Source organism: Alteraurantiacibacter aestuarii (genome assembly GCF_009827405.1).
In the GTDB taxonomy this organism is placed as follows: Bacteria; Pseudomonadota; Alphaproteobacteria; order Sphingomonadales; family Sphingomonadaceae; genus Alteraurantiacibacter; species Alteraurantiacibacter aestuarii.
Window position 1 is genome coordinate 454,206 of the sequence record NZ_WTYY01000003.1, and the last position, 55,335, is coordinate 509,540.

Genomic DNA, 55,335 nt, shown 5'->3' on the forward strand with positions numbered 1-55,335 from the left:
GCGGGTTGAGGCGCCGATGCCGCAATTCCTCACCGAATATACCCGCACGCCTGAATTCGCGCTGGGCGCGCATGTGGCACCTCTGGGTCTTGTCTTTACGCAAGGCGGCACGATGCTGGGCGAACAGTTCAGCCAGGGTGCCTTTATCGCCCGCCACGGATCGTGGAACCGCAAGCCTGCCGCCGGTTATGACGTGGTTTACGTCGCTTTTGATGAGCGCGGAAATCCGCTCGGCAAGCCGGTGACGGTGCTGGAAAGCTTCCTGGCGGGAGAGGGCAAGACGCATGGCCGCCCCACATGGGTGGCATGGGACCGGACCGGCGCCCTGCTGGTGAGCGATGACACCGGTAACATCATCTGGCGGGTCACCAATCCGGCTGCTGCTGCAACCGCAGTGCCCGTGCGCAATCGCGGTGAACCGCTGCCGCCGCGCCGAGAGCTGAACGGCGATCCGGCGCGCGCCTTCGATGACCCGCCGGTCGATCTGCTGCCGGGCAACTTCTGAGACGCGTCAGCCGAGTGGCTTTCCGGCCCGTCCGGCCAGTTCGGTGATGAAATGCCATGCGGTGCGTCCGGACCGCGCGCCGCGCCGCTTGGCCCATTCCAGCGCCTCGGCCTCATCCAGATCAAGCGCATATTCCGCCGCATAACCGCGCAATATGGCGAGGTAATCGTCCTGCGAGCAGGCGTGGAAGCCCAGCGACAGGCCAAAGCGATCGGCCAGCGCCAGGCTGTCATCCACACTGTCACGCGGATTGAGCGGATCGTCCTGCTCGCTGGCATGGCGGGACAGGATGGCGCGGCGGTTGGAGGTGACGGCCAGCCTGACATTGGCCGGACGTGCCTCCACCCCGCCATCCAGCCAGCTGCGCAAATGGCGCGGGCCAACCGAATCGCCCTCGGCAAAACCCAGGTCGTCGATGAACACCAGGAAATTGCGCTCCACCCCCGCCAGACTGGCAAACAGGGCAGACAGAGTTGCCAGTGCATCGGTGGTCACCTGCACCAGCGCGATGCCGCCGCCGCCCGCCTGCGCCTCCTTCACGGCGGAGCGGATCAGGGCGGACTTGCCCATGCCGCGTGCGCCCCACAACAGCATGTCATGCGCTGCATGGCCGCCAGCCAGCCGCGCCACATTGTCGGCCGCGATGGCCTTTTGCCGGTCGATCCCGCGCAGCAGCGCCAGCGCCGGTGCGTCAATCCGTTCCACCGCGCGCGCCGATCCGTTCCAGACATAGGCGGGCGCGGCCAGCCAGTCGGCAGGAGGGTGTTGCGGTGCCTGTGCGCTCTCGAGCGCCTGCGCAATGCGGGCCAGCAGGTCATTGGTCTTGCTCATCCGCACTGCCTCGCGCTTTCACCGCCCACTCGTCAAGCCGCCAAGTGGATTGCACCTGCTCGCCATTGTCTTACAACATGCCCACAGGCCCTGACGGGATGAGGGCGCGATAACACGCGCGGGGCCGGACATGGGGGAGGGAAATTATGAAACGCAGGGTCCTGCGCGTGCTGGGTGCATGCATTACCGGTCTGGCTGCTCTGGCGCTGGGATCGCCGATGCTGGCCGCGCCCAGCGTCTATCCCACCGGTACCACGATCTACGATCCGGAGCAGGCGCAGGGCGGTTACACCGTCCTTTCCATCCTTGGTACGCCGGCGGTGATCGTGATCGACATGAATGGCCGCGTGGTGAAGCGCTGGGATGGCTTCAACGTCTCCTCCGGCGGGCCTGCGCGCGTATTGCCGGGCGGAATTGCCGTGGGGCCGACGGGGACATTTCCCCGCCACCAGGAATCGCGCGCCATGATCGCGCAGGACTTTGGCGGCACGCAGCTGTGGCAATACCACCAGTCCGAAGCGATCGAGATAGACGGCGAGCAGGTCATGAGCGGCCGCCAGCACCATGACTGGCAACTGGCCAATTTCCCCGCAGGCTACCCGTCACCCGGCATCTCTCCCACGCTGGAGGGCACGCGCAAGCTGTTGCTGACCCATTCCAGCCTGACCGATGATACGATTGCCGATATCGTGCTGGAAGATGACCGGCTGATCGAGCTGAGCGCCGGTAATGAGATCATCTGGGAATGGCGCGCATCGCAGCATGTGGACGAGCTGGGCTTTGATGTGGCCGCCCGCACCGCCATTCGCCGTCTGGCGCAAAGGGACGCATTTGACTGGTTCCACGTCAATTCCGCCACCTATCTTGGGCCCAATCGCTGGTTCGATGCCGGTGATGAGCGGTTCAATCCCGATAATGTGATCATTTCCAGCAGGCAGGCCAATGTCATCGCCATCATTGCGCGGGACGGGTCCGTGGTGTGGCGGATCGGCCCGGATTTCAGCGATTCGCTGGCACAACAGGCGATCGGCCAGATCATCGGCCAGCACCATGCGCATCTGATTCCGATTGGCCTGCCCGGGGCCGGAAACCTGCTGGTGTTCGATAATGGCGGATCTGCCGGTTATGGCGATCCCACTGCGGTCTCCCCCAACGGCAATGCGGTGATGCAGCGGCCGGGATCGCGCGTGCTGGAAATCAATCCGGTCACGCTGGAAGTGGTGTGGAGCTATGCCAACGCCAATTTCTACAGCTTCAACATCAGTTCCGCCCAGAGGCTGGAGAACGGCAACACGCTGATCACCGAAGGCGCACCGGGGCGGATTTTCGAAGTCACCAGCGAAGGCGACATCGTGTGGGAATATATGAACGGACCAAGCGAGGGTTATGGCGGATTGAACTCGATCTACCGCGCCTATCGCATTCCCTATGGCTGGATTCCGCAATTGCCCGTGCCCGAAGAAGTGGCCATCGCGCGGCCCGATCCGGCCAGCTTCCATGTGCCGGGAAGTGTGCAATAGGCTTGGCAGGAATTGCCTGGCGCGATAGCGCCGCGCCATGAGCAACATCCTGCCAAGCGATGAAAGCGGACTTGCCCGCGCCGAAGAGCTGCTCCGCGCAGGGCAGATCGTCGCCGTGCCGACAGAGACGGTCTATGGCCTGGCCGCGCGGGCGGACAGCGAGGATGCGGTTGCGGCCATCTTCCGCGCCAAGGGGCGGCCCAGCTTCAACCCGCTGATCGTGCATGTCTCTTCGCTGGAAATGGCCCGCCGGATCGCCCGTTTCGATGCGCGGGCAGAGGCGCTGGCGGCGCAATACTGGCCCGGACCGCTCACGCTGGTGCTGCCGCTGAACCCGGGAGCCGAGATCGCGCCCGCGGTGACCGCCGGACTTTCCACCATTGCGCTGCGCATGCCCGCGCATGATCTGACGCGCAGCCTGCTGCAACGGCTGGAGCTGCCGCTTGCGGCCCCCTCTGCCAATCGCAGCACGGGCATCAGCCCCACCAGTGCCGCGCACGTCGCCGCATCGCTGGGGGACCGGATTGCCGGGATTGTGGATGGCGGCGAATGTCCCAGAGGCCTGGAATCGACCATTGTCGCCTTACGTGACGGGGGGATGTGGAGCCTGCTGCGCGAAGGGCCGATTACCCGGGCCCAGCTGGAGGCAGCGCTTGGCTCTGCCCCGGTGGAATCCGTGGCGGGCATAGAGGCACCGGGGCAGATGGCGCGCCATTATTCGCCCGGCAAGCCGCTGCGCCTCAACGCCCTGACCGCGACGGACGACGAGTATCTGATCGGCTTTGGCGATGTGGAGGGGGATTCCAACCTGTCCCCATCGAGCGATCTGGCTCAGGCGGCGGCGCGGCTTTATGCCTGCCTGCATGAAGCTGCGGCGTCATCCCGCCCGCGCATTGCCGTTGCGCCTGTTCCGCGCGATGCCATTGGCGCAGCGATCAATGACCGGCTGAAGCGGGCTGCTGCCTAGGGGCTACTCGGCCTGTTCAACAGGAATGCCCGGCATCAGCGCGTCCATTTCCCGGCGCACGGCAAGGGCCTCGCGGCAGGCATTGTCTTCACCATCGCTGCAATCCTCGGCCAGATCCTGATACTGGCGCTGCAGGCGGCCTAACCGCTCCTCACGCCGCCTGATTTCGCGCCCGCGCGCTTCATCGGCTTCGGACTGGCTGGTGGTGGCAAGGTCCACCGCCTTTCCGGCAACGCGGACGGGCGCGGTAGCCAGATCCACTGCGGCACTGGCCAGGCATCCACCCAGCAGCAGCGGGGCGATGGCGGCAAAGACTAGCGTTGCGGCACGCATGGGCGGGTCCTGTAGAACTGGAACTTGGCCCGATCATGACCTGCCCTGCGTTATCAGGCAATGAATGGCGGCGAAATCAGGCCGGCTTGTCCTTGCGCGGCTCACACACCAGACTGCCCGAACCCATCGCGTGCACCCGGCAGCGCGCCGATCCGCGCACGGTGACATTGCCCGAACCCATCAACCGCGCCTTCACTTCGCCGTCACTGGCAAAGACTGCATTGCCCGATCCGGCGATGGTGACTTCCGCCTCTTCCACCATCAATTCGCCAAGCTTGCCGCTGCCACTGCCAGCCACTGTCAGGAAGAGTGCGCGCACGGTGCCGTCAGCCTTGAACTTTCCGGACCCCGCGATCGACACGTCGAGCCGATCTACATTCAGGTCATGCGCGCGAATTCTTCCGGACCCCGCGATCACCACCTCGGCATCTTCGGCAAGACCATCGACAGTGATTTTACCTGCACCGGCGATGGTGAGCTTGCGCGGAGCGGGCATGGTGACGGTTACAGTGGCGATGCCTTCGCCGCCATGGCTGCTGTTGTCGCTGGCCACGTGCAGCGCACCGTCCTGCAAGCGGAAGCGGAGTGTATCCTTCGCCTCATCATCCCCCTGGATGGCAATGCTGAAGTCATCGCCGCGCGTCACCACCACATTGTCCGCCCCGGATAGCACCAGCGCCTCCGGCACATCGCCATCCATCTCCAGGTCAGCGAGAGGCACACCACTGCGGGGCCCAAAACCATTGGCGAAACCTTTGCCGAATCCTTTGCCGAATCCTTTGCCGAAATCCGGGCCGTGGCCCCAGTCGAATTCAAATTTCCTGTTCTTGCGTCCGGCCGCCATGACGCCGCTCATCGCGGCCATCGCCACCAGTGGACCGACAGTGCGGAACATCTTTTCGAAATCTTTGCCGTTCATAGCGAATCCTGACCTGCGTGTCTGTGTATTAACGCACTGATACACGAAAGGAGTGCGGCAAACAAATGCGCTTGTCGAGTGGTTCCAGCGTTTGGTCGCGGCGTCTCGTTTGGATGCAAAAAGGGCCGCTTCGGCGGTGCGAAGCGGCCCCTTTGTGCCTTTGTGGTAGCCTTAGGCTCCCGTCAGGCGTCTTCAGTGTTGTCGTAATATTGCGGCGCATGCTCTTTCAGCACTTCGAGAATCTTGGTGAGCGCTGTCGGCTCATCGGTCTTCTCCATTGCTGCGAGCTCGCGTGCCAGGCGGCTGGATGCCGCCTCGAAGATCTGACGCTCGGAATAGGACTGTTCCGGCTGGTCTTCCGGACGGAACAGGTCGCGCGTCACTTCGGCGATGGACACCAGGTCACCCGAGTTGATCTTGGCTTCATATTCCTGGGCACGGCGTGACCACATGGTCCGCTTTACCTTGGGCTTGCCCTTGAGGGTTTCCATCGCTTCCTTCAGCGTCTTGTCGCTGGAAAGCTTGCGCATTCCGATCGATTCAACCTTGTTGACGGGAACGCGGAGCGTCATGCGCTCCTTCTCGAAACGCAAAACATACAGTTCGAGCTGCATTCCGGCGATTTCCTCGCTCTGCAGTTCGATCACACGGCCAACACCGTGCTTGGGGTAAACAACGTAATCGCCTACATCGAAGGCTGGCGCATTGGTTGCCATGAACATTCCTTTCGTTGCCGGTCAGATCTCTTTTTCAGCGACACGGAACCATCGGACTGCACGACCCACCGGCAGCCGGTATTCCTTTGTCATGACGCTGAGAGGGGGAGACCTGCCTTCCTATCCACCCGTTTCACTTGAGCGATACGGGCGATTGGGCAATTATATAACAGATTCGTAACATAAATGCCAGCCCTGCAGAACAACAGCACAAGACCCGCCAATCAGCGGTGTGATGGCGGGCAGCAGTGGTGTGGAACAGGCGCGGCGCGGCGCTGAATCAGTCGCCTTCGCCGGGCTCCGGGGAGAAGTACTTCTCGAACTTGCCCTCTTCGCCCTTGTGCTCATCAGCATCGGCAGGCGCGTCTTTGCGTTCGGTGATATTGGGCCATTCGGCGGAGTATTTGGTGTTCAGCTCAAGCCACTTCTCGGTCCCGCTCTCGGTATCGGGAAGGATTGCTTCGGCCGGGCATTCGGGTTCGCAAACGCCGCAATCGATGCATTCCGAAGGATTGATGACCAGCATGGTCTCCCCCTCATAGAAACAATCAACCGGACAGACCTCGACGCAATCGGTGTATTTGCATTTGATGCAGGCGTCGGTGACGACATAGGTCATGTGTGCGTATTCCCTTCAAACTGGTCCACTAGAGGGCGCCGAATTATGTCTGCTACGGCGATTGAAGCGCCAGCGTCAAGCTCGCGGTAGCAGGATTGTGCCTCCGCTGCAGGACCGCGCCGGATGGGTAAAGCAAGGATTTCTATCACCTTCACAGATGCACCCAGCGGCAGGGTCAGGACATCGCCTGCAAAAATCGCCTGATCCGCGCGGGTCACACGCACCCGGTTGCGGCGAACATGACCCTGCGCGATCATACGCTGCGCCAATGATCTGCTTTTGAAGAAGCGCAGGCGGCACAGCAGCAGGTCGATCCGCATCTGTGGACAGGCTCAGCCGATCAGGTCCGCCAGGCCGGCGAACACGCTGTTGACAGCGACGGGCTTGCTGGCCTGCCTGTCCGGCCGCGGCTGGCTGTCCTTGCGCGGCGGACGCCAGCTCCACGGCCTGGGGCGGGGCGGGCCGAACACACCTTCCGCCAGTTGCTTCTGCTCGCCAGCCCGGAAACCGGCGTCGCGCATCAGCCGTTCGAAACTGTCCGCCTGCAAGCCCATCGAAGTGGCGAGCGCGGAATCGACGCTGAAACCGCGCCCGCTGGATTTACCGCGCTGGTCATGCGCGGCGCGAAAAAGCTTTTCCGCCATGTCGATGCGGATCGCCTGCCGGCCTGCGCGGCGATAACCCGCGGGGATCTGCCTAGGCGCCTCTATCACCGCTTCCATGTTCGGATTGAGCGGACGCCGGTCAATCCCCAGTTCCCGCATCAACTGCCGGGGACCGGGCTTGAGCAGCGCGGGCACGAATACATCCAGCGCCCCGATGGTGACGCCAAGACGCCGCATATAGGGCCGCTTTTCCTTGGGGATTGCTGCAAGGCCGGCGGATTCCCGCTGCACGGTGCCGTTGCGGTCAACCAGCGTCAGCAGCAGCGCGCGCACCTCGCTACCGGCATCGGGGTCCTGCGCCGCCTGTTCCAGGCTGCGCAGCGGAGCGAGCGGTGCCATCTGGGCTTCCAGCCACAGCTCCAGCGCCTCGCTCAAACGCGCGCGGTGCGCATGGTCCAGAGCGACCAGCTCCTTTGCCAGCACGATGCGGAAGCGGGTCGGGGTCTTGCCGCGCTCAAGCTGTGCCACCGGCTTGCCGGCGCGCATGATCGCGCCGTGGGCAATGTTCAGCTCCCCCAGTTCCTGCGCGATCAGCGCCTGCGCCTTTTGCGCCAGCAATTGCGGCATGTGCTTTTCCGCCGCCGCCAGCATCAGCTTGCGGTCTTCCTTTCCGGCATCGGCATCGACCACGAAGCGAAAACCATCGAGATGGCCTATCACCTGTCCCTCAACCTTAACCTGTCCATCCTCGGCCAATTCCACACGCAGCAATGCAGCATCCTTTCCCATCGACTTCATCAATACAGCAGTGCGGCGATTGACAAAACGTTCTGTCAGCCTCTGGTGCAATGCGTCGGACAATCTGGCTTCCACGGCCCGTGCGCGGTCCGCCATTTCATCGCGCGCCAGCACCCAGTCGGGCCGCTGGCAGATATAGGCCCAGCTGCGGATGGCTGACAGGCGGCCCTGCAACACATCGATATCGCCGCGCACCTCGCCCAGTTCCGAAATGCGCGCGGCGACATAATCCGCGCCGATATGGCCCTGGCGCAAATCGCGCCACAAGCGGCCCACGAAGCGCGCGTGCATGTCCGCGCCCTGCTGGCGAAAATCGGGCAGCTGGCACGCATCCCAGAAGCGCCTGACCTGACCCGGCGTCCTGACGTCAGCGGTCAGCGCGTGATCTTCCACCAGCCTTTTCAGCACCGCCAGATCGATGGCTTCGGGCGCCAGTGCCAGTTGCGGCACCTCCGGGGAAATTTCCAGATCGCCGATCAGCGTGTCGATGGAATCGAAGCGCGGCTGGGGATTGCGCCAGAACAGACGCGGGATCGGCGCAAAGCGGTGCTGCTCGATCGCGTAGATTTCTTCCTCGGTAAATTCGAGCGGCTCCTTGCCGCGCCCGCCCGACAGGGTTCCGAAAGTGCCGTCCTGGTGATGGCGACCGGCGCGTCCGGCAATCTGCGCCATCTCCGCAGGCGTGAGCCTGCGCTGGCGAACGCCGTCAAATTTGGAGAGCGAGGCGAAGGCCACATGGGTGACATCGAGGTTGAGGCCCATGCCGATGGCATCGGTCGCCACGATGTAGTCCACTTCTCCCGACTGGAACAATTCCACCTGGCGGTTGCGCGTTTGCGGGCTGAGCGCGCCCATCACCACGGCCGCCCCGCCGCGAAAACGGCGCAGCAACTCGGCCACCTGATAGACCTGCTCGATCGAGAAGGCGACGACGGCGCTGCGCGGCGGCAAGCGGGAAAGCTTGGTGGAACCGGCATGGCTGAGGGTGGAAAAGCGCGGCCTTTCCTCCACTTCCACACCCGGCACCAGCGCCCTGACCATTGGCTCGAGCGTGGCCGCACCCAGCAGCATGGTTTCATCCCGCCCGCGCGCATGCAGCAGGCGATCGGTGAAGATATGCCCGCGCTCCCGGTCGGCTGCCAGCTGCGCCTCGTCCAGCGCCACGAAGGCGCGGTTGCCGCCGTCCCTCGGCATCGCCTCCACCGTGCACAGCAGATAGCGCGCGCCCGACGGTTCGATCCGCTCCTCACCCGTTATCAGCGCAACCTGGCTTGCACCCTTGATCGCGCAGACCTTGTCATAGACCTCGCGCGCCAGCAGCCGCAGCGGAAAGCCGATGGCGCCGCTCGCATGGCCGCACATGCGCTCAATCGCCAGATGGGTCTTTCCGGTATTGGTCGGACCAAGCACGGCTCGAATCCGGCTGTCATGATAAGGGGCTGCCACAGTACCGGGTAATCTGGAGGCCACAGGCCGCATACGCAACCGCTTACCCACAGAGTAATCGGCAGACCACCGCCCCGGCAGACACGGTTCGGCGCTCCGGAGACTCGGCTGGTCGCTGTTAAGGCGGAATTTACTTTATGCGCGCAGATGGTCAGGCCACAGCAGGCGCGGGTAGCGGACCGCGTCACTGGCCATTTGCCGATAATAATTCCACGCGGCCGCAAGGAGGGCGCGTTTGTTCAAGGATCGCGACAATCAGGCTCAGGTGACACCGCAGGACGGTGACTTTCCGCCTGCGCAATTGTTGCATGACCAGATCCTGCATGAAGGCAGGGCGGCGCCGCGCAAACAGGCGCGCATCGCCAGCTTTGCGGATCGCTATCACGAATGGCGCGAACATGCTTCCCTGACCCTGTCCGGACTGGACCTGGCACCAGACCTTGCGCGCGATATCGGATCGCGGCGCTGGCTGCGCGGTGTCGCCACACTGGTCGGGCTTTCGGCGGTGGCGCTGTCCGGCTGGCCCGGCTTCTCCCCGGTTGAAGCGGCTCCAGCCATGCAGATCGATGAAGATGCCCGCGATGAGTTTCGCAGCCAGATGATCATGCCGCTGGCGCTGGGCGGGGATAGCGGGCGGCGCATGGGCGCCACCTTGGCGGTTATCCCGCTTGCCAACGCGCCCGAACGCCCGCGCATCGAAATGGTCGCCACGCTTACTCCCGGTGACGGTTTTGACCGCATGTTGCGCCGCGCCGGTGTCAGCGAGGTAGAGGCGGAACGCATTGCCGGCATGGTTGGCCAGGCCATGCCGCTGGAAGATATCGCCCCTGGCACGCAAGTGGATATCACGCTTGGCCGCCGCCTTGCAGATGGCCAGCCGCGCCCGCTGGACGCGCTGAGCTTTCGCGCCCGCTTCGACCTGCAGATCGCGGTTGAGCGCCGCAACGGGGAGCTGTTCCTCGATCCCCGGCCGATTCTGGTGGATACCACTCCGCTGCGCATCCGCGGCGACGTGGGCAGCAGCCTCTACCGCTCCGCCCGCGCGGCAGGCGCTCCGGCCAAGTCGGTCCAGCAGTTCCTGCGGGTGCTGAGCAATGAGCTCGATCTCGACCGGGAAATCTCCTCCACCGACACGTTCGACCTGATCGTGGATTACAAACGCGCCGCCACCGGCGAGGTTGAGGCGGGCGATGTGCTCTATGCCGCGATCTACCGCAATGGGGAGCCGCGCCGCCGCATGATGCGCTGGGGGCGTGAGGGCCGCTATTACGAGGCATCGGGCGTGGGCGAGGAGCGTCAGGGCCTGATGGCTCCCGTGCCCGGCGCCATCACCTCGCGCTATGGCATGCGCCGCCACCCGATCCTGGGCATCCGCCGCATGCATGCCGGCCTGGATTTCCGCGCCAGCCACGGCACGCCGATCTATGCCGTTACCGATGGCCGGGTGAATTTTGCCGGCCGTAACGGGTCCTATGGCAATTATGTGAAGCTGGATCATGCCGGCAATCTGGCAACGGGCTATGCACATATGAGCCGGATTGCCGTCAACCGGGGCCAGCAGGTCCGCCGCGGGCAGGTGATTGGCTATGTCGGCTCCACCGGCCTGTCCACCGGACCCCACCTTCATTATGAGATGTATCGCGGCGGGCAGAAGGTCGATCCAGCCAGCGTGCGCTTTGTCACCCGCGCGCAGCTGGAAGGCCGCGAGCTGGAGGAATTCCGCGCCCAGCTGGCTTCGCTGCAACGGGTGGAGCCGGGCGCGGCGCTTGTCGACCTGGCGCCGGACCCCGACGCAAGCGAGGAGCCGGTGCGCGAGATTGACCGTCTGGAAAACCGCCAGAAGGTCCGCTGAAATCCGCCGGTGATTGCCCCGGACGCGCTTTTGCGGCAGGAGCCAAGGCCGATATGACAGCTTCCTACCCCGCCACCCGCCTGCGCCGCAGCCGCGCTACTTCATGGAGCCGGGCGCTCCACCGTGAAACCGTGCTGACGCCTGCCGATCTGATCTGGCCGCTGTTCGTGACAGAAGGCGCGGGCGTGGAGGAGCCGGTCGGATCGCTGCCCGGCGTATCGCGCTGGTCGGTGGACCTGATCGCCCAGCGCGCGCGCGAAGCGGTGTCGTTGGGCATTCCGTGCCTCGCCTTGTTCCCCAACACTCCTGCGGCAAAGCGCAGCGATGACGGGGAGGAAGCGCTCAACCCGGACAATCTGATGTGCCGCGCGATCAAGGCGATCCGCGATGCCTGCGGCGATGATGTGGGCGTGCTGACCGATGTCGCGCTCGATCCCTATACCAGCCACGGGCAGGACGGCCTGATCGATCAGGCCGGATATGTCCTTAATGACGATACGGTCGCGATGCTGGTGGATCAGGCGATCAACCAGGCGCAGGCGGGCGCGGACATCATCGCCCCGTCAGACATGATGGATGGCCGCATCAGGGCGATCCGCATTGCGCTGGAAATGGGCGAGCATCACAACGTGCAGATCATGGCCTATGCGGCCAAATATGCCTCTGCCTTTTACGGCCCGTTCCGCGATGCTGTGGGATCGGGCGGCCTGCTGAAGGGCGACAAGAAGACCTACCAGATGGACCCGGCCAATGGCGCGGAGGCGCTGCGTGAAGTGGCCATGGATATTGCCGAGGGTGCAGACAGCGTGATGGTCAAGCCCGGCCTGCCTTATCTGGATATCGTGGCGCGGGTGAAGGATCGCTTTGACGTGCCCGTCTTCGCTTACCAGGTGAGCGGCGAATATGCGATGATAGAGGCCGCCGCCGCTGCCGGAGCGGGCGATCGTGAAGCGCTGGTGATGGAAACGCTGATGGCGTTCAAGCGCGCAGGCTGCACCGGGGTGCTGAGCTATCACGCGCCGCTGGCCGCGCGCCTGCTCAATGGCTGATTTCCGGGTCGAAACAGACCGCCTGATCGTGCGCGACTGGGCCGGCGATGCCGACTGGGACGCATTCCTGCGCCACACAAACACCCCTGCAGTGATGGAGTGGCTGGGCGGCCTGCTTGATGCGGAAGGCGAGCGGAAACAACGCCAGCGGGTGGAAGAATGCCGCGCGCTCAACCATTTCTGTTTCTGGCTGGTCGAACGCAAAGACGACGGCGGCCATTTATCGGGCGAAGTGCTGGGCTTTTGCGGCATGAAGCGCAGCAATCAGGAGGGCGGTCCGCAGGGCGAGTTCGAGATCGGCTGGCGCTTCCGGGCGGATAGCTGGGGGCATGGCTATGCCCGCGAAGCCGCCATTGCCGTGCGCGATGCCGCGTTTGAGATATTCGCCGCCCCCAGCATCATAGCCCTGACTGTGCCGGAAAATGCCGCAAGCTGGGGCCTGATGCTGCGCCTTGGGATGAAGCGGGACGAAGCGCTCGATTTTGCCAGCGCGGCATTCGGCTCTGACACAATCATTGCCTATTCGCTGGATCGGGCTGACTGGGAGGCGCTGCGATGAATGCAGACAGCAGATTTCCCGGCGCCACCATTCTGCCTTTCGAAGGCAAATATCCGCAAATCCACGAAACCGCCTTTGTTGCGCCGGGTGCGCGCATCATCGGCGATGTCACCATCGGGGCGCAGGCCAGCATCTGGTATAATTGCGTGCTGCGCGGCGACATTCACCGCATCGAAGTGGGCGCGCGCAGCAATGTGCAGGACGGCAGCGTGTTCCACGTCGAAGGCCCGCGCCCTGACACGGACGGCTGCCCCACCATCATCGGTGAGGATTGCGTGATCGGGCATATGGCGCTGGTCCACGGGGCCACTCTGGAAGACCGGGCGTTTGTGGGCATGGGCGCGATTGCGATGGACGATTGCCGCATCGGATCGGGCGCGATGCTGGCGGCAGGCGCATTGCTCAGCCCCGGCAAGGCGATACCGGCGGGCGAGATCTGGATCGGGCGTCCGGCCAAATTCCTGCGCAGACAGGATGAGACGCAGATCGCCAAGATCCGCTTCCAGACGGAGCGTTATTGCAAGCTGGCACAGCGTCACCTGGCCGCCCTGAGTGGCCTCGGCCATGGCCCGCCCGAAAACTGACTCTCCATCGGCCGATGCGATCCGCGCGCTGGCGGATGCACAGGGACGGCTGGCCGTGCGGGTGACGCCCGGCGCTCGCAGCGAGGCTATCGAGATTTCCGGCGGCAGATTATTGCTGAAAACGCGGGTCAAACCCCAGGATGGCGCGGCCAATGACGCGGTGATGGCCTTGCTGGCAAAAGCTCTTGGCACCGCGCCTTCACGGCTCAGCTTGTTGCGCGGCGCAACTTCTCGCGAAAAGCTGGTGCAGCTCGATTAGCCGCGGATCGGCGCGCGCAGGGCTCCGACCCCGCCTGTCTCCCGCGCCGGATCAGGCCTTTCGGCGATGGCTGACCGAAGGCGCTTCATCGCCCTCTGCCTGCCGTGCAGTTTGAGGAGCCTGTTCGCCTCGCAATGACATGATCATCTTTAATCTGGCGGGGGTAAGTTCGGACAATTCGATGTTCTCGAACTTACCCATATTGCTTACGGCAGGACTGACGTAAGGCTTTTTTGTTCGTTCTGGCATTGTGGTGCGACCCTTCTTGCAAAAAGCGAATTGAGAGAGTGTTCAGGTTCTGAACGCAAAACCCTAACGGAAAGTTTCCAGATGCGACGCTGAGAAACCAAAAACACGGGCCTTTGGCGGACCCGTGTTCTTGCTTGGCAAATCTGCAGCTGGACCCGAGGCAAGAGCTATTCTTCGCCCTTTTCACCTGTGTCCTCTGATGCAGGCGCCCCCGGCTTCTTCTTCGCAGCAGGCTTCTTGCGCGCCTTCTTGGGCCGGGATTTGGGCGGTGCGGGTGTAAGCTCGAAGGCGAGCTTGCCGTCCTTCACGCTCACATGCACCTCGCCGCCACCGGCCAATTTGCCGAACAGCAGTTCCTCGGCCAGCGGCTGCTTCACCTTGTCCTGGATAAGCCGCGCCATCGGCCTTGCGCCGTACAGCTTGTCATAGCCGCGCTTGGCCAGCCATTCACGCGCATCGCCATCAAACTGGATATGCACGTTCTGGTCGGCCAGCTGCAATTCCAGCTGCAGGATGAACTTGTCGACCACGCGGCTGACCGTGTCGGTGCCAAGGTAATCGAACGGCACGATGGCATCGAGGCGGTTGCGGAATTCCGGGGTGAACATCTTCTTCACCGCTTCGGCGCTGGCTTCATGCCTGGTGCCTGCGCCAAAGCCGATGCCCTGCTTGGCCGCATCTGCCGCCCCGGCATTGGTGGTCATGATCAGCACCACATTGCGGAAATCCACCGTCTTGCCGTGATGATCGGTCAGCCGACCATTATCCATCACCTGCAGCAGGATGTTGAACAGGTCGGGGTGCGCCTTCTCGATCTCGTCCAGCAGCAGCACGCAATGCGGATGCTGGTCGATGGCATCGGTCAGCAGGCCGCCCTGATCATAGCCGACATAGCCCGGAGGCGCGCCGATCAGGCGGCTCACAGAGTGCCGTTCCATATATTCCGACATGTCGAAGCGCTTGAGCTCGATCCCCATGATGGAGGCCAGCTGGCGCGCGACTTCGGTCTTGCCCACGCCGGTGGGACCGGAGAACAGGAACGAGCCGATTGGCTTGTCCGCATCGCGCAGCCCGGCACGGCTCAGCTTCATGGCGGTGGAAAGCCGCTCAATCGCCGGGTCCTGGCCAAAAACCACGCGCTTCAGGTCGCGGTCCAGATTGGCCAGCGCCGTCTTGTCATCCTTGGAGACGGATTTGGGAGGGATGCGCGCCATGGTGGCGATCACCTTCTCGATTTCCCTGGCGGTGATGGTCTTGCGGCGGCGACTGGGCGGGACCAGCATCTGCATCGCGCCCACCTCGTCGATCACGTCAATCGCCTTGTCGGGCAATTTGCGGTCATTGATGTAACGCGCGCTCAACTCCACCGCGGTCTTGATGGCGTCGGGCGTATACTTGACCTTGTGATGCTCTTCGAATGCGCTTCTCAGGCCGCGCAGGATCTTGATCGTGTCTTCCACCGTGGGTTCGTTCACGTCGATCTTCTGGAACCGGCGCAGCAGCGCGCGATCCTTTTCGAAGTGATTGCGGAATTCCTTGTAAGTGGTGGAGCCGATGCAGCGGATCGCGCCGGATGACAGCGCGGGCTTGAGCAGGTTGGACGCATCCATAGCCCCGCCGCTGGTTGCGCCAGCGCCGATGACTGTGTGAATTTCATCAATGAAAAGAACGGCTTCCGGCAGTTTCTCCAGCTCGGAGACGACCTGCTTGAGGCGTTCCTCAAAATCACCGCGATAGCGTGTACCGGCCAGCAGCGCGCCCATGTCGAGCGAATAGATCACCGCTTCTTCCAGCACTTCGGGAACATCGCCTTCCACGATCTTGCGCGCCAGCCCTTCGGCGATGGCGGTCTTGCCCACGCCGGGGTCGCCCACATACAGCGGGTTGTTCTTTGACCGGCGGCACAGGATCTGGATCGTCCGGTCCACTTCCGGGCCGCGCCCGATCAGCGGATCGATCTTGCCGTCCAGCGCCTTCTGGTTGAGGTTGACGCAGAACTGGTCGAGCGCGGAATCCTTCTTGTTCTTGTCCGGCTTTTCCTCGCTCTTGGCCTCGCCCTCTTCGGCGCTGCCCATGGCGCGGTTTTCGATCTGCCGACCACCCTTGCCGATGCCGTGGCTGATGAAGCTGACCGCGTCGAGCCGGCTCATATCCTGCTGCTGGAGGAAATAGACGGCGTAGGAATCGCGCTCCGAAAACAGCGCAACCAGCACGTTGGCGCCGGTTACCGTGTCCTTGCCCGACGTCTGCACGTGCAGGATGGCGCGCTGGATCACCCGCTGGAAACCGGCAGTTGCCTGCGGTTCCGCATCATCCTCGGTCTTGAGCGACTGATATTCCTGATCGAGATATTGCCGCACCACATTGCCCAGCTCGGTCAGTTCGACCCCGCAGGCGTTCATCACTTCTGCGGCATCGGGATCATCGATCAGGGCCAGCAGCAAATGTTCCAGCGTCGCATACTCATGGCTGCGATCGGTCGCGTGCTTGAGCGCCGTGTGGAGGGTCTTTTCGAGGTTTTGCGCGAAACTTGGCATGAAATCCTATCCGTTGGGCGGAAAATACGATCCGAAGTGTTGCTATTCTACCAACGCCGCCCTCCCGGTGCGCGGCATAGGCGTGGTGAAGCCCGGTGGCCGGTATGTTCCGGCTCTTGCGACGATATCAGTAATATGGTGCGCCAAAGCGCAATTTCGAGAGGGAAAGGGGACCCGGCCGGCCCCATGTCAGTTGTTCTCTCGCGGTTTGAACAGCGCATCGGCGAATTTCATATGATCCGCCGCCCTGGCATGATGCGCCTTCACCCGGACTATTTCCGCCTCCAGCAACTGGATGCGTGCCAGCAGCTCGTCCTGCGAATAGCTGTCGAGCGCTTCGCTGGCCAGAAGGCCGGCTGCGTCTGTGCGCGGTCGAGGAAGGTCGTCTTCCATTGCGATGCAACATTGCCAGCGTCCTGCTTGCTGTCAATGGGCCACGTCTCTAGTGTTGTGGAGCAGGACCAGCTGCGCAGCCAGCTGCAAACCCGCCGCACACCCACCGGTGCCGGAGGAAAAATTGGGCAAGACGATTACCGACACCATGCCGGCCATGACGATTTCAAAGCCGGGCGGGCCAGATGTGCTGCGTCTGGCACAGCGGCCAGTGCCTCAGCCCGGCGCGGGCCAGGTGCTGATCGCGGTCAGCCATGCCGGGGTGAACCGCCCCGATTGCCTGCAAAGAATGGGCGTCTATCCGCCGCCGCCGGGCGCTTCAGACCTGCCCGGACTTGAGGTTTCGGGCCAGATCGCGGCGCTGGGCGAGGGTGTCGATCCGGCGATGATGGGCCAGCAGGTCTGCGCGCTGGTGAACGGCGGGGGATATGCGGCCTTTTGCCTGGCGCAGGCGGGCCACTGCCTGCCGGTGCCCGCCGGCCTGTCCATGGCCGAAGCGGCGGCGATGCCGGAAACGCTGTTCACCGTGTGGCACAATGTTTTCGAGCGCGGCCATGCCCGCGATGGCGAGACATTGCTGGTGCATGGCGGAACCAGCGGCATCGGCACGATGGCGATCAAGCTGGCGCGTCTGTTCGGCATCACCGTGATCGCCACCTGCGGCAGTGACGCGAAATGCGAACTGGCGCGGCAGGTCGGCGCGAATCACGCAATCAATTACAAGACATCAGATTTTGGCGAGCAGGTGCTGGCGCTGACGGATGGCGGCGGTGCCAATGTCATCCTGGACGTGGTCGCGGGCGAATATACGCAGCGCAATCTGGATTGCCTGGCGGTGGACGGGCGGCTGGTCACCATCGCCACGCTCGGCGGGATCAAGGCGCAGATCAACGTGGTGAAGCTGATGGTGCGCCGCCAGACGCTGACCGGGTCCACGCTTCGTCCGCGCAGCGATGCATTCAAGGCGCTGCTGGCCGATGAGATCGCGGCAAATGTCTGGCCATTCGTGGCCGAGGGCGCGCTGCGCCCGCAAATGGACCGGATATTTCCGCTTGAGCAGGCGGCCAGGGCGCACCAGCGGATGGAAGCGGGCGAGCATTTCGGCAAGATGGTATTGGAGATTGCGCAATGAATACCCCGGCCAGTGGCCCCGCGCGTGCTGCGCTCTATGCGCTCGTCGATGACTATCTGGCGGCGCTGGTGGCGCATGATCCTGCGCGGCTTTCCTTCACCGACGATGCCATTTTTACGGAGAATAATGTCGAGCTGACCATTGGCGATGGTCTGTGGAACACGATTTCCGCCACGCGCGAGTATTATGATCTGAAGTGCGCCGATCCCCAGACCGGGCAGGCAAGCTGGATCGGCATTATCGAGGAAAGCGGCCACCCCGCCATCATGGCGCTGCGCCTTGCCGCCCGCGATGGCCGCATCGCCGAGGTGGAAACCATCATCTGCCGGGAATTCGAATTTGGACCCTTCCCGCAGATCGAAGGCTATGACGCGCCGCGCCAGCTGATGCTGGAGGATGTGCCAGAAGCCCGCCGCGTGTCGCGGGACGAGATGATCGCCATCGCCAACGGCTATTTCGACACCATCCAGCTGAATGACGGCAGACTGTTCACCAGCTTCACCGATGATTGCGACCGGATCGAAAACGGCCTGCAAACCACCAATGTGGAGATCGATGGCTATCCCATCGCGCGCATGGGCACCGCCGACCAGTTCCGCCTTGGCCAGTATATCTATGATGACCGGCTGCGCGACCGGCGCTTTCCCCTGATCGATGAGCAGAAGGGCATTGTGCTGGCTGGCGGATTTATCGATCACTCGGGCAAGGTGAAGGAAGTCACCTGGACCGATGGCAGCAAGCACACATCGATCTTCCACTTCCCGCACAGCTTCGTGTTGCTCGAACTGTTCAAGATCGTGGACGGCAAGATTGCCGGGGTGGAGGCGGTGTTCGTGACCGTGCCGTACAACATGATCTCCCCCTGGGTGGGCCGCCAACCCTATGTGATCGAGGGCTGAAAGCGCTCTTCCGCTGGCGCCAGGTCCACGCTCTGGCGGGTCACGAAATGGTCACATTGTCGCCGATCTGACCCTAAACTGCGGATCGCCTGTCACAATCTGCGTCTACAGAATCCAAGCCATGGAAGCTTATTCGGGATTCTTGAGGCATGTTTGGCGATTATATGCAGGGTGATTTCGGAAATAACCTGCCGATCAGCTCACTGCCTGATTTCGAGCGGCATGAGCCATCGATTCCCGAACCGGAAAAGTCCCAGCGGCGCACGTTCCGCACGATCTGGATCAGCGATATCCACCTGGGCACCAAGGGCTGCAATGCGGAGCTGCTGATCGACTTCCTCGATAATGTCGACAGCGAGACGATGTATCTGGTGGGGGACATTATCGATGGCTGGCGACTGAAGAAGAAGTTCTACTGGCCCTCGACTCATAACGACATTGTCTGGCGCATATTGAAGCGGGCCAAGCGCGGCACGCGCATCGTCTATATCCCCGGCAATCATGACGAGATGTTCCGCCAGTTTTCCGGACTCAGCTTTGGCGGTGTGGAAATCCGCCGCGCGGCCTTTCACGATACCGCCGATGGCCGCCGCCTGCTGGTGCTGCACGGCGATGAATTCGATACGATCATGCTGGCGCATCGCTGGCTCGCCTTCGTTGGAGACGCGCTGTACCATCTGATGATGGGCCTTAACGTGTGGGTCAATGCGGTCCGCCAGAAGCTGGACCTGCCCTATTGGTCGCTGTCCAAAATGGCCAAGCACAAGGTCAAGAACGCGGTCGAATTCATCTCCCACTTTGAAGAAGTGGTGGCCCGCGCCGCAGCCCAGCGCGGTGTGGACGGGGTGGTGTGCGGCCACATCCACACTGCCGAATTCCGCCAGTTCGACAAGGTCGAATACTGGAACGACGGTGACTGGGTGGAAGGCTGCAACGCGCTGGTCGAACATGCCGACGGGCGCATGGAAATCCTCCACTGGCCCGATGAAATCGCCCGCCGCGCACCATCAGCCCCTGCCGAAGCAACCGCATTGGCCGAACCCCCCGAGCCCGCGCTTCCGGCCGACGCAGACAGTTCCGCCGTCCCCGTGGCCGCGTAATCCCGCACGAGGCAGGACCCCATGAAAATTGCAATCGTCACCGATGCCTGGGCACCGCAGATCAACGGCGTGGTCAACGCCACCAGGAATGTCTGGCAGCAATTGACGGCGCAGGGCCATGCCGTGCTGCTGGTCACGCCCGACCAGTTCAGGTCCGTCCCCTGTCCGACCTATCCTGAGATTCGGCTGGCGATGACCCGGCCATCGGATGTGGGTGAAAAGATCGCCCGGTTTGATCCCGATGCCATTCACCTGATGACCGAAGGACCGCTGTGCCTTGCGGCGCGCAGCTGGTGCCTGCGCCGTAAAAGGCCGTTCACCACCGCCTTCTGCACCAATTTCCCGACCTATCTGGCGCTGCGGACGGGCATCTCGTCCAAGGTGTTCTGGCCTTATTTCCGCTGGTTTCACGGCCCTGCGCAGTTCACCTTCGGGTCGACCCCGTCAATCAGGCAGTCGCTGGCCGATGAAGGCATTTCGCCGGTCAGGACATGGGGCCGCGGCGTCGATCTGGACAATTTCAGGCCGGAAGTACTGCCGCCCGACATATTCTTCAGCCTGCCACGCCCGATCATCCTGTATGCCGGCCGCATCGCCGTTGAAAAGAATGTCGAGGCGTTCCTGACCGCGCGCCACGCGGGGAGCAAGGTGCTGGTGGGAGACGGTCCGGCCCGGGCGGCGTTGCAGGCCCGGTTCCCGCAGGCCCATTTCCTCGGCTTCAAGCAGGGCGCGGATCTTGCCGGTGTCTATGCCGGGGCCGATGCGCTGGTGTTCCCCAGCCTTACCGACACTTTCGGCGTTGTGATGATAGAGGCGCTGGCCTGCGGCACCCCGGTGGCGGCCTTTCCGGTGGCGGGGCCAATGGATGTGCTGACGCCAACCGTGGGTGCGATGGACCACGATCTGGACCGCGCGATAGAGCGCGCCCTGCTGTGCGACCGCGATGCCTGCGCCGCCTATGGCAAGACCTTCACCTGGGGGGAAAGCGCGCGCGAGTTCCTCGATGGAATGAAAATGGCCTGCTGACGGGGCGCTGAAAAGCCGCGCCGACGCTTGTGCTTGCCGTTTGGGCGCGATGCGCCTACATCGGGCGCTTCAATGGCCGCTCCGCAAGGGGCGGCCCTTTTATTTCATACGGAGATTTCGCGTGGCCCAGCCCACTCCCCTCATGCCTCATGCGACCGCTTCCTGGCTGGTCGACAATACTGCGCTCAGCTTTGAGCAGATCAGCGAATTCTGCGGTCTGCACATTCTCGAAGTGCAGGCCATGGCAGACGATCTTGCCAGTTCGAAGTACACCGGGCGCGATCCGGTGCATTCGGGCGAGCTGACCCATGCGGAAATCGAAAAGGGCCAGGCCGATCCGGAATATCGCCTGAAGATGCAGAAGGCTCCCGTCGATGTCAGCCGCACCAAGGGCCCGCGTTATACGCCGGTGTCCAAGCGGCAGGACAAGCCAGACGGCATCGCCTGGATCATCCGCAACCACCCGGAAATTTCCGATGCGCAGATCGGCAAGCTGATCGGCACCACCCGCAACACCATCAACGCCATCCGGGAGCGGAGCCACTGGAACATCCAGAACATCCAGCCCAAGGATCCGGTCACGCTGGGCCTGTGTTCGCAGCGTGAGCTTGATGCCGCCGTGGCCAAGGCGGCCAAGAAGGCTGCGGCGCATGCTCCGCCCGTTGCCGAAGGCGAGGAAGAGATTGTCGTGCCACGGCGCGACGATCGCGAAGCGCTGATCGAGGAGCTGAAGGCAGAGCGTGACGCATCTGTAAAGGCCGCGGCCCAGGCGGCCCAGGAAGCCGAAGCCGAAGCATGGCTGGAAGCCAAGCGCGCCGCCGAAGCTGGCGAAGGCGCCAAGCAGGACTGATAGTCCGCTCACACACCGATTATTCAAGACAAGAAAAAGGGCGGCTCCAGGGCCGCCCTTTTCATATCTATATCAGTCTGGTCAAATCCGGCTGGCGGATGTTGTCAGTGGGATGATGTCAGTTGGCGAGCGACAGTTTCGGCTCGCTGTCCTTGGCGGCGGCGGCAGGTGGTGCGCCTGCACCCTTCGCCATGTCGCGACGGTCACGCATGGCCAGACGGCCTTCGACCGTTGCACCCTGTTCGATGGTCAGCGTCTCATAATCGACGTCACCTTCGATGCGGGCGCTCTTCAGGATCACCAGGCTGCGCGCCTTGATGGTGCCTTTGACCTGGCCGGAAAGGCGCGCTGTCTCGGCAGTGATGGCGCCTTCGATCAGGCTCGATTCGCCCTGCACCAGAGAGGCGCAGGAAAGGTCGCCGGTTACCGTTCCATCGACATGCAGGTCAGCGGATGCTTCCACGTCGCCCTTGATGGTGACGTCTGCACCGATCACCGAAAAGGTCGCGCCGCTACTCGCCATGGTCCGGGCCGTCGGTGTGAGCGTATTCCGCTCTGGCTTCTTCGAGAACATTGGGGGCTGTCTCCAGGAAGGGGCGCGGATTGACTGCGCGCCCGTTGATGCGAACTTCGAAATGCAGGTGCGGTCCGGTGGATCGGCCAGTGCTGCCGATATTGCCGATCACGTCACCCGCCACCACGTCCTGCCCAACGCGCGCGTTCCAGCGCGACATATGGGCATAGCGCGTCATCATGCCGTTGCCGTGGCTGATTTCGACCACGCGGCCATAGCCGGACTTGTTGCCCACGAAGCTGACATGGCCATCGGCGGCGGCATGGATCGGGGCGCCATAAGGCCCGCGGAAATCAAGGCCGCTGTGCATTGCGCCGCGGCCATTGAAGGGATCGCGGCGATAGCCGAAGCCCGATGAAATATTGCGCATGTCGGCAGGCATGACCTGCGGAATTTCGCTGAGGCCGCGTTCCAGCGAGCTCATCCGCGACAGGCTGATGGCGAGGCGTTCGAAGCGCGGATCGAGCGATCCGTCGGCATCCGATGCCAGCATCTCGAACGGGCCACCCTGTGCCTGCTCGTCTGCAATCATCACCATGCGCGGATCGAGGCCGAGCGAGCGGATTGCCTGTTCGGTGCGTGCGGCGCGGCGGTCGGAATAGCGGGTCAGCCGTTCCACAAAGGCCAGCTGGCGGGCTTCGAGGCGGGCCAGTCCGGCGGCTTCGGGAATGGCGCCTTCGATCATGCTGATCAGTTCTGCCGATTCCTCGGTGCTGTCGGTAACCGTGTCTTCGCCGTCCACGCCTTCTGTCATCAGGTCTTCGGGCAACATGGCCAGGATGCCATCGAGGTAGTCCTGACGCTTGGAAAGATCGGCAGTTTCGGATGCCAGGTCATCGCGGTAGGCCTCAACCCGGCTTTCCGCCGTTGCGACCTGCGCCTCTCGGCTGAGCAGTTCGGCGCGTTCGGAACTGGCCTGGTACTGACCGATGGCCATCGCGGCCATGGAGATACCCCAGCCGACCAGTGCAGAGAGCACAAGACCGGCGGTGACCATCTGCACCCGGCTGGTAATTGTGATAAAGCGAACCTGCCCTTGGGAGCGCATGAAAAACTCGCGCTCCGGGAACAATGCTCGCAGGCGGTCCCAATACCCGCCAGCGGTTTGTGTGTCCAAAATGACCCCGACTTCTTGTAAAAACCCGTCACGGCTTGCCTAGCGGACAGACCGGAGAGGTCTATCAGACTCTGTTAAGATTGGGGCGAATCGAACCCGTCGTGCGGTGAAGCGTTTCGCGGCTGCAAAAATAGTTGAGATTGCCGGGAACCATATCCGTTTCGCCCGAAACGATTCGCTGCTGGCGAATCCGCCTGACAAGGCGCGATGCCGATGATAGTTGCGCTGGCATGGCCCAGACACTGCAATCCAGCCCCGCGCAATCCGCTGCGCACAGTGGCGCAAGAACAGACTCGCGAACGCCTGCGCAGCTGATTGAACAGCTCGCGCTGGCTGGCCGATCGGCGCAGCGCAAGCTCGCGCTGATGTCGGATGAGGACAAGGCCCGCGCGCTGCGTTCAGCCGCGGCATCGCTGCGCACCCATGCTGGCGAGATCCTGGCGCAGAACGCCAAAGATGTGGCCGCCGGGCAAGCCAATGGGCTGACCGGGGCCATGCTCGATCGTCTGCGGCTCGATCCCGCGCGGCTGGAAGCGATGGCGGCGGCGGTCGAGAATGTCGCCGGCCTGCCCGATCCCGTGGGCCAGGTGATCGATCGCAGCACCGTGCCCAGCGGACTGGAACTGGTGCGAAGGCGCATCCCCATCGGCATGATCGGGATCATCTACGAAAGCCGCCCCAATGTTACCGCCGATGCCGCTGCGCTGTGCCTGATGTCCGGCAATGCGGCGCTGCTGCGCGGCGGCAGCGAGGCGGTTCACTCCAACCGCGCAATTCATGCGGCTATGGCCGAGGGGCTGGCTGCAGGCGGCGCGCCTGCCGATGCTATCCAGCTTCTGCCCACGCAGGACCGCGAAGCCGTGGGCGCCATGCTGCGCGCCGCCGGGCTGATAGACATGATCGTGCCGCGCGGCGGCAAGGGGCTGGTGGAACGGGTCCAGGCCGATGCCCGCGTGCCCGTGCTCGCCCATCTGGACGGCATCTGCCACACCTATGTCCATCAGGCAGCCGATCCGGAAATGGCGCGCACCATCGCGCTCAACGCCAAGATGCGCCGCACCGGCATTTGCGGCGCGATGGAAACCCTGCTGCTGGATGCCGCCTTCCCGGCTTCGGGCGAGATCATCGGCGCGTTGCTGGATGCAGGCTGCGAACTGCGCGGCGATGCCCGCGCGCAGGCGCTCGACCCCCGCATAGTGCCTGCCAGCGCCAATGACTGGGACACCGAATATCTCGACACGATCCTCTCGGTTGCCGTGGTCGATGGAATCGATGCGGCGATGGATCATATCGCCCGCCATTCCTCCGGCCACACCGATGCCATCATCACTGCCGACCAGCAGGCGGCGGATCGCTTCCTGGCCGAAGTGGACAGCGCGATCGTGATGCACAATGCCTCCACCCAATATGCCGATGGCGGCGAGTTTGGACTGGGCGCGGAAATCGGCATCGCCACCGGCCGCCTGCACGCACGCGGCCCGGTCGCGCTGGAAGGGCTGACCACCTATAAGTGGCAGGTCCTTGGCAGCGGCCAGGCGCGGCCCTGAAGCTGGCGGGAAACCTGCACGGGGAGAGAAATCATGCGTTACAACCAGCTTGGCAAATCGGGTCTCGTGGTGTCCGAGATATGCCTTGGCGCGATGACTTTCGGCAATAAGCCCAGCGCGTTCTTCCAGCATGATCTGGATCAGGCGGGCTCTACCGCACTGATCCGCCAGGCTATCGATGCCGGGGTCAATTTCATCGATACGGCCAATGTCTATTCGGCGGGGCAGAGCGAGGAATTCCTCGGTCAGGCGCTGCGCGATATCGGCGTGGCGCGCGATCAGGTGGTGATCGCCACCAAGGGCATGGGCCCGATGGGCGAAGGCCCGAATGACGGCGGATATGGCCGCTATCACCTGATGAACCAGATCGACGCCAGCCTCGACCGGCTCGGCCTCGACCATGTCGATCTGTATCAGATTCACGGCTGGGACCCGATTGCGCCGATGGAAGAAGGTCTGCGCGCGCTGGAGGATATCGTGCGCTCTGGCCGTGCACGCTATGTCGGCGTGTCCAACTGGGCCGCGTGGCAGATCGCCAGGGCGCTGGGTATTGCCGAGCGCCGCGGGTGGGACAAGTTCATCTCCAACCAGGCGTTTTACGCGGTGTCTGGCCGCGAGCTGGAGCGCGATGTGGTGCCGATGATGCAGAGTGAGGGTCTTGGCCTGATGGTCTGGAGCCCGCTGATCGGCGGACTGCTGAGCGGCAAGTATGATTTTGGAGAAGATGGCACGGTGTCGGGCGAAGGTCGCCGCGCCAAGCTGGATTTCCCGCGTGCGGACAAGCAGCTGGCGGCAAATGCGGTTGCCGCCATGCGGCCGATGGCGGCCGCGCGCGATGTCTCCGTCGCTTCGATTGCGCTGGCATGGCTGCTGCACCAGCCGGTCGTGGGATCGGTGATCGTAGGCGCCAAAAGGGCGGACCAGCTGGCGCAGAACCTCGCCGCAAGCGACATCGAACTGACATCGGATGAGCTGGCAACGCTCGATGAAATCGGCCGTCTGGACGATGAATATCCGGCATGGGCGCTCAAGGCGCAGCTGCACCGCCACGGCTTTCGCGTCTCCCCGCGTCGCCCGCAATCGTGAGATTCCGCCGCGGCCCCGCTGCGCCGCTGACCGGCCTGATGGGCGGTTCGTTCAATCCCGCGCATCACGGCCACAGGCGGGTGTCGCTGTTCGCCATGCGGGCGCTGGGTCTGGACGAGATGTGGTGGATGGTTTCCCCCGGCAATCCGCTGAAACCGCGTCAGGGCATGGCGCCTTTTGCCGCCCGCATGCACTCTGCCCGGATGATGAGCCGCAGTGCCCCGATCAAGGTCACGGCGATCGAACAGCAGCTGGGCACGCGCTACACGGTGGATACGCTGCGCGCGGTCAAGCGGATGTTCCCGCGCCGCCAGTTTGTGTGGGTGATGGGGGCGGATAATCTCGCCCAGTTCCACAAGTGGCGGAACTGGCGCCAAATTGCCCGTGAAATGCCGATTGCGGTGATTGCCCGGCCCGGCTATGACGAGGACGCCCTCGCGAGCCCCGCGATGGCTTGGCTGCGGCGTTACCGGTTATCCGCAGCCGGATTACGCAACCGGGGCGAATGGAGCGCACCTGCGCTGATAGAATTGCGTTTTGATCCTGATCCGCGCTCGGCAACACAAATTCGTGATGCGGATCCTGATTGGGCGGACCGGTTTTCCGGCCCGGCTCCCAGGGATGAAGTGACGCATTCGCTCATTCGCAATTCCGTACCAACCAGTTCGTCCAACGATCGTTCAGCACGGGGACATGACGCATGAGGCGTTCTGGCCCCATGCCGCATTTGTCCCTTTTCCAATTCAGGAGCATGAAAAGTCGCGATGATACAGGCGCAAGCCACCCCGGCATCAACGGGCACCGCAACCATCATTTCCATGACTGACACACCGCACACCATCCAGGCAGAGCCTGGCTCGATCCACGCCCTGATCCTCGAACAGCTCGAGGATGATCAGGCGCAGGACCTCGTATCCATCCCGCTCGAAGGCAAGAGCTCGATCGCCGATCACATGATCGTCGCTTCCGGCCGCTCGACCAGGCAGGTTGCCGCCATGGCTTCCAAGCTGGCCGAAAGGCTCAAGAAGGCGGGCGAGCCAGCTCCGCGCATCGAAGGCCTGCCGGCGGCAGACTGGGTGCTGATCGATGCAGGTGACGTGGTCGTCCACCTGTTCCGCCCCGAAGTGCGCAGCTTTTACAACCTCGAGAGGATGTGGGGCTTCGGCGACGACGGCGCAAAGGCTGTTGGGAACGTTTGAGGCCAGACAAAGCCTCCAAGAAACAACAAACCCACCCAAAACAAACCTCTCCCCGATGGCTCGCGCCTGCAATTGCGGCTAGAGCAATCGCATGCTCCTGCATGTGATCGCCCGTGGAAAGATTGCCCGCTCGCCAGAGGCGGAGCTTGTGGCACGTTACGAAAAGCGCATCGCCTGGCCGCTGAAGCTGACCGAATTGCCCGAAACAGGCGGCCGCATTCCCGATCCGCAAACCCCGTTCAAGACCGTCCTGCTTGATGAAAAGGGCAGCGATATCTCCAGTGAGGAGCTGGCCCAAACCCTGGAGAAATGGCGCGATGGCGGCATGCGCGAATGCCGCTTCGTGCTCGGCGCCGCAGATGGTCACTCGCAGGCAGAGCGGGATGAGGCGGACCTGTTGCTGGCGTTCGGCAAGGCCACCTGGCCGCATCTGCTGGCGCGCGCCATGCTGATGGAACAGCTGTTTCGCGCCACATCGATCCTTGCCGGACACCCCTATCATCGGTCAGGATAGGGCGATGTCGCGGATTTTGCTTCTGGCTGCATCGTTCCTGCTGCTTGGCTTTGCCGCCAGCGCCCAGCGCGCGCCAGTCTATGACAGTCCGGTGGAGACGCGAAATGCCCTGCGCCAGGCACTGGCGGAGCGTGAACAGGCTCAGGCCCGCAGTGAGCGGCTGGAGCAGGAAGCCGCCAGCGCCGAAGATGCCGCCCAGCGTACCGCCCGCGAAACCGCCGCACTGGCCGCCCGGGTCCAGCAGGCCGAAGCCAGCATTGCCGCAGCAGAAGCGCGCAGTGCCCTTATCGAAGGGGAGCGAGACACTCTGCGCGAGGAGCTGGGGCGCGAGCAGCGGCCCGTTGTCCGGCTTACTGCGGCGCTTCAGCAATTCTCAAGGCGTCCTGTGGCGCTTTCTGTGCTGCGTCCGGGCGAAGTGCGCGACGTGGTCTATCTGCGCGCGGTCATGGCCAGCGCGGTGCCTGAAGTGCAGGCCCGCACCGCCAGCCTGCGCAGCCGCATCGCCCGCTCCCGGCAATTGCAGCGACAGGCGCAGCAGGCCGTGGCGGCGCTGCGCGAGGAGGAAGGCATTCTGGCGCAGCGACGCCAGCAACTCGCCGCGATCGAAACGCGCCAGCGTCTGGCTGCGCGCGAGGCGGGCATGTCCGCCAACCGCGAATCCGAACGCGCTCTGGCCTTAGCGGAACAGGCGCGCGATCTTGATGGGCTGGTGGGCGAACTGGATCGCGCCGCCAGCCTGCGTCAGCGTCTGGCCGCTCTGCCGGGGCCAAGCCTGCGACCCGGCGAAGGCGAGCAGGCACCGCTCGCGGCCCCACTGGCAACGTCGTCTCCCACAGGACCCGCCAATGCGCCAGCGCCCTATATCCTGCCCGTGGCAGGACGCACGATTGTGGGGTTTGGTGCACCGCAGGGGGCGGCCCTGAGCCAGGGCATAACGCTGGCACCGCGCGCTGGGGCGCAGGTGGTGGCGCCGGCAGCGGGCCGCGTGGCCTTTGCCGGCACGTATAGAGGCTATGGCCAGATCGTGATCATCGAACATACCGGCGGCTGGACCAGCCTCGTCACCGGCCTTGCGCGCAGCGATGTGGCCGTTGGGGCGGAGCTGGTTGGCGGTTCCCCCATCGGCATTGCCGGGCCGGGCCGCCCGACCATCAGCGTGGAACTGCGCCGCGAAGGGGAGGCCGTCAATCCGCTGCAATTTACCGGGTAGGCCCGTCATCCGTCCCGCACTGGCACCCAAAATCCCTCATCTGGCGTTCAGCCCGCGGCTGCGATAAAAGCCTCCGGGACCCAACAGGATATCGTGATATGAAATTCGCCCCTGCACTTCGCGCCGCCGCCCTTTGCACGGCGATAGCCTTGCTGCCTGCCACCACGGCGGGCTTTGCGCAGGTGGAGGGCAGGGCATCGCCCGAATTTGCCAAGCTCTTCGCCACCTATCAGCGGATCAAGACCAGCTACGTCGAACCTGTCGATGATGAGCAGCTGATCCGCGGTGCGATTGACGGCATGCTCGCATCGCTGGACCCGCACAGTTCCTACATCGATGGCGCAGCGCTTCAGCGGCTGGAGACCATGATTGACGGGAATTACCAGGGGCTGGGTATTTCGGTGCAGATGGATGATGGCGCGGTGAAGGTGGTATCCCCCTTCCGTGGCAGTCCGGCGGATATTGCCGGGGTCAAGGCAGGCGATTTTATCACCCATATCGATGGCCACCTGATCTATGGGCTGGAGATCAACGATGCCGTGTCGCAAATGCGCGGGCCGGCGGGCACGGCCATCAACCTGACGATTTTCCGCCCTGGCCGCGATGAGCCGATCGAGATCAGCGTAACGCGCGGCGTGATTGAGCTGGAGCCGGTCACATCCGAGCTGATGAGCGGCAATATCGGCCATATCAGCGTCAATGAATTCAGCCGCGATGTTGGCGCAGACGTGAATGCGGCGATTGCCGACTTGCGCAGCCAGGCGACCGGACGCCTCTCCGGGCTGGTGCTGGACTTGCGGCGCAATCCGGGCGGTTCACTGGATGAAGCGGTGGCCCTGACCGATCTGTTCCTGGCGCAGGGTCAGATCGTCTCCCAGCGCGGCCGCACCAGGCGCGACACGGTCTATTACGAGGCGGAAACCGTCTATCGCGGCGATGTTGTCGATGGCCTGCCGATGATCGTGCTGATCGATGAAGGCTCCGCCTCCGCCAGCGAGATCGTGGCCGGTGCGTTGCAGGATCATCACCGCGCGCTGATCATGGGCCAGCGCAGCTTTGGCAAGGGCAGTGTGCAGACATTGCTGCCGCTCACCCGCGATACCGCGCTCAAGCTCACCACCGCGCGCTATTACACGCCGTCGGGCCGCAGCGTGCAGGAAGGCGGGATAGAGCCCGATATCCGCGTGCCGCAATTGTCCGATCCCGATGCCGAACGCCGCCAGCGCTATGCCTTGCGCGAAAGCGATCTGCGCGGCCACCTGATCAACGAGCTGGATTATGAGGACGAATCGCTGGAGCGGGATCGCAACGCCGATCCGCGCTTCATGCTCACCGCAGAGCAGCTTGAGGAGCAGGGGATCGACGACTTCCAGCTGCATTATGCGCTGGAAACCATGCGCCGCACCAATCGCACCAACCTTGCCTCGCGTCGCTGAAGGGTCCGGCGATGACTAGACCGGATGTGATGGCGCAGCGTCTGGCGCTGCTGGTTCCCGCCCTGCTGCTGGGCGGCGCCTATATCTCGCAATATGGCTTTGGCCTCTATCCGTGTGAGATGTGCTGGTGGCAGCGCTGGCCGCACTTCGCCGCGCTGGCGCTGGCGCTCGCTTCCTTTGCGATCCCGCCAAAACGCCTGTTCGTGGCGCTGGCAGCGGGGGGAATTCTGGTGTCGGGCCTGATCGGCGTGTTCCATGCCGGCGTGGAATATGGACTGTGGGAAGGGCTGACCAGCTGCTCCCTGCCGCCCAGCGCCAGCGTCGATCCGCTGGAGGCCATTCTGGCCCAGCCGATCATTCGCTGTGATCAGCCGGCGTGGACCATGATGGGCATTTCGCTGGCCGGGTTCAACGCGATCTTCTCCATCGCCGGGGCAGTCACCATATGGTCGCTGCTGGCAAGGAAGGACAAGCTATGAGCGAGAGCGTTACAGGCCCGGACCGGTCGGAAATGATCCGCGTCGATCAGGCGGGCGAATTTGGCGCCACGCGCATCTATGCCGGGCAATTGGCGGTGATGGGCGATCGCGGCCCACATTCGGCAGAGATCCGCGCCATGGCCGAGCAGGAAGTGGGCCACAGGGCGGAATTCGATGCGCTGATGGCCAGGCGCGGAGTGCGCCCCACGGCGTTGCAGCCGTTCTGGAATGTGGCCGGATTCGCGCTTGGAGCGGGCACCGCCATGATCGGGCCGGAAGCGGCAATGGCCTGCACCGCCGCGATCGAGGAAGAGATAGACCGCCACTACACGCAGCAGCTGGAAGAACTGGAACGGGATGGCGATGATCCGGAACTGGCCGACATGATCGCCCGCTTCCGCGAAGATGAGCGCGAGCACCGCGATGCAGCACTTGCAGCAGGCGCAGAGAAGGCGCCCGGCTATGCGCTGCTGACCGCCGCCATCCGCATGGGCTGCCGCGCTGCCATTCGGCTGTCGGAGAAGATTTGATCGAAGTGAGTTCGAACGGGGCAAGTTTGATTGGTATCAGTGCCGGTCTGCCCCGCTTCAGTTATGGTTCAGGCCTGTTGCTGCCATTTGAGGCCAGCAGGTGGGCCCGGTTCCACAGGCCGGGATGTTACAGGATTATGAAATGAAACGCCTGATCGCGCTCGCCGCAACCACAGCCCTGGTCGGCATCGTATCGTCGCCCGCTCTAGCACAGGGCGAGGGCGAGGATTCCGAAAGCTACAACACGGTCATCATCTATGGCGATGATGAATGTCCCGCCACGCAAGGCGATACGATCACCGTTTGCGCGCGCATGGATGAAAGCGAACGCTATCGCATTCCGCCAAACCTGCGCCAGAGCCGGGACCCTGAAAACACTTCCTGGACCAATCGTGTGCGCAGTTTTGAAGCTGTCGGCGCGTTTGGCCCGCTGTCCTGCACCAATATCGGTGGTGGCAGTGAGCTGGGCTGCACGGCGCAGATGATCGAGGAAGCCTATCAGGAGCGGGCGGAGAACCCCAATGTCCGGTTCAGCCAGCTGATTGCGGATGAACGGCAGGAACGCCTCTCCACCATCGATGCCGAGGCTGCTGCCACGCAGCGGCGCGTGGAAGTGCTGGAGCGGGCCTATATGGACAAGCTGGAAGCCGAACGTGATGCGCCGCTTCCGGGTGAGGAAGACCTGCCCGAACTGGTCGATCCCGACGAAATTCCCGACGCACCGCCTGCCAATTGAACGCAAGGGTAGCGCATAGTTAACGAAAACCCGGCTAAGGGCCTTCATATGACAGGTCCCAGGCGCATATTGACGGTTTTCGGCACGCGGCCCGAAGCCATCAAACTCTTCCCGCTCGTCCATGCCTTGCGGGCGGACGACCGGTTCGTCTCGCGCGTGTGCGTCAGCGGCCAGCATCGCGGCATGCTCGATCAGGTGCTGGAAATTTCCGGCGTCGTTCCCGATCACGATCTGGACCTGATGCAGCCCGACCAGTCGCTGGATGAGCTGACCGCCCGCCTGCTGACCGGGCTTGGCCGTGTGATGGATGCCGAACAGCCGGACTGGGTGGTGGTGCAGGGCGATACTGCCACCGCGATGGCCGGTGCGATGGCTGCTTATTACCGCAAGATTCCGGTGTGCCATGTCGAAGCGGGCCTGCGCAGCGGCAATATCTACCAGCCCTGGCCGGAAGAGGTGAACCGCAAGATCATCGGCAATATTGCCGCCCTCCATTGCGCACCGACGGAAACGGCCCAGGCCGCCCTGCTGGCCGAGAATGTCGACCCCGGCATTGTCCACGTCACCGGCAATACGGTGATCGATGCCTTGCAGTGGATCACCGCGCGGATCGAAAAGGAGCCCCGGCTGGCCGCCGGTCTGGCGGATCTGGAAAAGCGCTTTGCCCACAAGCGCATCATCGGCGTGACCTGCCACCGGCGGGAGAATTTTGGCGAAGGCATGCAGGCTATTGCCGATGCCATCCGCCGCCTGGCTGCGCGGCCTGAAGTGGCGGTGATCTTCCCCGTCCACCTCAATCCCAATGTCCGCAAGGTGATGGACGAGCAGCTTGCCGGGGTTGAGGACGTGGCGATGATCGAACCGCTCGACTATCCGCATTTCGCACGGCTGATCGGCATCTCCGATCTGATGCTGACAGACAGCGGCGGCGTGCAGGAAGAAGCGCCCGCCTTGGGCAAGCCGGTGCTGGTGATGCGCGATACGACCGAGCGGCCCGAAGGCGTGGAAGCGGGCACGGCCATGCTGGTGGGCACCAATGCCGACCGCATCGTGGCCGAGGCCAATCGTCTGCTGGATGACCATGACGCCTATCTGGCGATGGCCCGCGCGCACAATCCCTTTGGCGATGGCCACAGCGCCGCGCGTATTTGCGATCTGCTCTGCCAGCACAGCTGAGTGGGCACAATTCCTTCCATCGTTACCGCAATATCAACCCTTTTCGGGCAGACGCCTTCGTGAGTTTTGAACGAAAGGCAGATGTATGCGCGGCGAGCAGCTTCCCACTGTAAGCGTTATCGGACTGGGATATATCGGCCTGCCAACGGCGGCCATCATCGCCCGTGGCGGCATGCAGGTGCATGGTGTGGACGTGTCCGGCCATGTGGTCGACACGATCAACCGCGGCGAGATTCATATCGAGGAAGTCGATCTGGATGGCCTGGTGCAGGGCGTGGTCCAGCGCGGCCTGCTGAAGGCCTCGCTCGAGGTTGCGCCCGCCGACGTGTTCGTGATCGCCGTGCCCACGCCCTTCGCCAAGGACGGCAAGCACACGCCCGACATCTCCTATGTGCTCGAAGCCGCGCGGGGTGTTGCTGCCGTGCTCAAGGCTGGCGATGTGATCATTCTGGAATCGACTTCGCCCGTCGGCACTACCGAGGCGATGCGCGACATGATCGCCGCCCAGCGCCCCGATCTGGCCATGCCCGGCCTGTGCGATGGCACGCCCGATGTGGCGATTGCCTATTGCCCGGAACGCGTGCTGCCCGGCCGCATTCTGGAAGAACTGACCAACAATGACCGATCCATCGGCGGGATCACGCCGCGCTGTGCGCGCAAGGCGCTGTCATTCTACAAGCGCTTCGTGCGCGGCACCTGCATCACCACCGATGCCGCCAGTGCGGAAATGACCAAGCTGGTCGAAAACGCCTATCGCGATGTGAACATCGCCTTTGCCAATGAGCTTTCGATGATTTCGGACGCGATGGGGCTGGACGTGTGGGAGGTGATCCGTCTCGCCAATCGCCATCCGCGCGTGAACATTCTCACTCCCGGCCCCGGCGTGGGCGGGCATTGTATCGCGGTGGACCCGTGGTTCATCGTCAACGGTGCGCCTGAACATTCCCCGCTGATCCGCACCGCGCGCGGCGTGAACGATGGCAAGATCCATCACGTGATCGCCAGGGCGGCGGCGCTGGTGGAAGCCAATCCGCATGCCCGCATCGCCTGCCTCGGCCTCGCCTTCAAAGCCAATATCGATGATTTCCGCGAAAGCCCCGCAAGGCTGGTCGCCGCCACATTGGCGCGCCGCTTTGGGGATCGCATCCGCGTGGTCGAACCCTATGCCGCCGAACTCCCGCGCGAATTTGAAGGGACCGGCGCCGTGCAGGTGGATGTCGATACTGCGCTGGAGGAATGCGATGTGATGATCGTGCTGGTCGATCACGACGTGTTCAAATCCGTCCCGCTGGCAGAGCGCGCGGACAAGCAGGTCTATGACACACGCGGCATCTGGCCAGACCAGCCGCGCGCAAATGCGGAACCTGTGATTGAGGCTGTGCGCAAGGCGGGCTAACCCCGCGCTTATGGTCGAGATTATCGCAGTCCCCGCACTGGTGGCGGGCCTTTATGCCTTGTGGATTGTCGGCTCGCCCGATCTGTTGCGGCTGACACAGGGCACAAGCCATGTCCGCGCCAAGGTTTCCCGGCATGAATCGGGGTCTGACGGTTTCGTGGCCATCTACCGTTTCCAGCTGCGCGAGAAGATGTGCGAGGTGCCCGGCCCGACCGCACATGTGTCACCCACGCCGCCTGTCGGGAGCGAGCGTGTTCTCAGCTTCCCGGCCCGCCGGCCCGATCTTGCACGGCCGCCAGCACCCTACATGCGCTCATTCATGTATCTCGGCTTCGCGGCGTGGCTCGGTTTCTTTTCGGACCTGATGTTTCACTGGATGCGCTGAATCCCCGCGGCTCCTATCCGCCCGGAAAGCGCTCGAACTCAGGCAGGTCCGAAACCGTTTCCATCCACTTGCGGCGCTCCGCCACCTGAACATGGGCCGTCGGCGCAAATTCATCGGGATCATCCAGCGTCACCGTCTGGATATCGACGATTCCGGGCAGGAAATCCTCATTGAAGAAGAACAGCGGCGTGCCGCAATTGCCGCAGAAATTGCGGATCGATTTGCCAGAGCCATTATAGGCGCTCGGCTCACCCCTGGTGATCCGGAAACTGTCCGATCTGAAGGCAATCCAGGCCACCATCGGTGCGCCCGATCCCATCTGGCAGTCGCGGCAATGGCACAGCGCGTGGTGCGCGCTGTCACCTTCAGCCTCGTAACGGATATTCCCGCAGCGGCACCCACCTGTAATCATCTTTCATCCTCCCGGCCGAGTCGGTTGGAACATATCACGAACGGCACGGGTCATGAAAGGGCTCAGGTCAGGGCAATATCCGGCGCGTCTTCCTGCTTCATGCCCACGACGTGATAGCCGCCATCGACATGATGCACCTCGCCGGTAACGCCGGATGAGAGGTCGGACAGGAAATACAGGCCCGATCCGCCCACGTCCTCAATCGTCACATTGCGGCGCAAAGGTGCGTTCAATTCGTTCCATTTGAGGATGTAGCGGAAATCGCCGATGCCGCTGGCGGCCAGCGTCTTGATCGGCCCCGCACTGATCGCGTTGACGCGGATATTGTCCGGCCCAAGGTCATTGGCGAGATATTTCACGCTCGATTCCAGCGCCGCCTTGGCCACGCCCATGACATTGTAATGCGGCACGACTTTCTCCGCGCCGTAATAGGTCAGCGTGACGATTGATCCGCCGTCCGTCATCAGCGGTGCCGCGCGCTTGGTAGCGGCGACCAGCGAATAGGCGGAGATGTTCATCGTCATCAGGAAGTTTTCGAGGCTGGTGTCGACATATTTGCCGCGCAGCTCCGCCTTGTCGGAAAAGCCGATGGCGTGGACCAGGAAATCCATCTTGCCCCAGCGCGCCTCTATCTGCGCAAAGGCGGCATCCATCGCCGCCATGTCAGACACATCGCATTCGATCAGAAAGTCCGACCCGACCTGTTCGGCCAGCGGCCCGACGCGCTTCTTCAACGCTTCGCCCTGATAGGAAAAAGCCATCTCGGCCCCGGCCTCATGCAGCCTTTTCGCGATTCCCCAGGCCAAGGATTTATCATTGGCCAGCCCCATGATCAGGCCCCGCTTACCCTGCATCAGCGAAGTCATGCCGTATTCTCCTGCCCTTTTTCGCTCTTGTCTGTGTTACCGGCGCCCTCCTGCTCGTCATCGGACGTTCCGGCAAGCGCGGCGTTGAGTTCCGCACCTGCGACCATCCCTAGTCCTACAAGCCAGAAAAAGAAAAGTGCGATCATGATGCCCGCCAGAGATCCGTAGGTCAGGTCATAGGCAAACAGGGATCGCAACACCCGCGGCAGCATGGCGGTAACGGCCACCCACCACAGTGTCACCAGCATCGCGCCGGGCCATTTGGGATAGCGGCTGCGGCGAAATTGCGTGGGGGTCAGCGTGTAGAACAGCATGTAGATCGAACCGAACAGGCCCAGCCCGGGGACGATCCTGGACCAGGCGAGCTGTCCCAATGCGTCGGTAAACTGGGGGAAATAGGCCGAAATCACCTGTTGTGCAGTGCCGATGACAACCTGCGCGAACAGCGAGAAGATCAACAGCAGGACCGCCACGATGATGATGCCGGTGGAGAACAGGCGATATTGCCAGAAGGCCCTTGTCGCCTGCACCCCATAGGCGCGGCGCAGGATATCGCGGATCGTCTCGATCAGGCTGCCTACGGTCCACAGGCCGATCAGCGCGCCGACCCACAGGAACGGGCCGGTACGCGCTTCCACCACATTGCGGGCAACCGGTTCGATCACATCACCCACTACCGGCGGCAGGGCGGAAAGCACTGCGCCAATCGTGGCGGCGCGGTCGGCCTGCTCCCCGACAAGCGAGAAGGCTGCGGCCCCGGTGATGAAGAAAGGGAAGATCGCCAGGATCGACATATAGGCCAGATTGCCGGCGTGGATCAGCCCGTCATTATAGCAGCCGATGACCACGCGCCGGACAATTGCCCACACGCTGACCGCCGCCGAGCGCAGCTGCCTGTGCGGCGACACCGATCCACCCGCCGGTCTGGCCCGCGTTTCAGCAGAGCGGCCGGACTTTGGCTGATCTGCTTTCAGATCGGACTGTGTGCCGGGATTAGCCATCGCCTTGTACTTCTAACAGGCGTGGCCCGTGTGTCGAGCAATGGCGCGCGTTCAGACGCCCAGATCGCCGCGGATGTCGCTTTCGTCCTTCCAGCCTTCCAGCCGGGATGCGAGTTCGGCAATATCCTCGGGCAATTCGATTTCCAGCGCGACCAGCTGATCGCCGCGGCCACCGGCCTTGCGTGAAAAGCCCTTGCCCTTGAGCCGCAGCACCTTGCCCGATCCGGAGCCTGCCGCGACTGTCAGCATGACCGGCCCGTCAACCGTGGGGACCTTCACCTTGGCGCCGTTGACCGCTTCATCCAGCGTGATGGGCAGCTCCAGGCGGACATCGTCTCCATCGCGGGTGAAGAAGCCATGCGGCTGGATTTCGATGGTCACCAGCGCATCGCCATTGCCCGCAGGACCCGACTGGCCCTTGCCCTTCAGCCGCATCTGCGTGCCATCCTCGACACCGGCGGGAAGCTTGAGATCGATGGTCTTGCCATCGCCCAGCGTAATCCGCTGGGGGCTGAGCGTGGCGGCATCCACGAAGGGGACCTTGAGCCGGTAATTGACATTGGCACCGCGTTGCGGCGGGGGCGGTGGCCTGCGGTTGAAACCCTGCCCACCCATTCCGGATGGGCCGCGCTGTGCGCCGCCGCGGCCGAACAGGCCTTCGAACAGGTCGCTGATATCGACTTCCTCACCGCCGCCAAAGCCGCTGGAGGAATAGCCGCGCTGGCCGCCAAACGGGCCACCGGCGCCGCCCGACCGGTCACCGCCCATGCCAAACGGCATGGCGGGATTGCCATCGGCGTCAATTTCCCCGCGATCGAACTTGGCTCTCTTGTCCTTGTCCGACAGCAGGTCATAAGCCCTGGTCACGTCGGAAAACCGTTCGGATGCGTCGGGCTTGTCGGCGTTGCGGTCCGGATGCAGCTCCTTTGCGAGCTTGCGATAGGCGGACTTGATGTCCTGCTCGCTCGCGCTGCGCGGTACGCCAAGTGTGCTGTAAGGGTCGCTCATGGTGTATTAGCTAGGTAATGCAATGGTCTTAGGCAAGCGCTGGTGCATGCCAGCATGCATCTTTCCTCCACCGGGCAGGACGACTAGAGGCTGAAACCATGACTGATGAAAGCAACGTGATCCCGGCCACCGATCCCTTCGCCCTGTTTGACGCATGGTTCGCCGAAGCCCGCACTTCCGAGCCCAATGACGCCAACGCCATGGCTCTGGCCACGGCCACGCCCGACGCCGCACCGTCTGTGCGCATGGTGCTGCTGAAGGGTCACGATGCCTGCGGCTTCGTTTTCTATACCAATGCGCACAGCCGCAAGGGCGGGGAGGTTCTCGCCAATCCGCAGGCAGCCTTGCTGTTCCACTGGAAGAGCCTGCGCCGCCAGATTCGCATTGAAGGCCCGCTGGAAGAAGTGAGCGCGCAGGAGGCCGATGACTATTTCCATTCGCGGCCCTTCGTCTCGCAGGTGGGGTCGGCGGCTTCGGACCAGTCGCGCCCGCTGGACAACCGCGCCACCTATCTGGCCCGCGTGGAGGAAATTTCCGAAGCGTTCAGTTCGGCAGGGGAAGTGCCGCGACCGCCGCACTGGACCGGTTTTCGCCTTTCCCCGCAGCGGATGGAATTCTGGATCGACAGGCCCAACCGCCTGCATGAACGGCGTCAGTTCACCTTGTCGGGTGACCAGTGGAACAGCACGTTGCTCTATCCATGAGCCTGGACCGTTTCAGCAAGAGTGCGCTGGCAAAAAGCGCCGCCTTCGCTTCCATCAGCGTGGCCATATTGCTTGTTTCGCTCAAGACATGGGCGGCATGGAAGACGGGTTCCGCGGCCATGCTCGGCAGTCTGGCGGATAGCGCGCTGGACCTTGTCGCCAGCGTTGCAACGCTGCTGGGCGTTTGGATTGCGGCACAGCCCGCAGACGAGAATCACCGCTTTGGCCACGGCAAGGCAGAAGCATTGGCGGCGATGTTCCAGGTCCTGCTGATCACCATTTCGGCCACCGGCATTGCCTATCGCTCCACCACGCAGCTGATCGATGGCACGCGAATACAGTCTGCTCCCGAAGGGATCGGCGTATCGCTGATCGCGATTGTGGCGACCGTGGCCCTGCTGGCGTGGCAGCGTTTCGTGCTGGCGCGCACGGGGTCGGTGGCGATCCGGGCGGATCATGTCCATTACCAGTCGGACCTGTTCCTCAACCTGTCGGTGATCGCGGCGCTGGGGCTGGATGCCTATCTCGATATCGGCTGGGCCGATCCGGTATTCGGTCTGGCGATCGCCGCGTGGCTGATTTTTGGCGCATGGCGCGCCTCTGCCGCCGGGATTGGTGAGCTGATGGATGCCGAATGGCCCGATGCAAAGCGCCGCGCATTCGTGGAACGCGCAGCCCGCCACCCCGAACTCAGCCGCATGCACGATCTGCGCACGCGCAGCGCGGGCAATACCGATTTCGTGCAGTTCCATGTCGATCTGCCCGGGGAGATGACCATCGATGCCGCGCATGACATCATCGCCCGTGTTGAAACCGATCTGATGAGGGCGTTCCCCGGCACCGAAATCCTCATCCATATCGACCCGGAAGGCCATGTGGACGAGCCGGGCAACCCGCTGGTGGAAATGGATGAATTCGACAATCTGAGGAGCGCGCAGTGAGCCTGGCGACAATCCCTTACTGGCATGTCGATGCCTTTGCTTCAAAGCTGTTCGGCGGCAATCAGGCGGCGGTGATGATGCTGGATCAGTGGCCGGCGGATGATGTGCTGCAGGCGGCGGCGGCAGAGAACATGTTCGCCGAAACCGCTTTCCTCCTGCCCGACGCCAGCGGCGCGGCCGACTATGAATTGCGCTGGTTCACGCCGGAAGTGGAAGTGGAGCTGTGCGGCCATGCCACTCTGGCCTCCGGTCATGTCGTGCTCGGCCAGGAGCGCGACCGCAAGGCAGTGACATTTCGCACGCGCAAGGCCGGTGTGCTGGAAGTTCGGCGTGCACAAGCGGGCTATGAGCTGGGCTTGCCTGCCATTCACGTGACCGGCGCGGCGAGCGCGGAAATGCTTGCCGGTCTGCGCTGCGATCCGATTGAAAGCTTCGCCGACGATCGCGGCTATGTGATCGCGCTTTATGCCGATGAGCAGGCCGTGCGCGGCCTCGATCCCGACATGGCAGCGCTGGCCCAATACGGTGACACCATGTTCATCTGCACTGCCCTGGGTGAGGCGGTGGACGTCGTCAGCCGCGTGTTCGTGCCGGGAGCGGGCATTCCGGAAGACAGCGCCACCGGATCAGCCCATGCTGCGCTGACCGTATTGTGGGCGGCCCGGCTGGGGAAGAGCAGCTTCACAGCACATCAGGCATCCTCACGCGGCGCCGACCTTGTCTGCCGCCTTGACGGTGACCGGGTGTCGCTTGCCGGCGAATGTGTGAGTGTGGTGGAGGGCCGCTTCTACCTTTCCGGGTAGAGCGCCACCAGCTCCGCCAGCACATCGACCAGGGCGGCGCGGTCTTCCTCATCCGTCTTGCCCAGTCGAACAACCGTCAGCCCCTGGCTTGGCGAGACGAGGATATACTGGCCCAGATGGCCAACCGCAGCGAACAGGCTTTGCGGCCCCTGATCGGCAAACAGCACGTCGCGGTCTGTTCCCGATGGGCGGTTGAGCCAGACCATCGCGCCATAATCGGGCGCGCGAGTATTCTCGCTGCGCATGAAGCTGATCCAGCCGCGCGGCACCACCTGCACACCGCCAACCGATCCGCCATTGCGCAGCAGCTCGCCAAACCGGCCCCAGTCACGCGCATTGGCCCAGATGGAGCTGCCGCCAACCATCGTGCCCGCCGCATCATATTCCGCCACCAGCGAATCCATTCCCAGCGGCACCGCCAGCCGCGAATCGATGAAATGGGCCATGGCCTGCTGGCGTTCGGCGGGGTCGCCATCGGGTGCCAGCAGGCGAGTTGCGATATCGGACAGGATGACTGCACTGGGCGTGGAATATTGAAAAACGCGGCCTGGCTCCTGCTCCAGCGGCTGCGCCTCAGCCCAGGCGGCCATGTCATCGCGCCCGTCCAGGAACATCATCCGGACCTCTGCCGAATCGTAGGTCGGCTCGGCCATTTCCTGATGGCGCAGGCCTGATCGCATTTGCAGTAACTGCCGCAGGGTGATCTCGCCGCGCGGATCTCCGGCGCGCTGCCAGTGTTCGATGGGCGGCGAATCGTCGAGCGCCAGCCGGCCATCGGCCACCATCATGCCCAGCAGAACGCCGGTAACGGTCTTGGAAACGGACCAGCCGACAAAGCGCGTCTTCGCATCGAAACCCTCGGCGTAGCGCTCGGCCACGATCTTGCCGTTGTGCATCACCAGCACGGCGCGCGTCTCGCCAATGCCATCGCGTGCAAACAGCGCATCCACGGCGCGGGCCAGCGATTCTCGCGGAACGCCCGGCTCTACCGCGACAGCCTCCAGCGCGCCTTCGGGCAGCGGCGGCAGGGGCGGCGGGCCGGTTTCATTGCACCCTGCCAGCAGCGCAAGCGCCAGAACGCTTGGCCACAGCAGGCATCGGCGGCTAGAGAGGGAACGGCGCATCATGGGCGCACCCCTAATCCTGCAGGCAGGCGAGAATGGCAACCGCAAAGACAAGACATAAAGGGTGGCTCAGCTATCTGTTCGTGGGCGTGCTGGCAGTGGGCGGTGGCGCCTATTTCTATCACGGTACGATCGCGGGCTATGGTGCGGCGGGCACGGCTTACGGCGCCAAGAACGCCTGTTCCTGCCGTTATCTTGCCGGACGCGGACTGGATAGTTGCGAGGAGGATTTCGTACCGGGGATGGAGGCCGTCTTCCTGTCCGATGACGAGGATGAGCGCGCCGTTACCGCCTATATCCCGCTGATCGCCAGCAACACCGCGCGTTACCGTGAGGGCTTCGGCTGCGTGCTGGATGGCTGGGACGGCGCCTGAAAACTGGGATTGGGCCTGCGATCAGGCGGCGGTTGTCGCCGCGATCCAGCCACCGCCGACAACCCGCTCACCGTGATAGATGACGGCCGCCTGCCCCGGCGCCACGCCGAATTCGGGATTTTCGAAGCGTATCGTGCAGCTGGCACCTTCGCCCAGCGAACCTTCCAGCGTAACCGGAACCGGTTTGGACAATGACCGCACCTTTGCCGTCAGCTGGCCTACCGGCATCGGGCCGATGCGGTTGGTTTCGACGATCTGCGCCGCGCTTACCGCCAGCATGCGCTTTGGCCCCACGCGCACCTCGGCGCTCTCGGGATCGAGATTGACCACGTACAGCGGCTCTGCCTGTCCGCCGATTTCCAGACCGCGCCGCTGGCCGACGGTGAAATGGATGATGCCCGGGTGCTGGCCCAGTACTTCGCCGCTCTGTGCATGGACGATATTGCCCGGGCGCCCGGCTTCGGGCCGCATCGCCTTGACGATCCGCGCATAGTCTCCATCGGGCACGAAGCAGATGTCCTGACTGTCCGGCTTGGCGGCCACCGTCAGGCCGAATTCCTCGGCAATGCGGCGCACTTCCTGCTTGGGCAGGCCGCCCAGCGGGAAGCGCAGGAAATCCATCTGCGCATCTGTGGTGGCATAGAGGAAATATGACTGGTCACGCGCCGGATCCAGCGCGCGGTGCAATTGCGCACCGCCTTCAGCCTCCACCCGGCGTACGTAATGGCCGGTGGCCAGGCAATCTGCGCCCAGCTCGCGCGCCATGCGCAGCAGATCGGTGAACTTTGGCCCCATATTGCAGCGAATGCACGGAATCGGCGTGCGCCCGGCGAGATATTCATCGGCGAAAGTTTCAACCACTTCCTCGCGAAAGGCGGTTTCATGGTCGAACACGTAATGGGCAATGCCAAGCCGGTCTGCGACCATCCGCGCATCCTGGATATCGTCGCCCGCACAGCAGGCGCCCTTGCGCCCGGTGGCCGCGCCGTAATCATACAGCTGCAGCGTAATGCCGATCACTTCCGCGCCGCTGGCCGCAGCCAGTGCGGCAACGACAGAGCTGTCCACTCCGCCCGACATGGCGACCACGATGCGGCACTGCGCCGCCGGGCGCGGCAGATCAAACAGCGCCGCGGCGTTAACCGCATTGTCGAGAAAGGCAGGTGCGTTCATGCGATGCGCCCATACACTTCCTGCGCCTGTGCGCCAATTCCCCAGGTGAAGTGGTAACTTACCGTTAAGTTTGGCTTTACCGCTTCTTGAGAGTTGCCGTTGTAAGGCCGCGTCATGTTTGAAGGAAAACTTCCAAAAGCGCACTTCGCGCCTGATTTTTCACAGCAATCCGCCCGTGCCGGATCGCTGCGTCAAATGACCTGGAGCGATCTGCGCGCCCGGCTGGAGGCGGCGCATGACCTGCACGCGGCCATGGGCCATGCACACGAAGATGGCGTTGCCAGTTTCGATGCCCATCATGCGCGGCACATTGCTGCACTGGCAGATAGCAAACAGCCCGTTAACCCTGATGATTTAGCCATTGGCAAAGAGCTTGGTTGCAGAAGGGTCACATCGTCAGATGATGACACCTGCACCGACCGAGGAAATTCATGATAGAGAACCAGAAAATACGTCCTGCGCAGGTAATTGGCCCACTCGGGGAACCCCTGACCGTGGCCGACTTGCCTTCGCCCAAGACGAAGCGCTGGGTGGTGCGGCGCAAGGCTGAAGTCGTGGCTGCGGTCAATGGCGGCCTGCTGACCATCGACGAAGTGCTCGAACGCTATGGGCTGACGCTGGAAGAATTCGCCAGCTGGCAGCGGGCGGTCGATCGTTCCGGCATGCAGGGCCTGCGCGTCACGCGCATCCAGCACTACCGCGATCTGTATGAGCGTCAGCTGAAATACTGATCGCATTCCTCCACGATGGTGCCAACGGGGCAGCCTGCATCAAATCCTTGGACTCTTGGCTTGCAGGAAGGCATGCTTCCACCCATGCGCGGCGTATGATCGCCGGAACGTCTGGCTATTTGCGGCGTTGAATGATCGCGGGGCTGGACGGCGCTAGCAAGCAGGAGGAGAGTTTTATGGGTTGGATTATCGCAATTATCGTGGGCGGCGTTGCCGGCTGGCTGGCCAGCAAGGTCATGAACCGTGATGCCTCGATGGGCATTATGTGGAATGTCATTGTTGGTATTGTCGGCTCGCTGATCGGCAATCTGCTTGCTGGCCCGCTGCTCGGCATCAACACCTCGATCCAGGAATTCTCGATTATCGGCCTGGTCGTCGCAGTTGTCGGTGCCGTTGTGCTGCTGGGCGTCGTAAACCTCGTCCAGCGGGGCAAAGTTCGCTAATTCGGCGAGTTTGCGGGAGCCCTGAGGGCTTCGACAAAATGTTACAATTCCTACAAAGGGGCCGGAAACGCTGGTTTTCCGGCCCTTTTTGGTTGCGACTTGCAACTCTTGGTCGTGCGCCATCAATCCTTGGCCGAAGGCTGCGTTGCGGTGCACACAGCTTCGGTATATGGCGCTGACCATACGGCAATTGGGCCCTGTCGCCCGCCATTGTGATCCATGGTATGGATCCGGAACGCCGGAAACAGAGGCTGATAGCGCGGATGAATTACGAAACTCGGGTAAATTTGAGCGATGCGTCAGACCATGGCGTGATGGCGGATGGCGATGCGCCGTCCGGTGAAGCAAGCCGCAAACGCCGGATGATTATTGCTGTGGTGGTGGCCGTTGCGGCTATCATCATAGCCGCCCTGATGCTTGTCGGCGGTGAAAGCGAAACCCCGTTCGCGCCCGAACAGGATGGCACCACGCCAGCCGTGACCGTGATCAGCCCCGGCTCCGGCACCTATGCCGGCATGATCAATGTCACCGGCACACTTGCTGCGCGCCGCGAACTTCCTGTGGGTGTTGTGGGCGAAGGCGGCCGCGTTGTTTCCGTTCCGGTAGAAGCGGGCCAGTGGGTGCGTGCCGGACAGGTGCTGGCGGTTATCGACCGTTCCGTCCAGACGCAGCAGACCGCTAGTTCCGCAGCCCAGATCGAAGTGGCCCAGGCCGATGCGAACCTGGCGCAGGCCAACCTGGACCGTGCCACGCAACTGGTGGCGCGCGGCTTCATCAGCCAGGCCGATATCGACCGGCTGACCGCCACAAGGGATGCGGCAGTGGCCCGCGTACGGGTTGCCCAGGCGCAGTTTGGTGAGCGCCAGGCGCGCAATGCCCAGCTCAATATCGTGGCTCCGGCGGCCGGCTTGCTGCTGGAACGCAATGTGGAGCCGGGACAGGTCGTTGGCGCCGGTTCGGGCGTGCTGTTTTCCATCGCGCAGGGCGGACAGATGGAACTGCTGGCCCAGATTGGCGAGACCGAACTCAGCATGATCCCCGTTGGCGCAACGGGCACGGTGGTGCCGGTTGGCACGGACCAGAGCTTCACCTGCCAGGTCTGGCAGAAAAGCCCGGTAATCGATGAGATGACGCGGCAAGGTACAGCCCGCTGCGCCATGCCATATAATGCCGCGCTGCGCCCGGGCGGCTTCGCCTCGATTGAAATCAACAGCGGAGCAGTTGTTGCTCCCCGCCTGCCGGAAAGCGCCATCCTGTCTGACGACAAGGGCAGCTATGTCTATATCGTCGATGCCGATGACAAGGTGGAGCGACGCAATGTCGAACTGGGCATGATCAGCGATGAGGGCATCGTGGTCGCGTCGGGTCTGGATGGCAGCGAACGTATCGTTGCCCGGGCCGGTGGTTTCCTGTCACCCGGCGAAAGCATCCGCCCCGTCCTCGCCTCTTCGGCAGATTGATCATAACGGCATGAATTTCCGGAACATCTCCGCCTGGTCGATCCGCAATCCGATCGTCCCCATCCTGGCCTTCATCGGCCTGATGATGGCCGGCATCGCCTCGTTCCAGGATATGGATATCCAGGATCGTCCGGACATTGAATTCCCGGCTGTTCAGGTCAGAATTTCGCTGCCCGGCGCCGCGCCGCCCGAGATTGAGAACCAGATCACCCAGCGCGTAGAGGCTGCGGTGCAGACGCTCGACGGGATTGAAACCATCCGTTCGACCGCCTCGGAAGGCAGTTCCTTCACGGATATCGAATTCGCCCTTGGCACCGATATCGCCGAAGCGGTGAATGAGGTTAAGAGCGAGATAGACAATATTCGCGGCGAATTGCCTGACGGCATTCTGGAGCCGCGCGTTGCCAAGCAACAGACGTCATCGCAGCCGATCGTCTATTTTGGCGTCACGGCTGACGACATGACGCTGGAGCAGTTGAGCTGGTTCATCGATGACACGATCACCAAGGAACTGCTGACAGTTCCGGGCCTTGCCGAAGTGGGCCGCGGCGGCGGGGTCGATCGGGAAATCCTGGTTATCCTCGATCCGGGCAAGATGCAGGCGCTTGGCGTTACGGCTAGCCAGGTCAACAATGCGCTTCGCCAGCTCAATCTGAATGCTGCGGGCGGCCAGTCCGAAATCGCCGGGTCTCGCCAGTCTGTGCGCGTGCTGGGCAATGCCGATTCTGCCTATGAATTGTCACAGACACAGATCTCGCTGGGTGGCGGGCGCACGGTGAAACTTTCCGATATCGGCAGCGTCAGCGATTCCTTCGGGGAGATCAATTCGCTCGCCAAGATTGACGGCAAGCAGGTTGTCACCTTCTCCATCAGCCGTGCTCGCGGTGAATCCGATGTCCGCGTCTATGACGAGGCAGTCGAGGTTCTTGAGCGGGTTGAGGCGGAGAATCCGGGCATCAAGTTCACCCGCCTGTTTACCGAGGTGGATTACACCCGCGAGCAGTACGAAAGCTCGATGGCGCTGATGGTCGAGGGCGCGTTGCTCGCGGTTGTCGTCGTCTTCCTGTTCCTGCGCGACTGGCGGGCGACCATCATCGCTGCGCTGGCGATTCCGCTGTCGGCCATCCCGACCTTCTATTTCATGGACCTGCTCGGCTTTTCGCTGAACACGCTGTCATTGCTCGCACTCGGATTGGTGGCGGGTGTCCTTGTCGATGACGCCATTGTCGAGATTGAGAATATCGTGCGCCACATGCGCATGGGCAAAAGCGCTTATCAGGCGTCTATCGATGCGGCTGACGAGATTGGCCTGGCGGTTGTGGCGACCACTTTCTGTATTGTCGCCGTGTTCCTGCCGGTTGGCATGATGCCGGGTATTTCGGGCCAGTTCTTCAAGAATTTCGGCCTGACCGTGGTGGCATCCGTGCTGATGTCGCTGGCGGTTGCGCGTATGATCACACCCATGATCGCAGCCTATTTCCTCAAGGCTAAGGGGCAGGCCTCGCACGGCGAAGGCCCGCTGATGGATGCCTATATGAAGGTGCTGCGCTGGTCGATCGACACCACTGCATATCGCGCCATGCGCGAACGGATCGGCAAGACGTCGACCCGCCTGTGGTTCCACCTTGCTGCAATCGTGGTGGGCGGCCTGGTGATTTATGGCATCATGCAATTCATGGGCGGCGGCGGTGATGAAGCGGCGAGCGCGGCGAGCGCGGCTGGCGCAGTGGACGCATCGGAGCAGGGGCGGCAGTGGCCATCCTTCCCGATGATGATGCTTGGCCTTGCCGGTGCCTATGTCATCGGCGGGATCATCAATTTCCTGATCGGCCTGATTGCCGGCCTGTTCGTTGGTTATGAGAGATTCCAGTTCATCGCGCGCTCGCGCTATCTTGCCGCGCGCCTGCTCGATCACCGCATCTGGATGATGCTGCTGGGCTTCGTGTCGCTGGGCATTACCGTGCTGATCGGCGCCAACCTGCCGCAGCAGTTCTTCCCTGACAGTGACAGCGATTTTGCGATGATCCAGGTCTCGATGGTGCCGGGCACCACGCTGGAGCAGACCGACAAGGTCATCCAGGAAATTGCCGACCGGATGGAGCAGGAGCAGGAAGTCGATCTGGCGCTGGGCATCGTCAATGAAGGGTCGGGCATGGTGCGACTGGTGCTGTCTCCGGACCGCGTGCGCTCCAGCATTGATTTCGAACGCGAGATGACGCCCGTCCTGCAGAATATTGCCGATGCGCGGGTGAATTTCCAGAACCAGCAGAATGGCGGCGGCGGCGGAACGGGCCGCGAGATTTCCATCCTCCTGTCAGGTTCCGATCCTGAGCAACTGAACGAAACCGCCAATATCCTGGTCGAACAGATGGCCACGGTGGAAGGTGCGGTTGCGCCGCGTATCGATTATGATCTGCAGCGGCCGGAACTGATCATCACCCCGCGTGAGGATCTGGCCGCCAGCATGGGCGTGACAACGCAGGCGCTCAGCCAGGCGATCCGCATCGCCACACTTGGCGATATTGACCAGAATGCCGCCAAGTTCTCGCTCTCCGATCGCCAGATCCCGATCCGTGTCCGTCTGGCGGAGGATGCGCGACGCGACGTGTCGACCATTCGCAACCTGCCTGTGCCAACCGGAACGGGCGGCTCCGTCCCGCTCAGCCGTGTGGCCGATATCTCCTTCGGCATGGGCCCCGCCTCGATCGAGCGCTACAACCAGAATCGCCGCGTCTTCGTAGGCGTCGATGTGGCTGCCGATTTTGCCCGCGGCACGGTCTACAACTCCATTCAGGCGCTGCCGATCATGCAGAACCTGCCCACGGGCGTGACCGAACAGCCGGTGGGCGCCGATGAATGGCAACAGGATCTGATCGGCGCTTTCATCACTGCCGTGCTGACCGGCTTCCTGCTGGTGTTCTCCGTGCTGGTGCTGCTCTATCGCCGCCTTGTCTCGCCGCTGGTGAACATGGGCTCACTGCTGCTGGCACCGCTTGGCGGGATGATCCTGCTGGCCGCCGTTGGCCAGCCGATCTCCCTGCCGGTCTTCATCGGCATGCTGATGTTGCTGGGCATTGTTGCCAAGAACTCGATCCTGCTGATCGACTTCGCTCTGGAAGAGATGGCGCTGGGCAAATCCAAGCGTGAAGCGATTATGGAGGCGGGCCACAAGCGTGCCCAGCCTATCATCATGACCACGGTGGCCATGACTGCGGGCATGGTGCCCACCGCCCTGTCGCTCACTGGCGACTCGGCCTGGCGCGCGCCCATGGGCACGGTGGTGATCGGCGGCCTGCTGCTGTCCACCGCGCTGACGCTGCTGATCGTGCCGGCCGGCTTCAGCCTGGCGGATGGACTGGAAAAGCGCCTCGGCCCGTGGCTGCGCAACACCTTCCTCACCTTCAAGCCGGGCGATGACCGCTCCGGTTCGACGGAGGCCGCTCCCGCAGAGTGAGGGGGCGTTTTGTGAGCCGCAAACCTCCCTCCATTTTCATGCCAAGGCCCGGCCTTGCCCCGGACCGCGCGCGCCGCATGCGCTATACCGCCACCGGCTTGCTGGTCGCCATGGCCGGCGTGTTCACCCTCGCCCATTTCAATGAAGCGGCCCATCCGGCCTGGGGCTATGTCCTCGCCTTTGCGGAGGCGGCTATGGTCGGCGGATTGGCGGACTGGTTCGCGGTAACCGCCCTGTTCCGCCATCCGCTGGGCATTCCCATCCCGCACACGGCGATCATTCCGGAAAACAAGGATCGCATCGCCGATACGATGGCGGGCTTCCTGCGCGACAATTTCCTCACACCGCTGGTGGTCGCGCGCCGCATGCGGGACATGAACCTGGCCCGGGCTGCCGGTGACTTCCTGATCGAGAGGCGTGAGGGAGAGATCGGCCGCATCCGTGCAGGAGCCGCCGAACTGTTCGTCGACCTGCTCGAATCGCTCGATCCGGAGCGGCTCGGCAAGCAGGTCAGGGCGGGTCTGGCGAAACAGGCGGAGAAGATCGACGTCTCACCCCTGCTCGGCAAGATGCTCGAAACATCGATGGCGGACAATCGCCATCGCCCGCTGATCGATGCGATGATCCGCTGGGCGGGGCTGACGCTGGAAGACAATGAGGAGATGGTGCGCGACATGATCCAGGCGCGCGCCAATGCCCTGCTGCGCTGGACCGGGCTGGACGAAAGGCTCTCCAATTCCGTGCTCGATGGCCTCTATCGCCTGCTGGCGGAGATACTGGTCGATCCGCAGCACCCGCTGCGCGGCAAGGTGGAGGAAGGGCTGGCGAAATTCGCGCAGGACCTGCAACACGATGACGAGATGCGCGCCAAGGTGGAGCGGATCAAGGCCGACATGCTGGCCAATCCGGCGCTGGGCGAATGGTGGATGGGTGTGTGGGAACGCCTGCGCCATGCGCTGATCGAAATGGCCCGCAATCCGCAAAGTGCGATGGCGGGCCAGCTGGGATCAAGCATGCAGGAACTGGGCAAGACGCTGCGTGAGGACCCGGCGCTGCAACTGCAGGTCAATCGCCTTGCCCGGCGCACGCTGGTGGGCGTGGCCCAGCGTTATGGCGAACAGATCGTCCAGCTGGTTTCCGAAACGGTCAAGCGCTGGGATGCGCGCACCATCACCGGGCGGATCGAGAGCGCGGTGGGCCGTGACCTGCAATTCATCCGCATCAATGGCACGCTGGTGGGCGGGCTTGTCGGGGTGACGATCCACGCCCTCACACAGCTGTTCTAGCCAGCAGGCGCGAGGGCGCGGGTCCTCAGGCTGGCGTTACTGGCCGAACGGCCGGTTAAGTCCGAAGACGTAATCCACCATCCAGTAACTCGCCATTGGCTGGCCATCGGCGTCCAGCGCGGGAGTGAAGGAGCCGTTCTCCATGATGCCCTTGCAAATCGCCTCATTCTTGCGCTCTGCCAGCGAAGGCCAGTGCACCGTGCAGCTGGTCGGCTTGCCCTGCGCATCGATCATCACGCGGAAGGGATTGCGGGCACCGCCAAATGCACCGAATTCCTGAAAGCCCACGGTGCCGCGCGGAATCCATTCAAAGGCCTGACCCACAGGTGCAGCGCGGCGCGTCATGGTGCGGTGCTTTTCGTAATCCAGGCCCCAGGTGACCAGCAGATCGTCCATGCAGGTCTGCAACGCTTCCAACGGCGCGCGCAGCGATCCGGTCTGCAGGCTGAACCCGCGCAGCAGGCCTTCATCGAACGCGATACCGTTGATGCCGGCGGCAAATTCCAGCTCGGCGGCGCGATCATAGGGTGGCTGGACGAACGGCGCATCTGCCCCTTGCGCGCCAGCACCTGCTCCCGGCGGCGGACCACCGGGGCCGGGACCGGGGCCACCGGGCCCACCCGGACCACCCGCGCCGAATCCGGCGAAAGGATCGGGACCGATGATGATATTGCCAAAGTTGAAATAGTCGCGCCCGTCCGGTGTTTCGGACTTGATGTACCTCGCCGTCCGCTCACCGCCCGACGGCAGATAGCTGTAGCCGATCTGGTCGGCGGCGCGGAAGGTGCGGATTGAATCGCTGACCAGGATCATCCGAACCGAATTGTCGGCCCGGTTGCGTTCCAGCGCCAGCGCGATCTCATTATCGCCATTCGAATAGATCGATGCGAGCTGACAATAATCATCGCCAAAATCGAGCGACCACGGCCCTGATTGCGTATAGACCAAAGGCGCTTCCTGCGCGGACGCAGTCAGTGGCGCCGTGGCCATTGAAGTTGCCGCCATCAAGGCAGCCAGATTACCGGTTTTCATAGACATCCCTCCCGACCACGAAGCTATTGATAGCGCCGCCAAGGTCAAGCTGGCATTTGTCCATAAGTGTAACGGCAAGCGCCGCCGCTACAGCTTCCCGGTCAGTTCCGGCACTGCCTGGAACAGGTCTGCGACCAGTCCCAGATCGGCAATCTGGAAGATCGGTGCATCGGGGTCCTTGTTGATCGCCACGATCACCTTGGAATCCTTCATGCCCGCCAGATGCTGGATCGCGCCCGATATGCCCACGGCGATATACAGGTCCGGCGCGACGATCTTGCCGGTCTGGCCGACTTGATAATCATTGGAGATATAGCCCGCATCCACTGCCGCGCGGCTGGCACCGATGGCGGCACCAAGCTTGTCTGCCAGCGGAGTGATGATCTGGCTGAATGTCTCGGCATCCTTCAGCGCGCGGCCACCCGATACGATGATCCCGGCGCTGGTCAGTTCGGGGCGTTCGGACCTGGATGCTTCCAGACCCACAAAGCTGGACAGGCCTGCATCGCCCGGTCCCGAAACCGCCTCGACAGTGGCGGAGCCGCCCGTGGCAGCAGCCTTGTCAAAGGTCGTCGTGCGCACGGTGATAACCAGCCTGGCATCGCTGCTCTGTACCGTGGCAACGGCATTGCCGGCATAGATCGGGCGGGTGAAGGTCTTTGGTCCCTCAACCGAAATGATCTCCGACACCTGCATCACGTCGAGCAGGGCGGCCACGCGCGGAGCGATGTTCTTGCCCGTGGTGGTGGCAGGCGCGAGGAAGGCGTCATAGCCATCCATCAGGCCCGCGATCAGCGGCGCGACATTCTCCGCCAGCTGCGCGCCATAGGCGGCATCCTGCGCCACAAGCACCTTCTCCACCCCGGCAATGGCGGCGGCGGCATCGGCGACGCCAGCGGCATCATCGCCGCCAGCCACCAGCACATGCACCGGCCCGCCCAGTGCGGCGGCGGCGGTTACTGTGGCCAGAGTTGCGGCGCTCAATACGCCGCCATCGTGTTCTGCAAGGACCAGCGCGCTCATGCCACGGCTCCCATAGCCTTGAGTTTCGTCACAAGTTCGTCGACCGAGCCGACCACTTCGCCGGCCTGACGCACCGGCGGCTCCTCAACCTTCAGCGTGGTCAGGCGCGGAGTGGTATCGACGCCGTAATCGGCGGGCGATTTCACATCGAGCGGCTTCTTCTTGGCCTTCATGATATTGGGCAGGGAGGCATAGCGCGGCTCATTCAGGCGCAGATCGGTGGTGACCACCGCAGGCAGCGCCAGCTTCACCGTCTCCAGCCCGCCATCGACTTCGCGGGTGACCGACACGTGATCGCCCTCGATCGCTACCAGCGATGCGAAAGTCCCCTGCGGGCGGCCCATCAGCGCGGCCAGCATCTGGCCGGTCTGGTTGCAATCATCGTCAATCGCCTGCTTGCCCATCAGCACCATTCCCGGCGCTTCTTCATCGGCGATGGCTTTCAGGATCCTGGCCACGGCCAGCGGCTCCACCTGATCGTCGGTTTCCACCAGGATCGCCCGGTCGGCGCCCATGGCCAGCGCTGTGCGCAAGGTTTCCTGCGCCTTGGCCGGACCGATGGAGACAGCGACGATCTCGCTCGCGGCGCCCTTTTCCCTCAGCCGGATCGCCTCTTCCACGGCAATCTCGTCAAACGGATTCATGCTCATCTTGATATTGGTCAGGTCCACGCCGCTGCCGTCGGCCTTCACGCGCGGCTTGAGATTGTAATCGATCACCCGTTTCACAGGCACCAGAATCTTCATCGGTCGCCCCTCCTGTGGGCATCGCAAAAGCGCTGTAATATTATTGCGCCGCCTTCGCCTTCCTTGCGCCGCAGGTCAAGAGTGCAAGGTGACAAAGGTGACACCCCGTCACCTTACACGCCTTCACCATGAAACTTCATTAAACCAACAACTTACACCGCATTTCCGTGCCTGGAAGCAGGTGACACCGCGCCGCAGGGGCCGCGCAAGTCATTTGTCCATACGCCCCACATACAAAGAGCCGCGGCCAGTTAGGCGCGCGGCTCTTGTGTAGGAAAGACCCGGCAGCCTGTCAGCGCCGGGTGTTGCTGGCCGAAACTGTCAGGCCGCCTGCTTGACCTCGGCCACGATCTTGCGGGCGGCATCGCCCAGGTCGTTGGCAGAGACGATGGGCAGGCCGGAATTGGCGAGGATATCCTTGCCTTTCTGCACATTGGTGCCTTCCAGGCGGACAACCAGCGGCACGTCCAGGTCCACTTCACGCGCGGCGGCGACGATGCCTTCCGCAATCGTGTCACAGCGCATGATGCCGCCGAAGATATTGACCAGAATGCCTTTTACCGCCGGATCGGACAGGATGATCTTGAAAGCTGCGGTGACCTTTTCCTTGGTCGCGCCGCCGCCCACATCGAGGAAGTTGGCGGGGAATGAACCGTTCAGCTTGATGATATCCATCGTCGCCATGGCCAGGCCTGCGCCATTGACCATGCAGCCGATATCGCCATCCAGCTTGATATAGGCGAGATCGTATTTGCTGGCTTCGACCTCCATCGGATCTTCCTCGGTCTCATCGCGCATCGCTTCCACATCGGGGTGGCGATAGAGCGCGTTCGAGTCGAAGCTCATCTTGGTGTCGAGGACGAGGAGGTTTCCGTCCTTGGTTTCCACCAGCGGATTGATCTCCAGCATGTCGCAATCCAGCGTGGTGAAGGCGGTATAAAGCTGGCTGGACAGCTTCTGCGCCTGCTTGGCCAGATCGCCCGAAAGCTTCAGCGCAAAGGCCACGGCGCGGCCGTGGTGCGGCATGAAGCCGGTGGCGGGATCAATGGTGATGGTGGTGATCAGTTCGGGCGTATCATGCGCCACCGTCTCAATATCCATGCCGCCTTCGGTGGATACGATCATGGCGATCTTGCTGCTGGCCCGGTCGACCAGCATGGAGAGGTAGAATTCCTTCGCAATATCAACGCCATCGGTCACATACAGGCGATTGACCTGCTTGCCCGCGGCACCCGTCTGGATGGTGACCAGCGTGTTGCCCAGCATGTCCTTCGCGTCGGCTTCCACGTCGGCGATGCTCTTGGCCAGCCGCACGCCGCCCTTGGCATCCGGGCCCAGCTCCACGAATTTGCCCTTGCCGCGTCCACCTGCATGGATCTGCGATTTGACCACATAGAGCGGCCCGGGAAGCTTGTTTGCCCCGGCCACGGCTTCTTCCACGCTCATCGCGGCATAGCCGGTGGGGATGCCGATTCCGAACTTCGCGAGCAGTTCCTTGGCCTGGTATTCGTGGATGTTCATTTGTGCTGTGAACCTTTGCCTGTGGGATGGTGCAATGCAATAATCGCTAAAGCATCATCGCGCCGCGCTTGCAATGTGTTCTGGCACATACCAACTGTGC

Annotated in this window: 58 protein-coding genes (1 of these 58 cut by a window edge); 37 read left to right on the forward strand and 21 right to left on the reverse strand. The window is 63.0% G+C overall.

Annotation, left to right across the window (positions count from 1 at the left end; genetic code table 11):
• Positions 1-505, forward strand: partial view of a PQQ-dependent sugar dehydrogenase gene (locus GRI32_RS07635; protein ID WP_160590805.1) — the final stretch only. 962 nt of this gene lie to the left of the window's left edge; only the last 505 of its 1,467 coding nucleotides appear in the window; its start codon lies off the left edge, out of view; it ends in the stop codon at positions 503-505.
• Between the two features lie 6 nt (positions 506-511).
• On the opposite strand, the gene GRI32_RS07640 is transcribed toward GRI32_RS07635, so the two are convergent.
• A complete protein-coding gene (locus tag GRI32_RS07640; RefSeq protein WP_160590807.1) occupies positions 512-1,336 on the reverse strand; it encodes an ATP-binding protein in 825 nt (274 codons plus the stop codon).
• Positions 1,337-1,482: 146 nt separating this feature from the next.
• On the opposite strand from GRI32_RS07640, the gene GRI32_RS07645 reads away from it, so the two are divergent.
• The gene (locus GRI32_RS07645) at positions 1,483-2,856 is read left to right on the forward strand and encodes an aryl-sulfate sulfotransferase (protein ID WP_160590809.1); all 1,374 of its coding nucleotides are present in this window, start codon (positions 1,483-1,485) and stop codon (positions 2,854-2,856) included.
• Positions 2,857-2,893: 37 nt separating this feature from the next.
• Complete coding sequence (locus GRI32_RS07650; RefSeq protein ID WP_160590811.1) at positions 2,894-3,823, forward strand: L-threonylcarbamoyladenylate synthase; 930 nt, start codon at positions 2,894-2,896, stop codon at positions 3,821-3,823.
• Between the two features lie 3 nt (positions 3,824-3,826).
• On the opposite strand, the gene GRI32_RS07655 is transcribed toward GRI32_RS07650, so the two are convergent.
• The 6 genes from GRI32_RS07655 to GRI32_RS07680 form a co-directional block, all read right to left on the reverse strand.
• Complete coding sequence (locus GRI32_RS07655; protein WP_160590813.1) at positions 3,827-4,156, reverse strand: hypothetical protein; 330 nt, start codon at positions 4,154-4,156, stop codon at positions 3,827-3,829.
• Positions 4,157-4,232: 76 nt separating this feature from the next.
• The gene (locus GRI32_RS07660; protein WP_160590815.1) at positions 4,233-5,075 is read right to left on the reverse strand and encodes a head GIN domain-containing protein; all 843 of its coding nucleotides are present in this window, start codon (positions 5,073-5,075) and stop codon (positions 4,233-4,235) included.
• Between the two features lie 182 nt (positions 5,076-5,257).
• Positions 5,258-5,791: a CarD family transcriptional regulator gene (locus GRI32_RS07665; protein WP_160590817.1), complete on the reverse strand. Its 534-nt coding sequence runs from the start codon at positions 5,789-5,791 to the stop codon at positions 5,258-5,260.
• 280 nt (positions 5,792-6,071) lie between these two features.
• The gene (gene fdxA, locus GRI32_RS07670; RefSeq protein WP_160590819.1) at positions 6,072-6,410 is read right to left on the reverse strand and encodes a ferredoxin FdxA; all 339 of its coding nucleotides are present in this window, start codon (positions 6,408-6,410) and stop codon (positions 6,072-6,074) included.
• The gene (locus GRI32_RS07675; RefSeq protein ID WP_160590821.1) at positions 6,407-6,730 is read right to left on the reverse strand and encodes a S4 domain-containing protein; all 324 of its coding nucleotides are present in this window, start codon (positions 6,728-6,730) and stop codon (positions 6,407-6,409) included. Before GRI32_RS07675 ends, fdxA begins: the two co-directional genes overlap by 4 nt.
• 12 nt (positions 6,731-6,742) lie before the next feature.
• The gene (locus GRI32_RS07680) at positions 6,743-9,292 is read right to left on the reverse strand and encodes a helicase-related protein (RefSeq protein WP_160590823.1); all 2,550 of its coding nucleotides are present in this window, start codon (positions 9,290-9,292) and stop codon (positions 6,743-6,745) included.
• Positions 9,293-9,494: 202 nt separating this feature from the next.
• Here GRI32_RS07680 and GRI32_RS07685 point away from each other — a divergent pair, with 202 nt between their 5' ends.
• Genes GRI32_RS07685 through GRI32_RS07705 form a run of 5 tightly spaced genes read left to right on the forward strand, consistent with a single transcriptional unit; the run spans position 9,495 to position 13,562 of the window.
• Positions 9,495-11,111, forward strand: coding sequence for a M23 family metallopeptidase (locus GRI32_RS07685; protein WP_202385977.1), 1,617 nt, complete (start codon positions 9,495-9,497; stop codon positions 11,109-11,111).
• A 53-nt stretch (positions 11,112-11,164) separates the two neighbouring features.
• The gene (hemB, locus tag GRI32_RS07690; RefSeq protein WP_160590825.1) at positions 11,165-12,160 is read left to right on the forward strand and encodes a porphobilinogen synthase; all 996 of its coding nucleotides are present in this window, start codon (positions 11,165-11,167) and stop codon (positions 12,158-12,160) included.
• Positions 12,153-12,719 (forward strand): GNAT family N-acetyltransferase, encoded by a 567-nt coding sequence (locus GRI32_RS07695; protein WP_160590827.1) that lies wholly within the window; start codon positions 12,153-12,155, stop codon positions 12,717-12,719. Before hemB ends, GRI32_RS07695 begins: the two co-directional genes overlap by 8 nt.
• Complete coding sequence (locus GRI32_RS07700) at positions 12,716-13,303, forward strand: gamma carbonic anhydrase family protein (protein WP_160590829.1); 588 nt, start codon at positions 12,716-12,718, stop codon at positions 13,301-13,303. Before GRI32_RS07695 ends, GRI32_RS07700 begins: the two co-directional genes overlap by 4 nt.
• A complete protein-coding gene (locus GRI32_RS07705) occupies positions 13,284-13,562 on the forward strand; it encodes a DUF167 domain-containing protein (protein WP_160590831.1) in 279 nt (92 codons plus the stop codon). The genes GRI32_RS07700 and GRI32_RS07705 overlap by 20 nt, the downstream gene beginning before the upstream one ends.
• Positions 13,563-13,978: 416 nt before the next feature.
• Here GRI32_RS07705 and clpA read toward each other — a convergent pair whose 3' ends face one another.
• Both clpA and GRI32_RS07715 read right to left on the reverse strand, forming a co-directional pair.
• On the reverse strand, positions 13,979-16,348 hold the full coding sequence (gene clpA / locus GRI32_RS07710; protein ID WP_160590833.1) for an ATP-dependent Clp protease ATP-binding subunit ClpA: 2,370 nt from the start codon (positions 16,346-16,348) through the stop codon (positions 13,979-13,981).
• A 189-nt stretch (positions 16,349-16,537) separates the two neighbouring features.
• Positions 16,538-16,741 (reverse strand): DUF1192 domain-containing protein, encoded by a 204-nt coding sequence (locus GRI32_RS07715; RefSeq protein WP_160590835.1) that lies wholly within the window; start codon positions 16,739-16,741, stop codon positions 16,538-16,540.
• Positions 16,742-16,889: 148 nt separating this feature from the next.
• Between GRI32_RS07715 and GRI32_RS07720 the strand changes: the two genes are divergently transcribed.
• The 5 genes from GRI32_RS07720 to GRI32_RS07740 all read left to right on the forward strand — a co-directional run bounded on the left by GRI32_RS07720 (position 16,890) and on the right by GRI32_RS07740 (position 21,748).
• A complete protein-coding gene (locus GRI32_RS07720; protein ID WP_160591125.1) occupies positions 16,890-17,873 on the forward strand; it encodes an NAD(P)H-quinone oxidoreductase in 984 nt (327 codons plus the stop codon).
• Positions 17,870-18,772 (forward strand): DUF8021 domain-containing protein, encoded by a 903-nt coding sequence (locus GRI32_RS07725; RefSeq protein ID WP_160590837.1) that lies wholly within the window; start codon positions 17,870-17,872, stop codon positions 18,770-18,772. Before GRI32_RS07720 ends, GRI32_RS07725 begins: the two co-directional genes overlap by 4 nt.
• A 164-nt stretch (positions 18,773-18,936) precedes the next feature.
• Positions 18,937-19,872 carry a UDP-2,3-diacylglucosamine diphosphatase gene (locus tag GRI32_RS07730; RefSeq protein ID WP_160591127.1) on the forward strand — a complete coding sequence of 312 codons (936 nt, stop codon included), beginning with the start codon at positions 18,937-18,939 and terminating at the stop codon, positions 19,870-19,872.
• A gap of 21 nt (positions 19,873-19,893) precedes the next feature.
• Positions 19,894-20,898, forward strand: coding sequence for a glycosyltransferase family 4 protein (locus tag GRI32_RS07735; RefSeq protein ID WP_160590839.1), 1,005 nt, complete (start codon positions 19,894-19,896; stop codon positions 20,896-20,898).
• Positions 20,899-21,040: 142 nt separating this feature from the next.
• Positions 21,041-21,748 (forward strand): DUF1013 domain-containing protein, encoded by a 708-nt coding sequence (locus tag GRI32_RS07740; RefSeq protein WP_237437442.1) that lies wholly within the window; start codon positions 21,041-21,043, stop codon positions 21,746-21,748.
• A 118-nt stretch (positions 21,749-21,866) separates the two neighbouring features.
• On the opposite strand, the gene GRI32_RS07745 is transcribed toward GRI32_RS07740, so the two are convergent.
• On the reverse strand, positions 21,867-22,271 hold the full coding sequence (locus GRI32_RS07745; RefSeq protein ID WP_160590843.1) for a bactofilin family protein: 405 nt from the start codon (positions 22,269-22,271) through the stop codon (positions 21,867-21,869).
• Positions 22,261-23,439 (reverse strand): M23 family metallopeptidase, encoded by a 1,179-nt coding sequence (locus tag GRI32_RS07750; RefSeq protein ID WP_337190184.1) that lies wholly within the window; start codon positions 23,437-23,439, stop codon positions 22,261-22,263. The genes GRI32_RS07745 and GRI32_RS07750 overlap by 11 nt, the downstream gene beginning before the upstream one ends.
• 230 nt (positions 23,440-23,669) lie before the next feature.
• Here GRI32_RS07750 and GRI32_RS07755 point away from each other — a divergent pair, with 230 nt between their 5' ends.
• The 13 genes from GRI32_RS07755 to GRI32_RS07815 all read left to right on the forward strand — a co-directional run bounded on the left by GRI32_RS07755 (position 23,670) and on the right by GRI32_RS07815 (position 35,133).
• The gene (locus tag GRI32_RS07755) at positions 23,670-24,986 is read left to right on the forward strand and encodes a glutamate-5-semialdehyde dehydrogenase (RefSeq protein ID WP_160590847.1); all 1,317 of its coding nucleotides are present in this window, start codon (positions 23,670-23,672) and stop codon (positions 24,984-24,986) included.
• Positions 24,987-25,019: 33 nt separating this feature from the next.
• The gene (locus GRI32_RS07760; RefSeq protein ID WP_160590849.1) at positions 25,020-26,072 is read left to right on the forward strand and encodes an aldo/keto reductase; all 1,053 of its coding nucleotides are present in this window, start codon (positions 25,020-25,022) and stop codon (positions 26,070-26,072) included.
• Positions 26,069-26,776 carry a nicotinate-nucleotide adenylyltransferase gene (locus GRI32_RS07765; protein ID WP_337190185.1) on the forward strand — a complete coding sequence of 236 codons (708 nt, stop codon included), beginning with the start codon at positions 26,069-26,071 and terminating at the stop codon, positions 26,774-26,776. The genes GRI32_RS07760 and GRI32_RS07765 overlap by 4 nt, the downstream gene beginning before the upstream one ends.
• 60 nt (positions 26,777-26,836) lie before the next feature.
• Positions 26,837-27,271, forward strand: a complete 435-nt coding sequence (gene rsfS, locus GRI32_RS07770; RefSeq protein WP_160590853.1) for a ribosome silencing factor — start codon at positions 26,837-26,839, stop codon at positions 27,269-27,271.
• A gap of 91 nt (positions 27,272-27,362) precedes the next feature.
• Positions 27,363-27,785: a 23S rRNA (pseudouridine(1915)-N(3))-methyltransferase RlmH gene (locus GRI32_RS07775; RefSeq protein ID WP_160590855.1), complete on the forward strand. Its 423-nt coding sequence runs from the start codon at positions 27,363-27,365 to the stop codon at positions 27,783-27,785.
• Positions 27,786-27,789: 4 nt separating this feature from the next.
• Positions 27,790-28,995 carry a murein hydrolase activator EnvC family protein gene (locus GRI32_RS07780; protein WP_160590857.1) on the forward strand — a complete coding sequence of 402 codons (1,206 nt, stop codon included), beginning with the start codon at positions 27,790-27,792 and terminating at the stop codon, positions 28,993-28,995.
• A 98-nt stretch (positions 28,996-29,093) separates the two neighbouring features.
• Positions 29,094-30,431, forward strand: coding sequence for a S41 family peptidase (locus GRI32_RS07785; protein WP_160590859.1), 1,338 nt, complete (start codon positions 29,094-29,096; stop codon positions 30,429-30,431).
• A gap of 11 nt (positions 30,432-30,442) precedes the next feature.
• The gene (locus GRI32_RS07790) at positions 30,443-30,910 is read left to right on the forward strand and encodes a disulfide bond formation protein B (protein ID WP_160590861.1); all 468 of its coding nucleotides are present in this window, start codon (positions 30,443-30,445) and stop codon (positions 30,908-30,910) included.
• Positions 30,907-31,440, forward strand: coding sequence for a demethoxyubiquinone hydroxylase family protein (locus GRI32_RS07795; protein WP_160590863.1), 534 nt, complete (start codon positions 30,907-30,909; stop codon positions 31,438-31,440). Before GRI32_RS07790 ends, GRI32_RS07795 begins: the two co-directional genes overlap by 4 nt.
• A 142-nt stretch (positions 31,441-31,582) precedes the next feature.
• Positions 31,583-32,176 carry a hypothetical protein gene (locus GRI32_RS07800; protein ID WP_160590865.1) on the forward strand — a complete coding sequence of 198 codons (594 nt, stop codon included), beginning with the start codon at positions 31,583-31,585 and terminating at the stop codon, positions 32,174-32,176.
• A gap of 48 nt (positions 32,177-32,224) precedes the next feature.
• On the forward strand, positions 32,225-33,352 hold the full coding sequence (gene wecB / locus GRI32_RS07805; RefSeq protein WP_160590867.1) for a non-hydrolyzing UDP-N-acetylglucosamine 2-epimerase: 1,128 nt from the start codon (positions 32,225-32,227) through the stop codon (positions 33,350-33,352).
• A gap of 85 nt (positions 33,353-33,437) precedes the next feature.
• Complete coding sequence (wecC, locus tag GRI32_RS07810) at positions 33,438-34,748, forward strand: UDP-N-acetyl-D-mannosamine dehydrogenase (RefSeq protein WP_160590869.1); 1,311 nt, start codon at positions 33,438-33,440, stop codon at positions 34,746-34,748.
• Positions 34,749-34,758: 10 nt separating this feature from the next.
• Positions 34,759-35,133, forward strand: a complete 375-nt coding sequence (locus tag GRI32_RS07815) for a hypothetical protein (RefSeq protein ID WP_160590871.1) — start codon at positions 34,759-34,761, stop codon at positions 35,131-35,133.
• Between the two features lie 13 nt (positions 35,134-35,146).
• Here the strand turns inward: GRI32_RS07815 and GRI32_RS07820 are convergent, their stop codons facing one another.
• The 3 genes from GRI32_RS07820 to GRI32_RS07830 form a co-directional block, all read right to left on the reverse strand.
• Positions 35,147-35,545: a GFA family protein gene (locus GRI32_RS07820; protein WP_160590873.1), complete on the reverse strand. Its 399-nt coding sequence runs from the start codon at positions 35,543-35,545 to the stop codon at positions 35,147-35,149.
• A gap of 62 nt (positions 35,546-35,607) precedes the next feature.
• Entirely contained in the window at positions 35,608-36,411 is an 804-nt protein-coding gene (fabI, locus tag GRI32_RS07825; RefSeq protein WP_160590875.1) for an enoyl-ACP reductase FabI, read from the reverse strand.
• A complete protein-coding gene (locus GRI32_RS07830) occupies positions 36,408-37,259 on the reverse strand; it encodes a YihY/virulence factor BrkB family protein (RefSeq protein WP_337190186.1) in 852 nt (283 codons plus the stop codon). The genes fabI and GRI32_RS07830 overlap by 4 nt, the downstream gene beginning before the upstream one ends.
• Between GRI32_RS07830 and GRI32_RS10865 the strand changes: the two genes are divergently transcribed.
• Complete coding sequence (locus GRI32_RS10865; RefSeq protein ID WP_272916786.1) at positions 37,252-37,374, forward strand: hypothetical protein; 123 nt, start codon at positions 37,252-37,254, stop codon at positions 37,372-37,374. The genes GRI32_RS07830 and GRI32_RS10865 overlap by 8 nt on opposite strands.
• Positions 37,375-37,463: 89 nt before the next feature.
• Here the strand turns inward: GRI32_RS10865 and GRI32_RS07835 are convergent, their stop codons facing one another.
• Positions 37,464-38,420: a DnaJ C-terminal domain-containing protein gene (locus GRI32_RS07835; RefSeq protein ID WP_160590879.1), complete on the reverse strand. Its 957-nt coding sequence runs from the start codon at positions 38,418-38,420 to the stop codon at positions 37,464-37,466.
• Between the two features lie 98 nt (positions 38,421-38,518).
• On the opposite strand from GRI32_RS07835, the gene pdxH reads away from it, so the two are divergent.
• The 3 genes from pdxH to GRI32_RS07850 are packed head-to-tail and all read left to right on the forward strand — an operon-like array spanning position 38,519 to position 40,868.
• A complete protein-coding gene (gene pdxH / locus GRI32_RS07840) occupies positions 38,519-39,124 on the forward strand; it encodes a pyridoxamine 5'-phosphate oxidase (RefSeq protein WP_160590881.1) in 606 nt (201 codons plus the stop codon).
• A complete protein-coding gene (locus tag GRI32_RS07845; RefSeq protein WP_160590883.1) occupies positions 39,121-40,065 on the forward strand; it encodes a cation diffusion facilitator family transporter in 945 nt (314 codons plus the stop codon). The genes pdxH and GRI32_RS07845 overlap by 4 nt, the downstream gene beginning before the upstream one ends.
• A 2-nt stretch (positions 40,066-40,067) precedes the next feature.
• A complete protein-coding gene (locus tag GRI32_RS07850) occupies positions 40,068-40,868 on the forward strand; it encodes a PhzF family phenazine biosynthesis protein (RefSeq protein ID WP_160591129.1) in 801 nt (266 codons plus the stop codon).
• Here the strand turns inward: GRI32_RS07850 and GRI32_RS07855 are convergent.
• Positions 40,853-41,995 carry a serine hydrolase domain-containing protein gene (locus GRI32_RS07855; RefSeq protein ID WP_160590885.1) on the reverse strand — a complete coding sequence of 381 codons (1,143 nt, stop codon included), beginning with the start codon at positions 41,993-41,995 and terminating at the stop codon, positions 40,853-40,855. The genes GRI32_RS07850 and GRI32_RS07855 overlap by 16 nt on opposite strands.
• 32 nt (positions 41,996-42,027) lie before the next feature.
• On the opposite strand from GRI32_RS07855, the gene GRI32_RS07860 reads away from it, so the two are divergent.
• Complete coding sequence (locus GRI32_RS07860) at positions 42,028-42,366, forward strand: hypothetical protein (protein ID WP_160590887.1); 339 nt, start codon at positions 42,028-42,030, stop codon at positions 42,364-42,366.
• A gap of 21 nt (positions 42,367-42,387) precedes the next feature.
• On the opposite strand, the gene mnmA is transcribed toward GRI32_RS07860, so the two are convergent.
• On the reverse strand, positions 42,388-43,539 hold the full coding sequence (gene mnmA, locus GRI32_RS07865) for a tRNA 2-thiouridine(34) synthase MnmA (protein WP_160590889.1): 1,152 nt from the start codon (positions 43,537-43,539) through the stop codon (positions 42,388-42,390).
• Positions 43,540-43,653: 114 nt separating this feature from the next.
• On the opposite strand from mnmA, the gene GRI32_RS07870 reads away from it, so the two are divergent.
• The 6 genes from GRI32_RS07870 (at position 43,654) to GRI32_RS07895 (ending at position 50,913) form a co-directional block, all read left to right on the forward strand.
• Complete coding sequence (locus GRI32_RS07870) at positions 43,654-43,974, forward strand: hypothetical protein (protein WP_160590891.1); 321 nt, start codon at positions 43,654-43,656, stop codon at positions 43,972-43,974.
• Entirely contained in the window at positions 43,971-44,270 is a 300-nt protein-coding gene (sciP, locus tag GRI32_RS07875) for a CtrA inhibitor SciP (protein ID WP_160590893.1), read from the forward strand. The genes GRI32_RS07870 and sciP overlap by 4 nt, the downstream gene beginning before the upstream one ends.
• A 176-nt stretch (positions 44,271-44,446) precedes the next feature.
• Positions 44,447-44,713 carry a GlsB/YeaQ/YmgE family stress response membrane protein gene (locus tag GRI32_RS07880; protein ID WP_160591131.1) on the forward strand — a complete coding sequence of 89 codons (267 nt, stop codon included), beginning with the start codon at positions 44,447-44,449 and terminating at the stop codon, positions 44,711-44,713.
• A gap of 263 nt (positions 44,714-44,976) precedes the next feature.
• A complete protein-coding gene (locus GRI32_RS07885) occupies positions 44,977-46,173 on the forward strand; it encodes an efflux RND transporter periplasmic adaptor subunit (protein ID WP_160590895.1) in 1,197 nt (398 codons plus the stop codon).
• Between the two features lie 10 nt (positions 46,174-46,183).
• Positions 46,184-49,627, forward strand: a complete 3,444-nt coding sequence (locus GRI32_RS07890; RefSeq protein ID WP_160590897.1) for an efflux RND transporter permease subunit — start codon at positions 46,184-46,186, stop codon at positions 49,625-49,627.
• Positions 49,628-49,704: 77 nt separating this feature from the next.
• Positions 49,705-50,913, forward strand: coding sequence for a DUF445 domain-containing protein (locus tag GRI32_RS07895; RefSeq protein ID WP_160591133.1), 1,209 nt, complete (start codon positions 49,705-49,707; stop codon positions 50,911-50,913).
• Positions 50,914-50,949: 36 nt separating this feature from the next.
• Here the strand turns inward: GRI32_RS07895 and GRI32_RS10710 are convergent, their stop codons facing one another.
• The 4 genes from GRI32_RS10710 to sucC form a co-directional block, all read right to left on the reverse strand.
• Positions 50,950-51,903, reverse strand: coding sequence for a hypothetical protein (locus GRI32_RS10710; protein WP_202385979.1), 954 nt, complete (start codon positions 51,901-51,903; stop codon positions 50,950-50,952).
• Between the two features lie 129 nt (positions 51,904-52,032).
• Positions 52,033-52,968: an electron transfer flavoprotein subunit alpha/FixB family protein gene (locus GRI32_RS07900; RefSeq protein WP_160590899.1), complete on the reverse strand. Its 936-nt coding sequence runs from the start codon at positions 52,966-52,968 to the stop codon at positions 52,033-52,035.
• Entirely contained in the window at positions 52,965-53,714 is a 750-nt protein-coding gene (locus tag GRI32_RS07905) for an electron transfer flavoprotein subunit beta/FixA family protein (RefSeq protein WP_160590901.1), read from the reverse strand. The genes GRI32_RS07900 and GRI32_RS07905 overlap by 4 nt, the downstream gene beginning before the upstream one ends.
• 321 nt (positions 53,715-54,035) lie before the next feature.
• Positions 54,036-55,235 (reverse strand): ADP-forming succinate--CoA ligase subunit beta, encoded by a 1,200-nt coding sequence (sucC, locus tag GRI32_RS07910; protein WP_160590903.1) that lies wholly within the window; start codon positions 55,233-55,235, stop codon positions 54,036-54,038.
• Between the last annotated feature and the right edge of the window lie 100 nt (positions 55,236-55,335).

Coding starts and splice junctions, on each gene's coding strand:
- GRI32_RS07640 (WP_160590807.1), bottom strand. CDS start 1,336: ATGAGCAAGACCAATGACCTGCTGGCCCGCATTGCGCAGGCGCTCGAG.
- GRI32_RS07645 (WP_160590809.1), top strand. CDS start 1,483: ATGAAACGCAGGGTCCTGCGCGTGCTGGGTGCATGCATTACCGGTCTG.
- GRI32_RS07650 (WP_160590811.1), top strand. CDS start 2,894: ATGAGCAACATCCTGCCAAGCGATGAAAGCGGACTTGCCCGCGCCGAA.
- GRI32_RS07655 (WP_160590813.1), bottom strand. CDS start 4,156: ATGCGTGCCGCAACGCTAGTCTTTGCCGCCATCGCCCCGCTGCTGCTG.
- GRI32_RS07660 (WP_160590815.1), bottom strand. CDS start 5,075: ATGAACGGCAAAGATTTCGAAAAGATGTTCCGCACTGTCGGTCCACTG.
- GRI32_RS07665 (WP_160590817.1), bottom strand. CDS start 5,791: ATGGCAACCAATGCGCCAGCCTTCGATGTAGGCGATTACGTTGTTTAC.
- fdxA (WP_160590819.1), bottom strand. CDS start 6,410: ATGACCTATGTCGTCACCGACGCCTGCATCAAATGCAAATACACCGAT.
- GRI32_RS07675 (WP_160590821.1), bottom strand. CDS start 6,730: ATGCGGATCGACCTGCTGCTGTGCCGCCTGCGCTTCTTCAAAAGCAGA.
- GRI32_RS07680 (WP_160590823.1), bottom strand. CDS start 9,292: ATGCGGCCTGTGGCCTCCAGATTACCCGGTACTGTGGCAGCCCCTTAT.
- hemB (WP_160590825.1), top strand. CDS start 11,165: ATGACAGCTTCCTACCCCGCCACCCGCCTGCGCCGCAGCCGCGCTACT.
- GRI32_RS07695 (WP_160590827.1), top strand. CDS start 12,153: ATGGCTGATTTCCGGGTCGAAACAGACCGCCTGATCGTGCGCGACTGG.
- GRI32_RS07700 (WP_160590829.1), top strand. CDS start 12,716: ATGAATGCAGACAGCAGATTTCCCGGCGCCACCATTCTGCCTTTCGAA.
- GRI32_RS07705 (WP_160590831.1), top strand. CDS start 13,284: ATGGCCCGCCCGAAAACTGACTCTCCATCGGCCGATGCGATCCGCGCG.
- clpA (WP_160590833.1), bottom strand. CDS start 16,348: ATGCCAAGTTTCGCGCAAAACCTCGAAAAGACCCTCCACACGGCGCTC.
- GRI32_RS07715 (WP_160590835.1), bottom strand. CDS start 16,741: ATGGAAGACGACCTTCCTCGACCGCGCACAGACGCAGCCGGCCTTCTG.
- GRI32_RS07720 (WP_160591125.1), top strand. CDS start 16,890: ATGCCGGCCATGACGATTTCAAAGCCGGGCGGGCCAGATGTGCTGCGT.
- GRI32_RS07725 (WP_160590837.1), top strand. CDS start 17,870: ATGAATACCCCGGCCAGTGGCCCCGCGCGTGCTGCGCTCTATGCGCTC.
- GRI32_RS07730 (WP_160591127.1), top strand. CDS start 18,937: ATGCAGGGTGATTTCGGAAATAACCTGCCGATCAGCTCACTGCCTGAT.
- GRI32_RS07735 (WP_160590839.1), top strand. CDS start 19,894: ATGAAAATTGCAATCGTCACCGATGCCTGGGCACCGCAGATCAACGGC.
- GRI32_RS07740 (WP_237437442.1), top strand. CDS start 21,041: ATGCCTCATGCGACCGCTTCCTGGCTGGTCGACAATACTGCGCTCAGC.
- GRI32_RS07745 (WP_160590843.1), bottom strand. CDS start 22,271: ATGGCGAGTAGCGGCGCGACCTTTTCGGTGATCGGTGCAGACGTCACC.
- GRI32_RS07755 (WP_160590847.1), top strand. CDS start 23,670: ATGGCCCAGACACTGCAATCCAGCCCCGCGCAATCCGCTGCGCACAGT.
- GRI32_RS07760 (WP_160590849.1), top strand. CDS start 25,020: ATGCGTTACAACCAGCTTGGCAAATCGGGTCTCGTGGTGTCCGAGATA.
- rsfS (WP_160590853.1), top strand. CDS start 26,837: ATGATACAGGCGCAAGCCACCCCGGCATCAACGGGCACCGCAACCATC.
- GRI32_RS07775 (WP_160590855.1), top strand. CDS start 27,363: ATGCTCCTGCATGTGATCGCCCGTGGAAAGATTGCCCGCTCGCCAGAG.
- GRI32_RS07780 (WP_160590857.1), top strand. CDS start 27,790: ATGTCGCGGATTTTGCTTCTGGCTGCATCGTTCCTGCTGCTTGGCTTT.
- GRI32_RS07785 (WP_160590859.1), top strand. CDS start 29,094: ATGAAATTCGCCCCTGCACTTCGCGCCGCCGCCCTTTGCACGGCGATA.
- GRI32_RS07790 (WP_160590861.1), top strand. CDS start 30,443: ATGACTAGACCGGATGTGATGGCGCAGCGTCTGGCGCTGCTGGTTCCC.
- GRI32_RS07795 (WP_160590863.1), top strand. CDS start 30,907: ATGAGCGAGAGCGTTACAGGCCCGGACCGGTCGGAAATGATCCGCGTC.
- GRI32_RS07800 (WP_160590865.1), top strand. CDS start 31,583: ATGAAACGCCTGATCGCGCTCGCCGCAACCACAGCCCTGGTCGGCATC.
- wecB (WP_160590867.1), top strand. CDS start 32,225: ATGACAGGTCCCAGGCGCATATTGACGGTTTTCGGCACGCGGCCCGAA.
- wecC (WP_160590869.1), top strand. CDS start 33,438: ATGCGCGGCGAGCAGCTTCCCACTGTAAGCGTTATCGGACTGGGATAT.
- GRI32_RS07815 (WP_160590871.1), top strand. CDS start 34,759: ATGGTCGAGATTATCGCAGTCCCCGCACTGGTGGCGGGCCTTTATGCC.
- GRI32_RS07820 (WP_160590873.1), bottom strand. CDS start 35,545: ATGATTACAGGTGGGTGCCGCTGCGGGAATATCCGTTACGAGGCTGAA.
- fabI (WP_160590875.1), bottom strand. CDS start 36,411: ATGACTTCGCTGATGCAGGGTAAGCGGGGCCTGATCATGGGGCTGGCC.
- GRI32_RS10865 (WP_272916786.1), top strand. CDS start 37,252: ATGACCACGCGCCGGACAATTGCCCACACGCTGACCGCCGCCGAGCGC.
- GRI32_RS07835 (WP_160590879.1), bottom strand. CDS start 38,420: ATGAGCGACCCTTACAGCACACTTGGCGTACCGCGCAGCGCGAGCGAG.
- pdxH (WP_160590881.1), top strand. CDS start 38,519: ATGACTGATGAAAGCAACGTGATCCCGGCCACCGATCCCTTCGCCCTG.
- GRI32_RS07845 (WP_160590883.1), top strand. CDS start 39,121: ATGAGCCTGGACCGTTTCAGCAAGAGTGCGCTGGCAAAAAGCGCCGCC.
- GRI32_RS07855 (WP_160590885.1), bottom strand. CDS start 41,995: ATGATGCGCCGTTCCCTCTCTAGCCGCCGATGCCTGCTGTGGCCAAGC.
- GRI32_RS07860 (WP_160590887.1), top strand. CDS start 42,028: ATGGCAACCGCAAAGACAAGACATAAAGGGTGGCTCAGCTATCTGTTC.
- mnmA (WP_160590889.1), bottom strand. CDS start 43,539: ATGAACGCACCTGCCTTTCTCGACAATGCGGTTAACGCCGCGGCGCTG.
- GRI32_RS07870 (WP_160590891.1), top strand. CDS start 43,654: ATGTTTGAAGGAAAACTTCCAAAAGCGCACTTCGCGCCTGATTTTTCA.
- sciP (WP_160590893.1), top strand. CDS start 43,971: ATGATAGAGAACCAGAAAATACGTCCTGCGCAGGTAATTGGCCCACTC.
- GRI32_RS07880 (WP_160591131.1), top strand. CDS start 44,447: ATGGGTTGGATTATCGCAATTATCGTGGGCGGCGTTGCCGGCTGGCTG.
- GRI32_RS07885 (WP_160590895.1), top strand. CDS start 44,977: ATGAATTACGAAACTCGGGTAAATTTGAGCGATGCGTCAGACCATGGC.
- GRI32_RS07890 (WP_160590897.1), top strand. CDS start 46,184: ATGAATTTCCGGAACATCTCCGCCTGGTCGATCCGCAATCCGATCGTC.
- GRI32_RS07895 (WP_160591133.1), top strand. CDS start 49,705: ATGCGCTATACCGCCACCGGCTTGCTGGTCGCCATGGCCGGCGTGTTC.
- GRI32_RS10710 (WP_202385979.1), bottom strand. CDS start 51,903: ATGGCCACGGCGCCACTGACTGCGTCCGCGCAGGAAGCGCCTTTGGTC.
- GRI32_RS07900 (WP_160590899.1), bottom strand. CDS start 52,968: ATGAGCGCGCTGGTCCTTGCAGAACACGATGGCGGCGTATTGAGCGCC.
- GRI32_RS07905 (WP_160590901.1), bottom strand. CDS start 53,714: ATGAAGATTCTGGTGCCTGTGAAACGGGTGATCGATTACAATCTCAAG.
- sucC (WP_160590903.1), bottom strand. CDS start 55,235: ATGAACATCCACGAATACCAGGCCAAGGAACTGCTCGCGAAGTTCGGA.